Origin of the sequence: Azospirillum agricola (assembly GCF_017876095.1) — a bacterium.
In the GTDB taxonomy this organism is placed as follows: domain Bacteria; phylum Pseudomonadota; class Alphaproteobacteria; order Azospirillales; family Azospirillaceae; genus Azospirillum; species Azospirillum agricola.
In genome coordinates, this window is record NZ_JAGINM010000028.1 from 1 (window position 1) to 57,671 (window position 57,671).

The 57,671-nt window shown below is 69.8% G+C and carries 42 protein-coding genes and 2 pseudogenes (1 of these 44 running past the window's edge); 30 read left to right on the plus strand and 14 right to left on the minus strand.

Annotation, left to right across the window (positions count from 1 at the left end; all coding sequences use genetic code 11):
- Nucleotides 1–199 precede the first annotated feature (199 nt).
- A complete protein-coding gene (locus J2847_RS29275; protein WP_209782271.1) occupies nucleotides 200–1,108 on the minus strand; it encodes a helix-turn-helix domain-containing protein in 909 nt (302 codons plus the stop codon).
- A 136-nt stretch (nucleotides 1,109–1,244) separates the two neighbouring features.
- Here J2847_RS29275 and J2847_RS29280 point away from each other — a divergent pair, with 136 nt between their 5' ends.
- From J2847_RS29280 to J2847_RS29300, 5 genes are all read left to right on the plus strand, one after another.
- Nucleotides 1,245–2,957: an FAD-dependent oxidoreductase gene (locus tag J2847_RS29280; RefSeq protein ID WP_209782272.1), complete on the plus strand. Its 1,713-nt coding sequence runs from the start codon at nucleotides 1,245–1,247 to the stop codon at nucleotides 2,955–2,957.
- A gap of 112 nt (nucleotides 2,958–3,069) precedes the next feature.
- On the plus strand, nucleotides 3,070–4,320 hold the full coding sequence (locus J2847_RS29285; protein WP_209782273.1) for an ABC transporter substrate-binding protein: 1,251 nt from the start codon (nucleotides 3,070–3,072) through the stop codon (nucleotides 4,318–4,320).
- Between the two features lie 26 nt (nucleotides 4,321–4,346).
- Nucleotides 4,347–4,694, plus strand: coding sequence for an NIPSNAP family protein (locus J2847_RS29290; RefSeq protein WP_209782274.1), 348 nt, complete (start codon nucleotides 4,347–4,349; stop codon nucleotides 4,692–4,694).
- Nucleotides 4,691–5,533, plus strand: a complete 843-nt coding sequence (locus J2847_RS29295; RefSeq protein WP_209782275.1) for an SDR family NAD(P)-dependent oxidoreductase — start codon at nucleotides 4,691–4,693, stop codon at nucleotides 5,531–5,533. Before J2847_RS29290 ends, J2847_RS29295 begins: the two co-directional genes overlap by 4 nt.
- Nucleotides 5,530–6,366, plus strand: a complete 837-nt coding sequence (locus J2847_RS29300) for an SDR family oxidoreductase (RefSeq protein ID WP_209782276.1) — start codon at nucleotides 5,530–5,532, stop codon at nucleotides 6,364–6,366. Before J2847_RS29295 ends, J2847_RS29300 begins: the two co-directional genes overlap by 4 nt.
- 13 nt (nucleotides 6,367–6,379) lie before the next feature.
- Here J2847_RS29300 and J2847_RS29305 read toward each other — a convergent pair whose 3' ends face one another.
- Entirely contained in the window at nucleotides 6,380–6,616 is a 237-nt protein-coding gene (locus tag J2847_RS29305) for a hypothetical protein (RefSeq protein WP_209782277.1), read from the minus strand.
- 350 nt (nucleotides 6,617–6,966) lie between these two features.
- Here J2847_RS29305 and J2847_RS29310 point away from each other — a divergent pair, with 350 nt between their 5' ends.
- The 7 genes from J2847_RS29310 (at nucleotide 6,967) to J2847_RS29340 (ending at nucleotide 14,347) form a co-directional block, all read left to right on the plus strand.
- Nucleotides 6,967–8,550 carry a TolC family protein gene (locus J2847_RS29310; protein WP_209782278.1) on the plus strand — a complete coding sequence of 528 codons (1,584 nt, stop codon included), beginning with the start codon at nucleotides 6,967–6,969 and terminating at the stop codon, nucleotides 8,548–8,550.
- A complete protein-coding gene (locus J2847_RS29315) occupies nucleotides 8,547–9,134 on the plus strand; it encodes a hypothetical protein (RefSeq protein WP_209782279.1) in 588 nt (195 codons plus the stop codon). The genes J2847_RS29310 and J2847_RS29315 overlap by 4 nt, the downstream gene beginning before the upstream one ends.
- A 7-nt stretch (nucleotides 9,135–9,141) precedes the next feature.
- The gene (locus tag J2847_RS29320; RefSeq protein WP_209782280.1) at nucleotides 9,142–9,831 is read left to right on the plus strand and encodes an ABC transporter ATP-binding protein; all 690 of its coding nucleotides are present in this window, start codon (nucleotides 9,142–9,144) and stop codon (nucleotides 9,829–9,831) included.
- The gene (locus tag J2847_RS29325) at nucleotides 9,828–11,057 is read left to right on the plus strand and encodes an ABC transporter permease (protein ID WP_209782281.1); all 1,230 of its coding nucleotides are present in this window, start codon (nucleotides 9,828–9,830) and stop codon (nucleotides 11,055–11,057) included. Before J2847_RS29320 ends, J2847_RS29325 begins: the two co-directional genes overlap by 4 nt.
- A 385-nt stretch (nucleotides 11,058–11,442) precedes the next feature.
- Nucleotides 11,443–11,868, plus strand: a complete 426-nt coding sequence (locus tag J2847_RS29330; RefSeq protein WP_209782282.1) for a hypothetical protein — start codon at nucleotides 11,443–11,445, stop codon at nucleotides 11,866–11,868.
- A 148-nt stretch (nucleotides 11,869–12,016) separates the two neighbouring features.
- A complete protein-coding gene (locus J2847_RS29335; protein WP_209782283.1) occupies nucleotides 12,017–12,835 on the plus strand; it encodes a hypothetical protein in 819 nt (272 codons plus the stop codon).
- A 69-nt stretch (nucleotides 12,836–12,904) separates the two neighbouring features.
- Nucleotides 12,905–14,347: an HlyD family secretion protein gene (locus tag J2847_RS29340; RefSeq protein ID WP_209782284.1), complete on the plus strand. Its 1,443-nt coding sequence runs from the start codon at nucleotides 12,905–12,907 to the stop codon at nucleotides 14,345–14,347.
- Here the strand turns inward: J2847_RS29340 and J2847_RS29345 are convergent.
- Nucleotides 14,344–14,895: a hypothetical protein gene (locus J2847_RS29345; protein ID WP_209782285.1), complete on the minus strand. Its 552-nt coding sequence runs from the start codon at nucleotides 14,893–14,895 to the stop codon at nucleotides 14,344–14,346. The two genes, J2847_RS29340 and J2847_RS29345, sit on opposite strands and share 4 nt — an antisense overlap.
- A gap of 378 nt (nucleotides 14,896–15,273) precedes the next feature.
- On the opposite strand from J2847_RS29345, the gene J2847_RS29350 reads away from it, so the two are divergent.
- A complete protein-coding gene (locus J2847_RS29350) occupies nucleotides 15,274–15,726 on the plus strand; it encodes a Rid family hydrolase (protein ID WP_209782286.1) in 453 nt (150 codons plus the stop codon).
- Between the two features lie 35 nt (nucleotides 15,727–15,761).
- Here the strand turns inward: J2847_RS29350 and J2847_RS29355 are convergent, their stop codons facing one another.
- From J2847_RS29355 to J2847_RS29385, 7 genes are all read right to left on the minus strand, one after another.
- A complete protein-coding gene (locus J2847_RS29355; protein ID WP_209782287.1) occupies nucleotides 15,762–17,054 on the minus strand; it encodes an amidase in 1,293 nt (430 codons plus the stop codon).
- Between the two features lie 124 nt (nucleotides 17,055–17,178).
- Nucleotides 17,179–17,874, minus strand: a complete 696-nt coding sequence (locus tag J2847_RS29360; protein ID WP_209782288.1) for an RraA family protein — start codon at nucleotides 17,872–17,874, stop codon at nucleotides 17,179–17,181.
- 22 nt (nucleotides 17,875–17,896) lie between these two features.
- Nucleotides 17,897–18,697: an SDR family oxidoreductase gene (locus J2847_RS29365; protein WP_209782289.1), complete on the minus strand. Its 801-nt coding sequence runs from the start codon at nucleotides 18,695–18,697 to the stop codon at nucleotides 17,897–17,899.
- Between the two features lie 58 nt (nucleotides 18,698–18,755).
- Nucleotides 18,756–19,613 (minus strand): aspartate dehydrogenase, encoded by an 858-nt coding sequence (locus J2847_RS29370; RefSeq protein ID WP_209782290.1) that lies wholly within the window; start codon nucleotides 19,611–19,613, stop codon nucleotides 18,756–18,758.
- A 64-nt stretch (nucleotides 19,614–19,677) separates the two neighbouring features.
- Complete coding sequence (locus tag J2847_RS29375; RefSeq protein ID WP_209782291.1) at nucleotides 19,678–20,571, minus strand: polysaccharide deacetylase family protein; 894 nt, start codon at nucleotides 20,569–20,571, stop codon at nucleotides 19,678–19,680.
- Nucleotides 20,572–20,598: 27 nt separating this feature from the next.
- A complete protein-coding gene (locus tag J2847_RS29380) occupies nucleotides 20,599–21,576 on the minus strand; it encodes a substrate-binding domain-containing protein (protein WP_209782292.1) in 978 nt (325 codons plus the stop codon).
- Nucleotides 21,573–22,193 carry an ABC transporter permease gene (locus tag J2847_RS29385; protein WP_325169508.1) on the minus strand — a complete coding sequence of 207 codons (621 nt, stop codon included), beginning with the start codon at nucleotides 22,191–22,193 and terminating at the stop codon, nucleotides 21,573–21,575. Before J2847_RS29385 ends, J2847_RS29380 begins: the two co-directional genes overlap by 4 nt.
- On the opposite strand from J2847_RS29385, the pseudogene J2847_RS29390 reads away from it, so the two are divergent.
- The 9 genes and pseudogenes from J2847_RS29390 to J2847_RS29430 form a co-directional block, all read left to right on the plus strand.
- Nucleotides 22,191–22,508: pseudogene (locus tag J2847_RS29390) on the plus strand (integrase core domain-containing protein); the annotation flags it as partial. The gene J2847_RS29385 and the pseudogene J2847_RS29390 overlap by 3 nt on opposite strands.
- A 60-nt stretch (nucleotides 22,509–22,568) precedes the next feature.
- Complete coding sequence (locus J2847_RS29395) at nucleotides 22,569–23,108, plus strand: hypothetical protein (protein WP_209782294.1); 540 nt, start codon at nucleotides 22,569–22,571, stop codon at nucleotides 23,106–23,108.
- A 30-nt stretch (nucleotides 23,109–23,138) separates the two neighbouring features.
- Nucleotides 23,139–23,366, plus strand: a complete 228-nt coding sequence (locus tag J2847_RS29400) for a transposase (RefSeq protein ID WP_411800656.1) — start codon at nucleotides 23,139–23,141, stop codon at nucleotides 23,364–23,366.
- A gap of 245 nt (nucleotides 23,367–23,611) precedes the next feature.
- Entirely contained in the window at nucleotides 23,612–24,670 is a 1,059-nt protein-coding gene (locus tag J2847_RS34715; protein WP_209782296.1) for a hypothetical protein, read from the plus strand.
- A gap of 57 nt (nucleotides 24,671–24,727) precedes the next feature.
- Nucleotides 24,728–34,420, plus strand: a complete 9,693-nt coding sequence (locus J2847_RS29410; RefSeq protein ID WP_209782297.1) for a DUF6603 domain-containing protein — start codon at nucleotides 24,728–24,730, stop codon at nucleotides 34,418–34,420.
- A gap of 7 nt (nucleotides 34,421–34,427) precedes the next feature.
- Nucleotides 34,428–35,975: a hypothetical protein gene (locus J2847_RS29415; RefSeq protein WP_209782298.1), complete on the plus strand. Its 1,548-nt coding sequence runs from the start codon at nucleotides 34,428–34,430 to the stop codon at nucleotides 35,973–35,975.
- Nucleotides 35,965–36,981, plus strand: coding sequence for a hypothetical protein (locus J2847_RS29420; protein ID WP_209782299.1), 1,017 nt, complete (start codon nucleotides 35,965–35,967; stop codon nucleotides 36,979–36,981). Before J2847_RS29415 ends, J2847_RS29420 begins: the two co-directional genes overlap by 11 nt.
- On the plus strand, nucleotides 36,978–40,781 hold the full coding sequence (locus J2847_RS29425) for a hypothetical protein (protein WP_209782300.1): 3,804 nt from the start codon (nucleotides 36,978–36,980) through the stop codon (nucleotides 40,779–40,781). The genes J2847_RS29420 and J2847_RS29425 overlap by 4 nt, the downstream gene beginning before the upstream one ends.
- A gap of 55 nt (nucleotides 40,782–40,836) precedes the next feature.
- Nucleotides 40,837–42,237 (plus strand): hypothetical protein, encoded by a 1,401-nt coding sequence (locus J2847_RS29430; protein ID WP_209782301.1) that lies wholly within the window; start codon nucleotides 40,837–40,839, stop codon nucleotides 42,235–42,237.
- Nucleotides 42,238–42,525: 288 nt separating this feature from the next.
- Here the strand turns inward: J2847_RS29430 and J2847_RS29435 are convergent.
- Nucleotides 42,526–43,749, minus strand: a pseudogene (locus tag J2847_RS29435) (IS3 family transposase); the annotation flags it as partial.
- Between J2847_RS29435 and J2847_RS29445 the strand changes: the two are divergent.
- The 5 genes from J2847_RS29445 (at nucleotide 43,688) to J2847_RS29465 (ending at nucleotide 48,536) form a co-directional block, all read left to right on the plus strand.
- A complete protein-coding gene (locus tag J2847_RS29445) occupies nucleotides 43,688–44,344 on the plus strand; it encodes a copper chaperone PCu(A)C (protein WP_209782304.1) in 657 nt (218 codons plus the stop codon). The pseudogene J2847_RS29435 and the gene J2847_RS29445 overlap by 62 nt on opposite strands.
- Nucleotides 44,345–44,574: 230 nt before the next feature.
- The gene (locus J2847_RS29450; RefSeq protein ID WP_209782305.1) at nucleotides 44,575–45,588 is read left to right on the plus strand and encodes a YncE family protein; all 1,014 of its coding nucleotides are present in this window, start codon (nucleotides 44,575–44,577) and stop codon (nucleotides 45,586–45,588) included.
- A gap of 123 nt (nucleotides 45,589–45,711) precedes the next feature.
- The gene (locus J2847_RS29455) at nucleotides 45,712–46,137 is read left to right on the plus strand and encodes a DUF2946 family protein (protein ID WP_209782306.1); all 426 of its coding nucleotides are present in this window, start codon (nucleotides 45,712–45,714) and stop codon (nucleotides 46,135–46,137) included.
- A gap of 366 nt (nucleotides 46,138–46,503) precedes the next feature.
- Nucleotides 46,504–47,391, plus strand: a complete 888-nt coding sequence (locus J2847_RS29460; RefSeq protein WP_209782307.1) for an MbnP family copper-binding protein — start codon at nucleotides 46,504–46,506, stop codon at nucleotides 47,389–47,391.
- Entirely contained in the window at nucleotides 47,388–48,536 is a 1,149-nt protein-coding gene (locus J2847_RS29465) for a methanobactin export MATE transporter MbnM (RefSeq protein WP_209782308.1), read from the plus strand. Before J2847_RS29460 ends, J2847_RS29465 begins: the two co-directional genes overlap by 4 nt.
- 45 nt (nucleotides 48,537–48,581) lie before the next feature.
- On the opposite strand, the gene J2847_RS29470 is transcribed toward J2847_RS29465, so the two are convergent.
- The 3 genes from J2847_RS29470 to J2847_RS29480 form a co-directional block, all read right to left on the minus strand.
- Nucleotides 48,582–50,741 (minus strand): TonB-dependent siderophore receptor, encoded by a 2,160-nt coding sequence (locus J2847_RS29470; RefSeq protein ID WP_209782309.1) that lies wholly within the window; start codon nucleotides 50,739–50,741, stop codon nucleotides 48,582–48,584.
- 105 nt (nucleotides 50,742–50,846) lie between these two features.
- A complete protein-coding gene (locus tag J2847_RS29475) occupies nucleotides 50,847–52,970 on the minus strand; it encodes a TonB-dependent siderophore receptor (RefSeq protein WP_209782310.1) in 2,124 nt (707 codons plus the stop codon).
- A gap of 336 nt (nucleotides 52,971–53,306) precedes the next feature.
- Complete coding sequence (locus J2847_RS29480) at nucleotides 53,307–53,729, minus strand: DUF2946 family protein (protein WP_325169507.1); 423 nt, start codon at nucleotides 53,727–53,729, stop codon at nucleotides 53,307–53,309.
- A 234-nt stretch (nucleotides 53,730–53,963) separates the two neighbouring features.
- On the opposite strand from J2847_RS29480, the gene J2847_RS29485 reads away from it, so the two are divergent.
- The 3 genes from J2847_RS29485 to J2847_RS29495 form a co-directional block, all read left to right on the plus strand.
- A complete protein-coding gene (locus J2847_RS29485; protein WP_209782311.1) occupies nucleotides 53,964–54,377 on the plus strand; it encodes a DUF2946 family protein in 414 nt (137 codons plus the stop codon).
- Nucleotides 54,378–54,749: 372 nt separating this feature from the next.
- The gene (locus J2847_RS29490; RefSeq protein ID WP_209782312.1) at nucleotides 54,750–56,822 is read left to right on the plus strand and encodes a TonB-dependent receptor family protein; all 2,073 of its coding nucleotides are present in this window, start codon (nucleotides 54,750–54,752) and stop codon (nucleotides 56,820–56,822) included.
- Nucleotides 56,823–56,862: 40 nt separating this feature from the next.
- On the plus strand, nucleotides 56,863–57,671 hold the 5' portion of the coding sequence (locus tag J2847_RS29495) for a PepSY-associated TM helix domain-containing protein (protein ID WP_209782313.1). The gene runs 607 nt beyond the window's last position; only the first 809 of its 1,416 coding nucleotides appear in the window; it begins with the start codon at nucleotides 56,863–56,865; its stop codon lies beyond the right edge, outside the window.

The window sequence follows — 57,671 nt, forward strand, 5'->3', positions numbered from 1 at the left end:
CGACCCGCTCGTCATCTCAGCGGAGTAAACCGGCAGCCTCAGCGCGCCGAGGTACACGAACCCTCATCAGACACCACGTCTCGGGGCACGATCAGGGATGACCGGTAGCCGAAGCTGACACGGTTTCTGAGGGGCTGAGGCACCACTTGTGCGGCGTGACTCAACCAAATCGGCCTCCGACAAACCCGGCGCGGTTCAATCAGGGGATGATCAGCCTCTGGCTCCGGTAGTCGGATGGAGTTTCTCCCGTCAGTTTGATGAAGAAGCGCGAGAAGTAGGACGGATCCTGGAATCCCAGGAAATAGCCGATCTCGCTGACGGAATGGCTGGTGTAGAGCAGGTAGCGCTGCGCCTCCACGAGGCGCCGGCGCTGGACCAGCTTCACCGCCGGTTCGCCGAAGGCGCGGCGGCAGGCCGCCGACAGCCGGCTCTCGGTGACGCCGAGCGCCTGCGCGTACGCGGCCAACGGAACCCTGTCGCGAAAATTCCGCTCGATCTCCTGCCGGAAGCGTTCGACCAGCGCGCCGTCGCCGGACGGGTTGCGCCACCGCAACGGGCGGCGCTCCATCGCGATGCGGCCGGCTCCCACCAGGATGCGCACGATGTGGGCCTCGATCATCAGCATGCGCGAGGGTGCCGACCATGTGAATTCCGCGGCCAGCGCCTCGAACGCATCGGGAATCGCGTGGGCGGTCAGTTCAGCGGCGATGGAATCCACGCAGAGCACCGATGCCAGCACCCCGGCAACAGCCGCGTCGCCACGGCTGGCGTCGGTGACGAAGCTTTCGGCCACCGTCGCCACCAGCCCGTCGGTCAGCGGCGAGAACTCGAATCCGTGCACCAGCCCGGCCGGAACGATGATCAGGGTGGGGGCGGTGAACCGCAGGAGGTCGGCCTCCACCTGCATGCTGCCGCCGCCGCTGGTCAGCAGCAGAATCTGGTGCAGGCCGGCATGAGCGTGCGGCTTGATCGACCATTGGTGCGCGCCGCTGCGTTTGGAGATGCGCTCCACATGCATGAAGCGCAATTCCGCCTCGCGGACGGGCTCCCCGTACAGCGCGTAGCGCTCGATGGCGGCCGGTGTCGATATGATCCGTGCTCCAAACAAAAAAAGTGCCAGAGATTGTCGGTTTCGTGCCTGGAGCCACGAACCGTCCGCCGCTTATCCTCCCATGAATGACGGGGTGCTTCCACCGATCCTTCAGCGCCGGACGCAACGGCGCCGCACCCCCGGAGGACATTCCATGCCAACACAAAAGTCCCAGGACGACGTGACGTGCGACGTGCTGGTCATCGGCTCCGGCGCCGGCGGGCTGGCGACCGCGGTCACCGCGGCCAAGCACGGGCTCGACGTGCTCGTCGTCGAAAAGGAGCCCTACTACGGCGGCACCATGGCTTTTTCCGGCGGCTTCCTGTGGGTTCCCGGAAACCGTCACGCCAAGGCGGAGGGCATCCGCGACACGCCGGACGCCGCCCGCGCCTATCTGAAGAACGAAACCGGCAATTTCCACAACGCCGAGGGGGTCGAGGCTTTCCTCGCGCACGGCCCGGAGATGCTGGATTTCTTCGATCGTGAAACCGAAGTCAAGTTCGTCGCCTCGGCGGCCTTTCCCGATTATCACCCGGACGTGGAGGGCGGGGCGGCCGGCGGACGCTCCGTGCTGGCGGCGCCTTTCGACGCGCGGCGGCTCGGGCCGGAGCTGAAACGCCTGCGGCCGCCGCTGCGCACCATCACCTTCGTCGGGATGATGTTCAACTCCGGCAACGAGGTGAAGCATTTCTTCAACGCCACGCGGTCGCTGGAGTCCCTGGCCTATGTGGTCAGGCGGCTGATCGGCCACGGGCGCGACCTGCTGGTCCACCGCCGCGGCATGCGCCTGACCAGCGGCAACGCGCTGGCCGCGCGTCTCGCCAAGTCGGCCTTCGACCTCGGCGTCCCGATCTGGACCGAAGCCCCGGCGCGCGAGCTGATCTCCGACGGCGGCGGCGTGACCGGCGCCGTGGTGTCGCGGGACGGGCGGAGCGTGCGCGTCACCGCCCGCAAGGGGGTGGTGCTGGCCAGCGGCGGCTTCCCGCTCGACCGCGAGCGGGTGGCGCGGCAGTTCCCGCATGTCCGCCAGGGCGGCGAGCATTTGTCGCCGGCTCCCGAAGGCAACACCGGCGACGGTTGGCGGATGGCGGAACGGCTGGGCGCCCAGGTCGAGGAGAGCCTGCCCAACGCCGCCGCCTGGATTCCGGTGTCGAAGGTGCGGTTCTCCGAAAGCCGGACCGGCGTGTTCCCCCATCTGATCGACCGCTTCAAGCCCGGCGTCGTCGCGGTGAACCGGCACGGCCGGCGGTTCGTGAACGAGACGAACTCCTACCACGATGTCGGCGTCGCCATGATCCGCACCTGCGAGGGCGAAGGGGAGACGGCGGCCTGGCTGGTCTGCGACCACCCGACGCTGCGCAAATACGGGCTGGGCTTCGCCAAGCCGTTCCCGCTGCCGCTGACGCCCTACCTGCGGTCGGGCTACTTGCTGCGCGGGCGGACACTGCGCGACCTCGCGCGGGTCGCCGGGATCGACCCGGACGGGCTCGAGGCCACCATCGCCAGCTTCAACCGGAGCGCCGCGACGGGCGAGGATCCGGCGTTCGGACGAGGGGCCAACGTCTACAACCGCTATCTCGGCGACCCGGAGCACCGTCCCAACCCGTGCGTCGCCCCCGTCGAGCGCGGCCCCTTCTACGCGGTCAAGATGGTGATGGGCGATCTCGGCACCTTCAACGGCATCCGGACGGACCGCTGGGCGCGGGTGATCGGCGGATCGGGCGAGCCGATCCCCGGATTGTTCGCGGTCGGCAACGACGCCGCGAGCATCATGGGCGGCAACTATCCCGGCGCCGGCATCACGCTCGGCCCGATCCTGGCCTTCGGCTACATCCTCGGCCTGCATCTGGCCGGCAAAACCGCCTGACGGCGGCCACCCCATGAAAACAGATCCGCCGATGGCCGGGGCCGTTTGCCGGAACGGTGGACGACGCCCGAAACGCATCGACCCGAAACAGGTCGAACAGGGAGGAAGGACCATGATCATCGATCGTCGCCGGTTCGTGGCCGGCAGCGTCGCGGCGGGTGCCGCCGTGGCGGCCGGCCTGTCGTCCCGGCCGCTCCGCGCGCAAGCGCCGGACGCCATCCGCATCGGCCTGATCACCGACATGAGCGGCATCTACCGCGACGTGGAGGGACCGACAAGCGTCGCCTGCGCCCGCCAGGCCATCGAGGAGTTCACCGCCGCCAACCCCGGCATCGCGGTCGAGCTGGTCGTCGCCGACCACCAGAACAAGCCGGACACCGGCCTGTCGATCATCCGCGAATGGTTTGATCGCGGCGGCGTGGATCTCATCACCGACGTCGGCCACAGCGCGCTGGCGCTGGGCGCTCGGCCCATCATCGAGGAGAAGGACAAGCTGGCGATCGTCACCTCGGCCGGCAGCTCCGACCTGACGGGCAAGGGTTGCAGCGGCAACCTGCTGCATTGGAGCTGGGATTCCTGGTGCCTCGCCCACTCCACCGCCACCTCGCTGGTGAAGACCGGCGGCGACCGCTGGTTCTTCGTCACCGCCGATTACGCCTTCGGCCACGCGGCGCAGGCCGACGCCACGCGCTTCGTGCAGGCGGCCGGCGGCCGCGTCATCGGCTCGGTCGCCTATCCGTTCGGAACGACCCTCGATTTCGCGTCCTTCCTGCTGCAGGCGCAGGCCAGCGGCGCCTCTGTGATCGCCTTCGCCAACTCCGGCGCCGACCTGATCAACTGCCTGAAGCAGGCGCAGGAGTTCGGGCTGGGCAGCGAGGGCACGCGGCTGGCGGCGATGGTCGGCTATATCACCGACGTGAACGGCATGGGGCTGCCCGTCGCCAAGGGGCTGTCGCTGACCGAGACCTTCTATTGGGACCTGAACGACCGCACCCGCGCCTTCTACGGCCGGGTCAAGCCCAAGCTGCCCGACGGCGTCTTTCCGAACATGAGCCACGCCGGCAACTATTCCGGCCTGCTCCATTACCTGAAGGCGGTCAAGGCGCTGGGCGTGCCCGAGGCCAAGCGGTCGGGCCGCGCCGTCATCGAATGGATGAAGGCGACGCCGACCGACGACGACGCCTTCGGTCCCGGCAGCATCCGCGCCGACGGGCGCAAGCTGCACCCCGCCCATCTCTTCACCGTCAAGGCGCCGGGCGAAAGCCGGGGGCCGGGCGACGTCTACACGCTGGTGTCGAGCACGCCGGCCGAATCCGCCTTCCGTCCGCTCGCCGACGGTGGCTGCCCGCTGGTCCGCGCGTGACCGGCGGCGGAAAAGGAGATCATCCGATGCAACAACGGAAGCCGCTGGTCGATCTGCGCGTCTACACCATCGCGCTGCGCCGCATTCCCGATTTCCTGGAGGTGTTCGACCGTCTGGCGATGCCCGTGCAGCTCCGTCACCTCGGGCCGCCCATCGGCTTCTACACCGCCGATATCGGGCCGCTCAACCAGGTGGTCCATCTGTGGGGCTACGACAGCCTCGCCGACCTGGAGGCGCGCTGCGCGGCGCGCAACGCCGATCCGGAATGGCCGGCCTATCTGGCGGCTTCGGGATCGCTGATCGTGGCGCAGGAGAACCGCATCGTCCGCGTGGCGCCGCTGCCGTCGCTGGCCGGTTCCGGGAGGGACGCATGAACGCCGACTGGTTGGGGCTGGCGGGAAAGGCGGCGGTCGTCACCGGCGGCGGGGGAGGGATCGGGCGGGCCGTCGCCCTCGCCCTCGCCGGGGCCGGCGCCCGCGTGGCGATCCTCGACCGCGACGGGCCGCAGGCCGCCGAGACCGTCCGGCTGGTGCGGGAGAGGGACGGGACGGCGCTGGCGCTGGCCTGCGACGTGACCGACCCGGACGCGGTGACCGACGCGGCGCGGCGTTCGCGGGATGCCGTCGGCGCCTGCGACGTGCTGGTCAACAACGCCGCCCTGCTGCGCCCCGGCCCGCTGCGGTCGCTGGAACTGGCGGAATGGAACGCGCTGCTGTCGGTGAACCTGACCGGCTATTTCCTGTGCTCGCAGGCGTTCGGGGCGCAGATGCTGGAGGCGGCGGGCGGCAGCATCGTCCATGTCGCCTCCATCGCCGCCAGCCACGCGCAGGCATTCAGCGGCGCCTACAGCGCCGGCAAGGCCGGGGTGGTGATGCTGTCGCGGCAGATCGCCGTGGAATGGGGGCCGTCGGGGGTGCGCAGCAACGTGGTCAGCCCCGGCCTGGTGATGACCCCGATGAGCCGTGGCTTCTACGAGGCGCCCGGCATCCTGGAGCGGCGCGGCGCCGTGGTGCCGAGCCGGCGCATCGGCCGGCCCGACGACATGGCCGACGCGGTCGCCTTTCTCGCCAGCCCGCGCGCGGGCTACGTCAACGGGGAGGAGATCCTCGTCGACGGCGGCTTCGGCCGCAGCCTGATGAGCCTCATTCCGCGGCCGGGCTTCGAGGGGGCGGACGAGGGGCCGGACGTCCGCGAGGCGGGGAGCGAATCATGACGGAACCACCCATGACGGTCAGCCTGATCACCGGCGCCGCGGACGGCATCGGCTGGGCCATGGCCCGCCGCTTCGCCGGCGGCGGGCATCGCGTCGTCCTTGCCGACATCGATCATGACAAGGCGGCGGCGCGCGCGGCCGCCTTGAACGGCGGCACGGACGGCAGTGCGGGCGGCGGCCACATCGCCGTGGCCGCCGACGTGGCGAAGGAGGCCGACGTCGTCGCCATGGTGGCCGCCGTGACCGACCGCTGGGGCCGGCTCGACGTGCTGGTGAACAACGCCGGGATCGGGGACAGCCACCTGCCGACGCTGGACCAGGGTGTCGAGGCGTTCGACCGCCTGCTGCGCATCCACCTGACCGGCGGCTTCCTGGCGGCGCGCGAGGCCGGGCGGATCATGGTGCGGCAGGGATGCGGCGCCATCGTGAACGTCAGCTCCATCGCCGGCCTGGGCGGGTTGCCGCGCCGCAACGCCTACGGCGCCGCCAAGGCGGGAATCGTCGCGATGACGCGCTCGCTGGCTTGCGAATGGGCCGATTGCGGCATCCGGGTGAACGCCATCGCGCCGGGCTATGTCGGCACCGATCTCGTACAGCGGCTGGAGCAGGCCGGCCGCATCGACATGGACCGTCTGAAGCGGCGCATCCCCATGGGCCGGCTCGGCCGGCCGGAGGAGATCGCCGAGGCCGCGTGGTTCCTCGCTTCGCCCCAGGCCGGCTACATCACCGGCAGCGTCCTGAGCGTGGATGGCGGCTGGCACGCCTTCGCCGACGCCGGCGACGCCTGGAGCGAGGCCGGCCCCTTGGCGAGCGTGGATCCGCAACGGCGCTGACGGGACGTTCCGCTCACGAGCCGGACCGTTTCGGCAGTCCCGGCACATGGCTCATGATCGAGCTGGCCCAGCCGCCGTCGACGGCGAGGAAGCCGACGACCCCGGCGGCGATCTGCCGGGGATCGCTGGCGTCGAGGGTGAAATCGTCCATCGCGACGTCGATCACCAGCGGGACCGGCCCGGTGAGGGCGGCCTGCACGATGTCGAGGCAGCCGTCGTCGCCGTCGTCGCCGTCGTCGCCATCGTGCAATCGGGGCGGGGCGGAGCGGCCCCAATAGTCGCAGATGAATTCGGACAGGCCGAGCGCCGGGGTGCGGTAGCAATGGCCCTGGCGCCGGCCTTCACGCCGGCCGCGCGCTGCGTTCTTACCGGCACGGCGGAGCGGCTGCTTGACGCGTTTCCTGAAGCGAACGACTGGCCGTCGAACTACGCCCTATGCCCGGCGTAATGCTTGGTCCGGTGACGGATGTGGGTAAATTATCCTATTCAGCCAGAGCGAATCCCGAGATTTCTTGAAAGCCCGCATACGATAGAAAGTCCATGGCACCGAGTGTTTCCAATTGAAAAAATTTGTTAAATCTATCCAAAAGTTGTTGTTTCATGACGATTTATCTCCCATGGTTGGTCGCCATCGCCACTGTGGCCGGCCCCATGAAAAGGAGCTTCAGCGCTTTGAGTCGAGCGGCGACCGGTATCGTTGGCTTCATCGCCATCGTCGCGATGTCGTGGCCGGGAATGCTTTGGGCGCAAATGATGCCGACGCCACGCTATGCGCAATTGGGGGTTGCGCCGACCGTGCCCCCGATAAGGCCGGAGGTGCGGCTGACACTGCCGGAAGCGGTCTATCTGGGACTGCGCCGCGCCCCCGCCATCCGCAGCGCCTATCTGCAGCGGGTCCTCGAAAAATACAATCTGTCCGTCTCGGAATCCATTTTTTCGCCCAGGGGCGGCATCGCTGCGTCCGTCAACGTCGACCGCACCGGGACGAGCCTGAACGGCTTCGGCCAACTGTCGCCAAGCGTACAGTTGCTCACCCCGCTGGGCACGGCGATCGATTTTGGTTGGGACGTCCGCCAGAGCAGCCGGCGCCAACGCGACAACGGCCTGCGGACCGGGGATTCGGCGCTGACCTTGTCGGTGATCCAACCCTTGCTGAAGGGGGCCGGCTACGAGGTCAACATGGCCCCGCTCCGCGAGGCGCGCTTGCAGGAGCGATACAACCAGCTTCGCCTGAAAGCGACGGTCGCCGATACGATCACCGGCATCGCCCGCGCCTATCATCGGTTCATTCAGGCGGGACAGCAAATCATCCTGGCCAAAGGCGCCTTGCAACGCGCGCGGGAGCTGGACGGCGCCAACCGGGCGCTGATCGCCGCCGGCCGCATGGCGGAAATCGAGTTGGTGCAGGCACAATCGACCGTAGCGGCGCAGGAGCTGGCGACGCTCCAGGCGGAAAACGCCTTCGACGCGGCGCGGCTCGCGCTGCTGACCCTGTTGGCGATCGACCCGGAAACGCGGATCGTGCCGGCCGACACGCTGACCGCCAGCCCGGTGCGGATCGATCTGAAAACCGTGACGGCGTTGGCATTCGACAACCGACCCGATTATCTCTCCCAACTCATCGCCATCGAAAGCGCCCGCATCGGTCTGGTCGTCGCCACGAACCAGCAGGAGTGGGATCTGTCGCTGGGGATCGGCGTCAGCACGCCCGGTGGCGGCCGCACCGGCTGGCGCGCCACCGAAGGTCTGCCCGGCACCAAGACCGACCTGCGGGCCGGGCTGCAACTGACCATCCCCATCAACAACCCGGCGGTCAGACAACGCGAAGTCCAGGCCACGGTCGGACTGCGCCAGAACGAAGTGCTGCTGGAGCAGATCCGCGCGCAGGTCGACCAGCAGGTGCGGGACGGCGTGCGGACCGTCGACACCGCTTGGCGCCAGTACAGGTTGAGCCGGCAGGTCCGTGAGTTGTCGGCGCAAACCCTGGCGAACGAAATGCTCAAGCTGCGGGCCGGACGGTCGGGCAACTTCCAGGTCGTTTCGTACCAGGAGCAGTTGCGCGGGGCGGAAAACGGCGAGTTGATCGCTCTGGTCGCCTATCTCGACGCGCTGATCACCCTCGACCAGCTGTTGGGCACCACCCTCGACACCTGGGGCGTTCAATTGAACGACGCCTCGCCATGACCCCGGCGCGTCTCGTCCTTGCCGCCGTCGCCTCGACCGTCCTGGGGGCCATGGGCGGCTGCGCCGGACCTTACGCTTTGCCCGCCCCCCTGGCCCCCCCGACCATGGCGTTTCCGTCACAGGCATCATCGCCTCTGCCCGCCTACGCCATGCCGCCGCCCGCCGGGACCGGCGGGCCGGTTTCGGTGACGCTGGACGGCGGCCTGCCCGCCGCGTCCGACGCGACGATGACGGCCCGCTATGGCGACGGGGACGGGGCTTGGTTGGCGGAATGGCTGGCCGCCGACCCGCGCGCGCCCCGCGACGGCGTGTTCCGGGCATCCGGTGGGCAGGCGTTCGACACGCGGGGGGCGGCGGCCCGGCGGGCGGACGGGGCGGTCGCCGTCCTGCCGGGCGGCGGCTGGTTGCGGCGCGACGGCAACATCTATGTCCGGTCCGACGGATCCTCGACGATCCGGGTGGGAGAGGCCTTCTTTCACTCCGACGGCTCGTGGACCCGGCGCAGCGGCGACATCCTGCTGCGCTCCGGCGGCGGGTCGTGCCGCCTGACGGTGGAAACGGCCGTCTGCCGCGAAGGACGGTAGGTTTCCCATGGCGCTTCTCGATCTTTCCGGCGTCCACAAGGCCCATGGCGACGGCCCCAACCGGGTGCCGGTGCTGCGCGACGTGTCCTTCGCCGTCGCTCCGGGGGAGGTCTGCGCCATCACCGGGGCCTCCGGATCGGGCAAATCCACCCTGCTCAACCTGATCGGCCTGCTCGACCGGCCGGATTCCGGACGCCTGCTGTTCGAGGGGGAGGACGTGGCGCGCGCCACCCCCGACCGGCAGGCCCGCCTGCGCAACCGGCGGATCGGTTTCGTCTTTCAATCCTTCCATCTGCTGCCGCGGCTGACGGCGCTGGACAACGTCGCCCTGCCGTTCCTGTATCGCGGGCTGTCGCCGCGCGCCTGTCGTGGACAGGCGGCGGCGATGCTGCAACGGGTGGGGTTGGCCGACCGCGCCGGCCACCGGCCGGACGAGCTGTCGGGCGGCCAGCGCCAACGGGTGGCCATCGCCCGCGCCCTGGTCGGGCGGCCGGCCCTGGTGCTGGCCGACGAGCCCACCGGAAACCTCGACAGCGCCGCGGCGCGGCGCATCATCGATCTGTTCTTCGAACTGAACGCCGAAGCCGGCGTCGCCGTCGTCCTGGTCACGCACGACCCCGGCATCGCCGCCCGCTGTCCGCGCCGCCTGACCATGGAGGACGGCCGGCTGACGGCCGACAGGCGGGGGCCGCCGTGACACCGCCCGACAACCCGCCTGACGATCCGGCCGATGACGGGCACGGCGGCCGTCTCCGCGAACTGGTCGCCGACTCCTTCCGCAACCTGTGTTCGGTGCGGCAGCGGTCGCTGCTGGCGTTGCTGGGCGTCGTCATCGGCACGGCGGCGGTGATCGCCCTGGTCAACATCGGCGCCAACGCCAAGCACCACGCGCTGAACCAGTTCCAGGCGATGGGAACCGACCTGCTGACGGTGCGGCGGGAATTCTCGGCCCTGGGCCAGCCCCCCGCCTTCACCCTGGACGACGTGGCCGCACTGGCCGCCCTGCCGGAAATCGACGCCGCCGCCCCCCTGGCGGTGGGCGGGTTGGAGATCGTCCAGGGCCGCGCCCGCGTCTCCCTCAGCATCGCCGGAGTGACCGCCGAGTTTTTCCAGTTGACCCGGTTGACCGCCGCCGCCGGCCGTGTCCTGTCGCCGCTCGACGCCCGTCAGACCGGTGTCGTGCTGGGCTCCGGCGCTGTGCGGCAACTGGCGGGGGAAGGCGCCTCCCCGACGGTGGGCCAGTGGATTCGGCTGGGCGGCTACAACCACACGATCATCGGCGTGCTGGAGCCGGCGGTCGCCAATCCCCTGCTTCCCATCGACACCGACAACGCCGTCTTCATTCCGCTGGAGGGCATGCGGCGGGTGGCCACCGGCAGCGACATCGCCAACATCGTGCTGCGCAAGCCGGCGGTGGTGGACGACCGGGCCGCCGGGGCCGCCGTCACCGCCTTTTTCGCCGCCCCGCCCCGGCCGCACCCGGTGGCGGTCCAGACCGCCCGTCAGATGATCGCCGCCATGGGCGAACAGATGGAGGTCCATGCCCTGCTGCTGGCCGCTGTCGGCGGCATTTCCCTGATCGTCGGCGGCGTCGGGGTGATGAACGTCATGCTGATGAGCGTGGTGGAGCGGCGCCGGGAAATCGGCCTGCGGCTGGCGCTGGGCGCGCGGCCCCGCGACATCCGGGCCATGTTCCTGATCGAGGCGACGGTCCTGTCGGTGGGCGGCGGTGGTCTGGGCGGCCTTCTGGGGCTGGCGGCGGCTGCCGTCTACGCCCGGTCCGCCGGTTGGGATTTCATCCTGTCGGCCGCCGCGCCGCCGCTGGGGATCGGCATGTCGCTTGCCGTCGGCCTGTTCTTCGGCCTCTACCCGGCGATCCGCGCCTCGCGCCTCGACCCGATCGTCGCCCTGCGCGCGGAATGACGCCCGCGCCACGCAGCCCGTTCGGGGGTGGCGTGGGCAATCCGCCAAGCGCGATCACCATCGCCATATGGGCCGATGATTCCGATTTCCTTTCCCAAAGATATCATCTATAGGTTTATTTAATTGAAAATAATATCCCGTATAGGAAGTTAGAAAACTAACTTTTCTCTGAAAAGTAAGATAGACAATTAACTTAATACCTTTTGATTGCCCGTGACCGGAACGGCCGGCGGGCCGGGTATGACCACGGGAAGGCGGCCCGTGGCGGACGCTGGGATTCCGCGCACCTCCGGGGGAGCACGGTTCCGGGTGTCAAGCACTCCGCCGAACATCGTCCACGTCGCGGCGCCAACCAAAGCCGCGACACTCAACCTTGGGGGAAAACATGAACGGTAAGATTCTGGCGTTTCTGGGCGCGTCCATCCTCGCCACCCTGTCCGGCACCGCATCGGCTCAGAGCACCCTTACGGCGACGGTTAAAAACAACACGCCCGTGACGACAACCTTTTCCTCGCCGTCGGGTTGCCAGGGGACGAACACGTTTGGGAATTTGCTCAGCACTCAGTCGCAAACCTCCGGTATCTTGAGCCCCTTCCCGACGTCCAACGGCTGTTCGATCCGCTACACCCGCGCCGACAATTCCCGTTACTGCAACTGGGTCCTGTCGCGGACCCGCAGTTCGCTGACCGGCCCGTGGAATTATCCCACCGTCGTTACCACCAAGAGTTCGACCGGCGTGACCTGCACCAGCACCATCACCTCGGTCGATGCCAGCGGGAACTGGTCGGTCAACCTGGCCATCGCGCCGTAAGTCAGGCGGCCCTCTCAATTTAAGGATTTATTGATTGGGCACATTCTAAATTAAAATGACGGTTGGCGGTTGCCAAAAGCCGCCAGCCGTCAGACAATTCGCCGGGTCCACACGTTATCCTCCCGGTTCGCCAGCGCAGGAGCCGCAGATGACCCCGATCAGCGCCGCCCAGTTTCCCGTCACCACCAGCACCGCCGCTGTTGCAAGGGGTAGCGTGGGGAGCGCCCAGAGCAACGGCCAGCCAACCGCCATGCCGTTGAAACCGAGTCCGGCCGCCGTCGCGGCCGCCGCTGTGGTGAACCTGTCCGCTACCGCCACGGCGGCAACCACCGCCGCTGCCAAGGAACCCTCAACGGGCAAGAAGGATTTCGCCACCGTCGCCAAGGATGCTCGGGCCAGCCTGGACGCTGCTTATGAAAAGATAGGCAGAGCCACCGATATGTACACGACGGATGCGGAATGGAAAACGGCGATTGCCGGCCTTGATCGGCGTTCACTGTACGCCATAGCCAGCAATCAAGGTGGTCAATTCAGTGAGATTGAGCAGGGGGCTGCGAAAACCAGCATGAGCAAGCAGGTGGACACAGCGATGGGGCTCGACGATCCGGTCGCTGCCGCCAACCTGACCTCTGCGATGTCCAAAGCGGAAATACAGTTTCTTGAGGGCGTCAGCGACGAAGAAAAGACCAGCTTCGACTGGGCGAAGCGACGGGCGAGCGCTCAATTCGGTTACGAGATTCTGTCGAAGCGAGAGGGGCAGGAGCCGGAGAATCTCGACAGCGAGAATCCGATCGTCAAGCTGATCAAGGGCGGCCTCGACCGGTTGAGGCAGACCGGCGATCCTTCCCAACAACTGGAGGACACGCCCCAGTACAAGCAGGCGGTTCAACTGTCGGAACAGTTGAAGGCGGCGAGCGCCTCGAACTCTCCGGCCACAGGCGGCCATAAGCTCGACATCACGGCCTGACACGACTGTTTCAGGGGCAGAGCGCAGGATGAAGAAACACGTGGCCCACCGGCCGGCGACCGGCGGCTCATGACCGTCCTGGCGGATGCCGTCGACACGCCGACGGCCGTCATAGCGCTCGACCCGGCGGGCAAGGTCGCGGGGCTGAATTCGGCGGCCGCATCCCTGCTGGGTGTCACCGGGGAGCCGCCGTCCGGCTGTGATCTGTCGGCACTCGGGCGATGGATCGGCGACCCGGCTTTCGGCGCGGCGCTCGACCGGCTGGCCCAACGATCCGAGGTGACGACGACCGCGCCGCTGCGGATGAAACGCGGCTCCGGTCCCATCGCCGCGACCCTGCTGCCGCCCGGTTCGGCGCGACACGGATCGGACGGCCCGACGGCGTTGATCCTGTTAACCCCATGGCTGCGCCGCTCCTCCGTCGTGGCGCGCCCGGTCTGGCTGGCGACCGCCGCCTTGGGAATCGCCGTGGCGGGATGGGCGGCGGCGGTGCTTCCCGGCGCCGTGGCGACGGCGACGACCACCGCCCCGCCTTCGCCGACCGCTCCCATCCAGACGGCGGCGCCGACGCCGCGCCTGTCGATGGTCGGGGTCATCGAACCGTCGCGCACCGTCAACGTCATCGCCCCTTTTGCCGGCACGGTGAAGGAAAAGCGCTTCGACTATGGCGCGAGCGTCGAGCGGGGGGACCGCCTGCTGGTCCTCGACGGGCTCGAACTCGAGATGCGGATGCGCGACGCGGAAGCGGCCTTGCTGAAAGCCGGCCAGCGGTTGGAGGAGTTGAAGGATTGGGCCAACGGCGCCGACGTCTCCCGCGCAAGACGGCAAGCCGAGACGGCCGCCCGCGAGGCCGAACAGGCACAGCAGCGGCTGAGGGAAGCCAAGCCGCTGATCGACCAGGGCATCATTCCCCGGCAGGAGTACGAGGATCTGCGCCGTCAGGCGACCGCCCAGGCGGTCAATCTGGCGGCGGCGCGGGAGGATCTGGCGGTCGTCGCGAAGAAGGGCGACCGCGATGCCCGGCTGGTGGCGGAGTTGGAGTTCGCCAACGCCAAGGCGAAAGCGGGCGAGTTGAAGACGCTGCTCGACCGCGCGACCGTGACGGCGCCGGCGTCCGGATTGGCGCTGAAGCCGCCATCCGGCGCGTCGTCCGGGCCATCGGCGGCCACCGCCATCGAAGCCGGCGGCGCACTGGCCGCCAATCAGATCCTTCTCGTCCTGGCCGACCTGGAGCGTCTGTCGGTGGCGGCGCGGGTGGATGAAATGGACGTCGGCCGCCTTCACGTTGGACAGATTGTCGAGGTTTCCAGTGATGCCCTTGCGGATGGTCCTCTGATGGGCCGCATCGGCTGGGTGGCGCAGCAGGCGACCGTTTCGGATAACGGCTCTCCAAACGCCACCTTTGCTATCCGCGTCGATCTGCCGCCACTGACGGAACGACAAGGGCGCAACGTCCGTGTCGGCATGTCAGCCAACGTGTCGATTCTGGCGCCGGTACAGAGCGCCAATTAAAGTCTGTTGACATTCATCGGGTTGTCAAGACGGTTGCTTTCGTCAGCAGGGCCGTCGTGGTCGATCAAGGTCTGAAGTGCCGCGACCCCCATCAGGCCGCCAAGCTGGCGGCCCGTGCTGAAGAGGCCGATTCCGGCCGCCAGAGTCCGGCGGTCGAGGGTGCCGAAGGCGATCAGGGTGATCGACAGGAACAGGAGGCCGAGGCCCAGGCCGCGCAGCAGGATCGCCGCCATCATGTCGTCGTCGCCACTCTCGACGGTCGAGCCGACGACCAGACCGCGCGGAGGCAGGCGGCTCATCAGCCAGGGAGCGGCCAGGAAGCCGAGGAGCTTGAGCGTGGTGTACCCGATGTCCAGCCAGGCGAACTCGTCGGGGGTCGCGTGCGTGTCGCCCATGATGCCGCCGCGCCCGAGCGACAGGATGGTGCCGGCGACCGCCTCCGTCAGCGCGGCGAGCAGGATGCCGGCGACGAGGAGGGTTTCCAGCCGAGGCTCCGTCGCGGCCCGGTGTGGCGGGGCCGGGGCCGGGGCGGTGGCGGTGGCGGTCATTGGCCGCCTCTCCGGGCGATCTTGACACGCGCCGACAGGCCGGGCACGAGGCGGCCGGGTAAGGGGCGGCCGGGCAAGGGGTTGCCGGCGAGCCGGATCTTCAACGGCAGCCGTTCCAAAACCCTGATGAATGATCCGGGCTAAGGAGCGCCGAATGATACCGGCGTGACGCGGTAGCGATCCGCGCTGCGGCCCGCGCCGACTTTCCGGGACTGTATCCATGAGTGGCGCTCATGCATGAAGGCAGGACAATTCGTTTGTCGGGCAGCGGTCGCGCACGGACATTCGGGCGGTGGCCTCGTCGTCGACGAGAGCCATCGTGAGCGGCAAGCGTGCCTGCCGTGAATCCCACGCTTCCCATGATCTGGAGACACCGCTTTGGCAAAAGCGATCGAGCGCTATGAACTGGATGCCAGCTCGCCGTACCGGACCCAGTTTCTTGAATCGGTGCGGGTACCGGTCGATGGAACCGAGTTCCTGATGCTCAGCGGCCTGACGCCGCCGGTCATCGACCGCTCCGTGCCCGACGATCGGGTTCAGGCCTATGGTGACACTGAAACCCAGACCCGCAACATCCTGAAGAGCTTGAAAGCCACGCTGGAACGGCGCGGCTATGCCTTGAACGACGTGGTCAGGATCCAGGGCTTCCTGGTCGGCGACGCGCGGATGGGCGGGCGGGCCGACTTCCAGGGCTTCTCCCGCGCCTACATGGAGGTTTTCGGCACCGCCGAAACCCCGAACATTCCGGTGCGCACCCGCGTGCAGGTGGCCGGCTTGGTGGAGCCGGGCTGGCTGGTGGAGATCGAGGCGACGGCCGCCAAGACAGGCTGAGGGGCGGCCGCCGCAGCGGTCAGGCGGGCCCGGACTCAGGCAGTCCCTGAAAGCGGCCCGCCGAACCGTTCGGCGATGGTCAGAAGCAGATCGTCCGCGCCCGGCCGCCCGACGATCTGGACGCCCACCGGCATTCTGTTGCGGTCGCGCCCGGCCGGCAGCGCCAGCGCCGGCAGGCCGAGAAGGCTGAAGGGACGGTTGAAGCGCAGGAAGGCCAGGGTGGTCGCGCCGGCGGTGGTCACGTCGTCGTCGTCAACGCCGTCCAGACGCGGGGCCAGCCCGCCGATCACGGGACAGAGCAGGACGTCCGCCGTCCTGAAAGCCCCGTCGAGCACCGCCGCCCGATGGGCCGCGCGGTCGCGCAGGGCCTGGTCGTAGGCGTCGCGCCCAACCTCGGCCGCCGCGACCAGACGCCGTTCCACCGCCGCCGGGTACCAGTCCGGGCGTTCGGCGAGCGTCGTCCGGTGCAGGGCCGACGCCTCGAACGAGGTGATGGTCCCGGCGCAGGCGTTCAGCGCGTCGAGCGGCGGCAGGCCGACCTCGGCCGCCACCGCTCCGTCATCGGTCATCCGGCGCAGGAAGGCGTGGAGAATCGTGGCGATCTCCGGATCCGTCCCGGTGCGGATCCACTCTGCCGGCAGGCCGACACGCAACGGACCGGTGCCCGGATCGGATCGCTCCATCGGGGCCGGATCGCGCAGCACCGCGAACACCGCGCGCAACAGGGCGGGGACGCGGGCGATGATGCCGATGACGTCCTGCGATGGCGACAGCGGTGCGATGCCGGGATCGCCGATGGCCCCGGCCGTCGGCTTGAAGCCGAGCACCCCGCACAGGGCGGCGGGGATGCGCACCGACCCGCCGGTGTCGGTGCCGAGCGCGAAGGGCACGATGCCGGCCGCGACCGCCGCCGCCGACCCGCTCGACGACCCGCCGACGGCGAAGCGCGCCTCCAGCGGGTTCAGCACCCGTCCGAAATAGGGGTTCAGCCCGGTGGCGGCGTAGCAGTGCGGGTCGAGGTTCAGCGCCCCGATGGCGATGGCCCCCGCCGCCGCCAGACGGTCGAGCGCCACGCTGGTCCGCCCGCCGCTCCAGCGATAGCCGTGCCCGACGCCCACCGTCGGCTGCCGCCCGGCGGTCACGAAGACATCCTTGTGGGCGAAGGGCAGCCCCCAGGGTGCTGGGCGTGGATCGTCCGCCGACAGCGCCCGCGCTCGCTCCTCCGCGTCGGGGAACAGCTCGATGAAGGCGTTGAGCCGGCTGGCGCGCGCCGCGGCCAGGGCGGCCGCGACGGCCTGGGCGGGATCGCGTGGAGACGCGTCGGTCATGCAAGAGCCCCTTCAACAATGGCGTCGCGATGGCATCGGCGATGGTCGGGCATGCCGGCGGGCGCCGCAATCCCCAAGACGGCCCCATCTCCGGCACGCGGAAGCGGGGCCGATCGGGAGGGTGTCAGACGTGGCCGTAGCGTTCCAGCGCCTGCGCCAGGGGCAGGCCGTTCGACAGCTCCTCGCGGATGCGGATTTCGGTCGCGGTCAGCGCCTCCGATTCCGCCAGCACCTGCGGAACGATTGCCGCCGGGATGGCGAGCGCGCCGTCCTCGTCGGCCAGGATGAAGTCGCCCGGCTCGATCCTCACGCGCTCCACCGTGGCCCCGCGCAGGAAGACCGGGACCTGCCACGCGTTGACCTTCCAGCGGCCGATCGACTGCACCGGCGTGCGGTAGCGGGCGTAGACCGGGAAGCCGTGGTGGCCGAGCCAGCGCACGTCGCGGATGCCGCCGTCCACCAGCGCGCCGGTGCTGCCGCGCTCCTTCATGCCGATGGCGATCAGCTCGCCGAAGTAGCAGATGCCGTCGCCGTCGCCGCTCCACACCGAAACCTCGCCAGGCGACAGCCCCTGGCACGCCGCCATCTTGTCGGCGTCGCCGCCCAGAGGGTAGGGCGTCATCTGGCCGCGGATGGTGTAGGCCCAGCCGGCCATCCGCCCGGCGATGGCGGGATAGGGCATGAATTCCGCCGCCAGCCCCTGGTCGGGCCAGCCCATCACGTCGAGCACATCGGCGACGTTGGAGGTGTCGACGGCCAGGAAGCGGGTGCGGATGTCCTCGCGCTGCGCGGCGGTGAGAACATTGTCGGTGCTGCTCATGCGTGAACTCCTTCGGTCGTCGTCAGATGCTGGGGATGTAGCCGCCGTCCACCCGCAGGGTGGAGCCGGTGACGTAGGCGGCGCGCTCGCTGGCGAGGAAGGCGACGGCGTCGGCGTATTCGCGCGGCTCGCCGTAGCGGGCCATTGGGATCGCGGCGGTGCTTTCGGCGATCACGTCGGCGACCGGCCGGTTCTCGCGCGCCGCCTTGCTCTCGTCCAGGAAGCGGATGCGGTCGGTGGCGATGCGGCCGGGCAGCACGACGTTGACGGTCACGCCGTCAGCCGCCACCTCGCGGGCCAGCGACTTGGACCAGCCGACCAGCGACAGGCGCAGCGCGTTGGACAGGGCGAGGTTGGGGATCGGCGCCACGACGCCGGACGAGGCGCTGGTGACGATCCGGCCCCAACGCCGCTCCCGCATGCCGGGCAGCACCCGGTCGGTGATGCGGATGACCGAGAGGACCATCGCCTCGAACTGCGCGGTCCAGACCTTCGGATCGACTCCGCTGGCCGGCGACGGCGGAGGGCCGCCGGTGTTGTTGACGAGGATGTCGATGCTGCCGAACCGCTCCTCGGCGAGGGCGACGTTGCGCTCGACGGCTCCCGCGTCGCCCAGGTCCCAGACGACGGGCAGGCAGAGCGCGGTGGTTTCGGCGCCGACAGTTTCGGTGATGGCGGCGCTGGTGGCGGCCAGTGACGGCGCGTCGCGGTCGGCGATGACGAGGTTGGCGCCTTCGCGCGCCAGACCCAGGGCGATGGCGCGGCCGAGCCCGCCCCCGGCGCCCAGCACCAGCGCGGTGCGGCCGGAGAGTCCGAGATCCATGACGAATCCCCCTTCTGTCTTGCGTTTCTTGAAGCTGCGCTTCTTGCCGAAGCGGCGCTCAGGAGCCGACGCGCAGCGGCGCGCGCAGCTTGCGCAGGTAGGCCAGCACCGACAGGGCGGTGATGCGGCCGGTCTTCGGGTTGTCGGTCGGGATGTTCTCGATCGCCATGGTGAAGGTGGCGGAATCGGCCTCGACCTCGATGCGGTGGGTGTTGCGCTCCAGCGCCGGGTCGGCCCAGATCTCCAGCGTCGTGCGGTCGGGGCCGATGCCGGCCAGCGACAGCGCCACCGCGACGTTCAGGTTGGCCGGGAAGCCGACCGCCGCCTCGCGCGGGGTGCCGTGGAAGATGCGCAGCGGGCCGGTGATGTCCTCGATGGCGATGCCGTTCTCGACCAGATAGGGGGCGCCGACCAGGCCGCGCACCGGCTTGCGCGTCACCATGCGCACGGCGCGGATTTCCCCCTCCGCCGCCGCCGTCACCGCGTCGAGGCCGAGCAGCGCCCCGGTCGGCACCACGATCTGCCCGCCATGGGCGCGGGCGGTGGCGACCAGATCCTCGTTGGCCAGCAGGGCGCCGGAGCTGAGGACCACCGCCGTCTTGCCGGCCCGGAGGAACGGCCCGACGATGCCCGGCAGCAGCGCGGCCGGGGCGCATTCGATGACGAGGTCGGCGAGCGGCTCCAGGTCGGCGATGTCGACCACCGGCACCGGACGGCGCAGGCCGGACAGGCGGTCCGCGGCGGCAGCCTTGTCGCGGGCCGAGACGGCGGCCAGGACGCAGCCGTCGAGCCCCTCGTCGAGCGCCTCGACGATCTTCAGGCCGACGGCGCCGAGACCGGCGACGGCGACCCGCAGGGGGGGCCGGTCGTGGGCGTGCGCCGGGGTTTGGGACAGCCCCGGGGGCGTCACAGTCATGATGGAACCTTTCGGATGGGGCCGGCCCGACGGGGCCGGCGTCAGGAGCGGGTCGGGTGCCGGGTTAGGGGCCGGTGCCGGCCGGCGGCGGCGTCAGCCCGGCGAAATGGTCGGCGATCTGGCCGGCGGTGGCGAACCACACCTCGTCCCGGTGGGCGTCGAGATGCTCCAGCACGCGGCGGAACTGCTTGATGCGGAAGGGCTGGCCGACGATGAAGCTGTGGATGGTGATGCCGTAGGCGAGCGGCTGGTCCTTCGACTGGCGCAGCATCTCGTCGAAATTGTCGATGGCCATGTCGGCGAAGGCCGGCGCCGTGCCGTCGTGCAGGACCACCATCGGCACGTCGTTCACCTCGTGCGGGTAGGGCACGCTCAGCAGCGGCCCGCCGGTGGTCCGCATCCACACCGGCTGGTCGTCCATCGGCCAGTCGAGCGTGTATCGGTAGCCGGCCTCGGCCAGCAGATCCTCGGTGTTGGCGCTGGGGTGGGCGCCGGGGCTCATCCAGCCGGCCGGCGGCTTGCCCTCGTGGCGGCGGATGGCCTCGGTCGCCTCGGCGATCAGGCGGCGTTCCTCCTCCGGGCTCATGCCGTTCTGGTGCTCGCCGTTGGTCCGGCCATGGGCGACGATCTCGTCGCCGCGCCGCCGCAGCGCCGCCACCAATTCCGGGCAATGCTCGTAGCATTCGGTGTTGAGCAGCACCGTCAGCGGCAGGCGGTGGGCGTCGAACAGGTCGATCAGCCGCCAGCCGCCGACCCGGTTGCCGTATTCCCGCCACGCCCAGTTGTAGCTGTTGGGGTGGCTCAGCCCCGGCGAATAGGGCAGGCCGAGGCCGCTGCCATAGGGGAAATGCTCGACGCAGAGCGCCACATAGACGGCCAGCCGCTTGCCCCCCGGCCAGGAGAAGTCCGGGCGGTCGGTGATGGCGGAGTAGGGAAAGCGATCGTGGGAGGGAAGCATCGCGGATCCTGCCTTCAATGCGTGTGTTCAGGGCCGGTAGTCGGCCGGGGCGACGACCGAGCTTAGATCGACCTCGCCCAGCGTGTCCGAGGTGACGAGCAGCGCCGGCAGCACGACCTTCGCCTTGACCGGCTGCTTGCCGGCGGCGGCCAGCGCCTGGGTGAAGGCGGCGCGGCCCTGCGCCACCACCTGCTGGATGGAGGTGCAGGCCAGCTCGCGGTCCTTCAAGAGCTGCTGCGCCGTCGGGCTGAAGTTGGAGGCCGAGACCCGGACCGCCGCCATCCGGCCGGCGGCCTTCATCGCGGCGACCACGCCGGCCGCCATGTCGTCGGTGGCGGCGTAGACGCCCTTCAGTTCGGGAAAGCGCTGGGTCCAGTCCTCCGCCGTGGTCAGGGCGGCGTTGCGGTTGTCGGCCAGCCGCGATTCGGCGACGACCGTCACCTCCGGCGCCTCCTTCGCCAGCGTCTCGCGGAAGCCCTTGGCCCGCAGGTCGGACCAGGCCTGCCCGGTCGGCCCGGCCATCATCGCCACCTCGCCCTTGCGGCAGATGGCCTGGGCCAGGCAGCGCGCCTGGAGACGGCCCATGTCGTAATGGTCGGCGCTGACCGTCGCGCTGAGCCGGTCGCTGTTGGGCGGCGAGGAGATGCCGACCACCGGGATGCCCCGGCCGACCGCCTGCTCCACCACCGCCCGCACCGCGTCGCCGTTGGTGGCGCCGACGATGATGGCGCCGACGCCGCGCTGGGCCAGATCCTGGATCTGGGCGATCTGCTGGCTGGTGTTGGCGTCGCCGCCGGCGTTCAGCTTGACCAGCGTGACGCCGGCGGCCCTGGCCTCCTGCTCCGCCCCATAGACGGCGGAGATCCAGAAGGAGGAGGCGAGGTTGGGGATGGCGAAGCCGATGGTCTTGTCCTGCGCCGGGGCCGGCGCGGCGCAAAACAGGAGGGCGGTGGGCAGGAGAACCGTGGCGAAGCTTCCGGCGAAGCGGATCGGGGAGCGGGTCATGTCCGTGTCCTTGAATGGGAGGGGAAGGACGGCAGCGAGCGGAGAAGCGTTTCCAGAAGGCCGGAGGCGATGATGACCAGCCCGACGGCGATCTGGGCGACGAAGGGCGAGACGCCCTGGAGGTTGAGGCCGGTCAGAAGCACCTGGATGAAGGCGGCCCCGGCGACGACGGCGGCCACGCTGGCGACGCCGCCGCTGAGCGCGGTGCCGCCGATGACCGCGGCGGCGATGGCCTGAAGCTCCATCCCCGCCCCCTCGGTGGGCAAACCGGACCCGGCGCGGACCGTCATCAGCACCCCGGCGAAGCCGGCGAACAGGCCGCACAGGCCATAGGCCCAGAGTTGGACGCGCCGGGTGTCGACGCCGACCAGCGCCACCGCCTCGGGGTTCGAACCGGCCATCAGGATGCGCCGGCCGGCGAGGCTGCGGCCGATCAGCAAAGCGGCCCCGACGGCCAGGACCAGCGCCGCCCAGCTTGCGGCCGGCAGGACCAGCAGCGGCTCGAAACCGAGACGGGTCACGGCGCCGGCCGCGTCGAGCGGCACCACCTGCCCGTCGCCGGTGATCAGCAGCGACAGGCCGCGCACCGCGATCAGGCTGCCCAGCGTGGCGACCACCGGCTGGAGGCCGCCCAATATGTCGCCATTCGCTACACCAAGCGCCTCACCGACGCCGGCGTCGAACCGTCGGTCGGCAGCGTCGGCGACAGCTACGATAACGCCTTGGCCGAGACCATCAACGGCCTCTACAAGACCGAGGTGATCCGGTGCCGCGGACCCTGGCGCACTCTGGAGGCCGTCGAGTTCGCCACCCTGGAATGGGTGGACTGGTTCAACCACCGACGCCTGCTCGAACCCATCGGTAACATTCCCCCCGCCGAGGCCGAAGCGCGCTACTATGCCCAAGCCGAGAACGTCGCCATGGCGGCGTGACTCAACAAAATCAGCCTCCGGGAAAACCGGCGCGGTTCAAGTCGTGCCCGGCGACATGCCTTGTATGAGGAGGTTCGGCGGCGTGTCGCGGCTGGCGAGAGGCTGCTGACGATCAGCCGGACGATGGGGCTTGCCCGCGGTACTGTGCGCAGCTACGCCCACGCGCAGCAGTTTCCTGAGCGGGCCGTACGGGAGTCCGGGCTTGGCATCCTCGCCCCGTATCGTGAGTACCTTGAAGCCCGTCTGGCCGAGGGCAACGAGAATGCCGCGGCGCTGTGGCGAGAACTCCAAGACTGCGGCTTTGCCGGATCGGCCAAGCAGGTCCACCGCTGGCTGAACCAGCGGCGCACCACTCCGGCCAAGTTCACGCCGCACAAGTGGCGCACCGGCCCCACCGAAACCGCGTCAACCTCCGCTACCGGTCCATTCCCCGCCCTGATCTCGCCTCGACAACTGGCATGGCGGCTGGTGCAAGCGCCGCAGAGCATCGACACCGCCACAACTGAGGCCCTCGCCCGGATTTCGCAGGACCCGGAGGTTGCCAAGGGGCGCGACTTGGTTCGCCGCTTCGCTGAACTGATCGGACGCTGTGGAGTGTGATCGGATGCGCGTCCTGCCAATCCCTCCGCCATTTTGGACAATTGCCTTACTGACGCGCTGTCCTGCGGCATCCCGGCCGTCGAAACCTTCGCCGCCGGCCTGAGGCAGGACGAGGCAGCCGTCAAGGCGGCGCTCGCCACGCCCTGGAGCAGCGGGCAGGCGGAGGGGCAGGTCAACAAGCTGAAGCTGATCAAGCGTCAAATGTACGGACGCGCCAACTTCGATTTGCTGCGCCGTCGCGTCCTCCTCGCAGCCTGATCCACGAAAAGTGCGGGAGAACCGGAAAACGGGGACCAGCTCAGTCCGCGGCGAGCATGCCGTTCATTATCGCAGTGGGAATTTCAGCCTCTGGTGGTATCTTCCAGATTACGGCAGCTATAAAACGAATATGTGACAAATTGTCAATAAAATTTAGTGCATTGAATTGGATATGGCATGCAATGATCGATGCATCATTGGCAGTAACAATACCTTTGAGTGTATTCTTGCGGAAGGGAGCGGCCATGGGCGACGCGGAGCGGAGGGATTTCACGCTGTCGCCGGCGGGGCGGGCGGTGTTCGAAAGAGGGCTTTTGTCCTTTGGGCTGCCGGCGGAGCGGATCGCCGGCGTGACCTGCGATTCGGCCGACCACAATGGCGTCGTGCGGCTGAACGCGGCGGGCGACGGAAGCGCGGTTCCCGTGCTGACCTTGGCCGGGCGGCTGACCCGGTACGCGCTGGAGCGCATCACCATCCAGGACGGCCACCGGCTGGAGATCGACGCGCCCGGCGGCGAGCTGATCGAACTGCTGGTCGGCAGGCTGGAGATGGGGGCCGGGGCGGTGCTGTCCTACAGGGCTCCGTTGACCTTGACCTGCGGCGATGTCGCCGTGCCACCGGTCAGCGCCGTCGCGGCGGGGAAGAGCGCGCCTGTCACCTTCCTCGCGTGGGCGGCCGACGGCGACCCGGGGACGGACGGCGCTCCGGGAAAGGATGCGAAGCCGACCGCTCAGGTCTTTGGCGTCTCCACCCCCGGCGACGACGGCGGCAACGGTGGCAACGGCTCTGATGGCAAACCGGGCGGAAAGTTCGTGAACTTGTTCATGTTCCTCGGCGACCTGTCCGGAACGGCTATCTGCATCCGCATCACGGGCGGCAATGGCGGAAAGGGTGGCAACGGCGGAAAGGGCGGCCGGGGCGGTGACGGTGAACTGCCGACCATCATGGTGGGCACCATCCCGCCCGGGGCCACGGGAGGCAACGGCGGAAACGGCGGCAACGGTGGCAACGGTGGCAGAGGCAGCGACGGACCGGAAATCCTTGTCCAATACACCGAATGGGCGGGCGGCCCCAGGCTGTCGGTGGAGGGCCAATCGTGCCAGGGCGGGGCAGGGGGCGACGGCGGCGGAGGAGGCCTGGGTGGCAGGGGGGGCGGCTTTTATTCTCCCTTCGATCCCTTCGGAAGCATCGATTCCTTATCGCCTGCCATGCAAAACGGACGCATAGGAAGCTCCGGCTATCCCGGCAAGAAGGGCATGGACGGCAGGCTGCCGTCGGTGCTCGTCAAGCGGATCGTCCCTTAATCCGTCCAGGCCGCGCGCGGCCTTCTTCCCGCGAACCGTTCTGCGGAGCCAAATGCCGTGAGCATCGCCAGCGAGGCCCTGGACCAAGGGCAGGCCCCCGCCGCCCGCCGTTCCACCCCCCACGCCGTTCCGGCGCTTCCGATCCCCGGCGCGGGGCGCGGCGGCGACGGCCCTGTCGTCATTGACACGCGGGGGATGGAGGTGCCGGTCGTCCAGCTTGCCATCGCCGTCGGGCTGCTGCGGCGGTTGCCGGGCGACGGCTCGCTCTGCGCGCTCAATCCTGACTGGTTCAGCGACCCGGTGAGGCAGACGGGGGTGGGGCTTGCCAGCGGCGGGCCGGAGCTGGCGCGGCTGATCGCGCAGTTGATCGGGCAGGTGTCGGGCAACGCCCTCGGCGCCCCGGTGCCCGATCCCGGCGCGCTCGGCACATGGTATCCGATCAACCGTCCGGGCACGGGGGAGCCGAGCGGACTCTACCTCGCCACCCACGACCTCCCATCCGGCACCGGCACGCCGGACACCGTTTATGGCTTGGGCGTGATGAGCGCCGTGACCGTCGCGCTGGGTAACGCCGTTCAGGTGGGCCTGCCCGCCGGGGTGACCGGGCCGGCGGGCGTGGCGGTCCGGCTGTGGGGGGTGGCGCCGGCCGTCCGGCTGGGGGGCGGCACGGTCACCGTGGCGGCCGGTCGGGCGGGCGTCCCGTTCCGCATGGGGTTCGAGGTGACGGGCGCTGGCGGCGAACCGCTGGTCGATGCGTTCGGCGTCTCCTTCGCCGGGCTGCGCATGACGGTCGATATCGACCCCGCCAGCGCCGAACGCCCCGTCGTGGTGTCGCTGGTCCTCCTGAAACTGAAACTGGCCGGCGAGACGACATCGCGTGACCGGACGCTGGCCGACCTCCGCGCGACCGACGGGGCGGAGCTGCTGGCGACCGCCGCGTCCATGGCGCTGTCGGCGCTGGCCCGGCTGATGGGCGACGACCCGGTGCTGGGCTTCGTGCTTCCGGCCCTGGGGCTGGGCGCCGCGGTTCCGGGGGTCGAGGGGGTGCTGCTGCCGATCCTGCGCTGGGACCGCTTCTTCGCGCTGGCGGCCGGCGGCGGCGACCTCGGGCGGCCCTTCATCGAATGGTTCAACGCGGTGGCCGGTGACCCGGCGCGCCTGAAGGCCTGGATGACGGCGGTGGGTGGGGCGCTGGGCGGCGGAGCGGTCGCCGCCGTCACCGGCGACGGCACGCGCGAGACGCCCTGCCGCCTGTCGCTGCTGGACGTTCCGGGCGTCGGCACCCTGTCGCTGACGGCGGCCACCACCGTCGAGGCCGGCGGTGTGCGGCGCTTCCTGCCCGGCATCGATTTCGTGTCGGCGGCGGTCCGGCTCGGCAGCTCCGGCGCGGCGATGCGCGGGCGTGCGGCGATGGAGTTGCTGAACTTCGCCCTGGCCCTGCCCAACGCCCCCGGCCAGGCCGGAGAGGCGTCGGCGATGGAGGCGGGACGCTTCCGCGCGACGATGGATTTGGTCAACATCGAGGACGGCGAGCCGCTGTTCGCCGGCAGGGTCGCCGCCAAGGACTACGTCTTCGGATCGCTGAACGCCGGGCTGACGGTGGTGCCCGCCGGGGCTGGCACGGTCGTGCTGCCGGCCTTCACCCTGAACGGCGTTACGACGCCGACCGGCCGTTACGACGCCATCGACCTGACCCGCCCCGGTGATCTGGTGGACGTGGCGGAGGCCGAACTGGTCGGCGCCATCGACCTCGCCTTCCGGACGCTGTTCGGGCTGGACGGCCCCGACCCGCTCGGTCCCGCTCTGGCGGCCCTGGTGGGCGTGTTCCCGCCGCCGCTGCCGCCAGAGGCGGAGTGGCCCGCCATGCTCGTCCCGCCCTTTTCCGCAAAGGGCATCGCCGCGTCGCTGCAATTTCCAGTCGCCGCCCTTAGCCGCTATTGGGGGGAGGTCATCCGCGCCGGCGAACCGGTGCATGGCCGGCCGCCCCTCTACTGGTTCGTCGCGGCGCTCGTCACCGTGCTCCGGCAGAAAGGGGCCGATGATGGGGCTGGGGCCACGGTCGGAGGAAAGGGCACGGCCGAGGAACCCTGGCGGGCGCCCATCGGCGCGCTGGGGACGGCGGCGGACCTGCTGCTGTATGTCGAAGACGCGCCGGACGGCACCGGACAGCCTGCGCGGCGGATGGTCGCTGGGCTGGGAACCGCGACGGCGCTGCCGCTGACCGGCGACGCGACGCTGGCCATCGACGCCCGCATCGAAGCCATCGCCCTCATCACCACGGACGAGGTGGGGGCGGGCATCGCCGCCGCGCAAATCTTCCCCGGCGTCGGCATCACCGGCCTGTTGCCGCAGGGCGTGGAGTCGCCGCCGGTCGCCGGGGCGGCGCTGGCGGTCGGCCGCAGCAGCCTGAAAGCCTTCTGGAGCCCGGACGGCGGCTGGCGCTGGTCGATGGTGGCCGGATCCCCCGCGCTGGTCGGCGGCGGCGTGCGCCAGCCGGTGGGCGCGCCGATGGACTTTTCCGACCCCGCCGCCTTGCAGCGGCTGGTGACCGACCCGGCCGCCGGCTTCGCGCCGATCCTCTGCGGCGTCCTGGGTGTCGCACTGTACCGGGTGCGGCAACGGGCCGGGCTGGCGCTCAATGGCTGGCTGGGGCTTCTGCCCGACCTCGGCCCCGTCGTGCCGAAGGAACTGGACTGGCCCGCCGACATGCCGGTGCTGGCGCCGACGGGGTTCGACGATCCGCTGGGCCAGATCCGCCGCCAGCTTCGGGCCGTGTTGGCGACCGGGGAGCGGGCGAAGGCGGCGCTCGGCCTGCTCGGCTGGGCCATCGGTGGCGAGGGACCCCCGCCGGCCGTTGCCGGCGATGGCCGGCGCGACGATCCGTACCTGCTGCCGCTGAGCCGCCAGCCCTCCGGAGAGGGGGACGAACAACCGCCAAAGGGCATGACCGGGCGGATCTGGCAGGACGACGACGCCACGCGGCTGGGGCTCGGCCTGGAACGCCAAGTGGAGGCGGTGGTCAACGGCATCCGGGTGGTGTCGCGCCTCGCTCTCGACGCTGTGGCGTTCGACTGGGACAGCGGGCTCCCGGCCGCGGAGGCCGGCGTGCCGTGCCTGTTCCTGGCGGTCGATCTCGGGCGGTCGGAGGGACCGCTGGCGACGGTCTTCGGACAGACGCTCCACGGGCTGACCCTGGGGTTGCGGCTGACGCTCGACGCCACGGCCCAGCCGCCGGCCTACGCGGTGGAGCCGATCCTGTCCATCGAGCGCCCCGACAGTGTTTCGGCGCCGGATAACGCGGCGGGCGAGGCCCTGGGCGCGTCGCTGAGTGGGCCGGCGGTGCTGGCGGAGGCGGCCCTGCTGGTGAACGCCGGCATCCAGGCCGTCGCCGACGCCCTGAAGGACGATTCCACGTTCCAGACCATCTACCGCCTGTTGACGGCCATGGGCATCGCCCTGCCGGTGCTGGAGCCGGAGGACCGCTTCGGCATCGACCCCGCCGGCTTCCGCGCCCTGCTGGCCGACCCGCTGGGCTTCACCCGGACGGGCGTGCTGCGCATCCTGGGCGACGCGGCGCTGCGGCGCGCGCTGTTCGACCTGCTCCGGCGTCTGCTCGGGATGGCGCCAAAGCCCGTTCCGGAGGGCGCGCCGGCGGGCGGATTCGCGGCGTCGGTTCCGGAATCGGTCCGCACGGCGGCGCTGGAGGTTCTGGCCGGCCTGGGGCTGGTGCTGGGGGCGGACCATGGCTACGCGCCAGACGCCGGGGCGCTCCTCGCCGTCGCCCGCGACCCGGTGAGGCAACTGGTGGCCCGGTTCCGCGCGCTGATGGAGGACGAGGCGCGGCGCGCCGCGGTCGTCGCCGCCCTGACCCGGGGTGTGGAGTCGGGGCGCATAGGCCCTGTCACCTTCACCGCCGAGAACGCCCGCGCGGTCCGCTTCGCCATCGCGCCGGAGGACGCCGTCGGGATCGGCTCCTTCGCGGCGCTGTCGGGCGCACTGACGCTGGACCTGCAAGCCGGACGGCTCGACGGCGCGCTGAACGGCCTTGTCCGGCAGGCGGGCTTCGCGTTGGCCGGCGGCTTCGGCTGGACGCTGGGCGACGACGCGCCCGTCGTCGGGGCGGAGCTGCGGTGGAGCGACGGCAAGGGGCCGGCCCCGGCGCCGCTGACGCTGTGGCCTTTCGACCAGGACCGCTTCATCCGCCAGCTCGCGGCCCTTGGTCCGGCCTACGCGCTGTCGATGTTCGTGGCCGGCGCCATCGACACCCGGCTTCTGGCCCATTATCCCCTGGCGCGGGTGGGGTTCCAGGCTCTGGGCCTGACGGAGCGGGACCCGTACGACGGGGCATGGCGCCTCAAATCCGTGCTCAGCCTGTTCGAGGATCCGGTGGGCTGGCTGCTGTCGGGGGCCGTGCTCGGCCGGGACGGCCTGCTCGACATCCCGCGCGTCCGCGAGGTGCTGGCCGAGCTGCCGACCGGCACGGCCGCGAACGGCGTGGCGCTCGCGCGCACCGAGGACACGCCGGAACGGACGGGCGTGGCCCTGACCGGCCTGCCCTACGGCGTGAGCATCGCGCTGTCCGCCGACACGGCCGGCGGCCTGTTCCATCTGAAAACCGGAATCGACGAGCCGCTGCCCCTGGCCGAGGCGGCGACGCTCAAGCGGATGCGCTTCGCGCTCGGCCTTGGCGCGGACTGCCAGCCCGGCCTGACGGGCGGCGGCCGGCTGACGGCGGCCATTCCCGGCCTGGACGCGCCGCTGTTCTTCGAGGCCGGTTACGACCGCGCCTTCACGCTGCGCACCGGAGAGGAAGGAGAGGGGCTGCCGCAGCTCGACCTCATCCCCTTCGCCGGCTGGCAGAGCTTCGCGGCGGGAGTCGCCCGGCAGGTGGCGCAAGGGCTGCTGGCCAGCCTGACCGGCACTCTGCTGCAGGGCATCCGCGACACCGGCGGCGGCGTCTTCGCCGACCGGATGGAGCGGACGGCCCGCGTCCTGGACATCCCGGACCTGGTGCGCGCGCTGATCGCCGCGCAGCCCGACCCCGGGCGGCTCGGCGCGGCAGCGCTGGGCTGGTTGCGCGGGCGGCTGTCGGGGGGGGAGGCGCCGAAGACCGCCGCCGCCGTGGCCGATCTGCTGTCGCTCGGCCTGACCGGCGTGTCGAGCGAGGGCGGCCTGCTGCGCTACCGGCCGTCCGACCGGATGCCCATCGCCGTCCTGGCCGGCGTCCGGACGCTGGGCGGGCGGGAATCGGCCGGCGTCTGGGCCGAATGCGCCCTGTCCGTCGCGGACCGGCTCGCCCTCTCGCTGGAGCCGTCGGGCGTCGCCGTGGCGCTCGACGGACCGGTGGATCCACGCGTCCAACTCGGCCTGACCGCCGGCGCCCTGTTCGCCGACGGCGAGGGGCCGGCGCTGACCGTACGCTACGATTCCGCGGAGGGAACCGTTGCCGTGTCGTTCAACCCGCTGCGCCGCGACCCGCTGCGCGGGGGGGCCGGCGCGCCAGGGCCTCTGAACGCCGAGCTTCTGCCGCGCCTGTTCGGGGAGGCGCCGGGTCCGGGCCTCGACGCCCGCCTGCGCGGCCGGCTGGACGTCTGGCTGGCCGGGATCCTGCGCGACGTGCTGCCGCGCTACGCCTCGATCATCCTGCTCAACACCGGCGGCGTCGTCCGCTGGCTCGACGCGCCCCTTTTCAAGGACTCGACGCTCACGCCCGGCGCCGTGCTGACCGGCTCGCGGTTGCTGGCGCGCGAGCGCGGAACCTACGTGCTGGCCAGCCTGGACGCCCTGGCGACGCTGGGGCCGGCGAGGTTCCTCGGCGGCTTCCTCAAGGCCCTGACGGCGGCCCGCGTCAAGGTGATGGATCTGGGCGGCGGAGGCGGCCTCTGGGTGGAGCCGGGCGCGGCGCCCGGCGACTTCGGCGTCCGCGTTGCCGCCACCGGGCTCAACCTGCCAGCGGCGCCCAACCTGACCTTCCAGTTGGGCGCGCCGGACATGGACTGGCTCCGGCTGACTGGCGGCGACCCCGACCGCTTCGCGCCCGGCCTCGCCATCTATGTGCCGGTCGAGGGCGACGTGCCGAGCTTCGATCGGATCAAGCTGCGGCTGGTCAACATCGGCGTCGATTTCCACGGCAAGGCCGGCAAGCCGCTGGTCGAGCTGGCCCGCTTCCGCATGGAGAGCGCGCGTCCGCGCGGCCTCGTCACCTTCGACTTTGCCCGTCCGGGCGCGGTGGTCGATTACGGCGGCGGGATTGAGTTCACCGACATGGGCATCGCGCTCGCCCCGGACCGGTTGGCCGATGGGGCACAGGCCAACCCGGTCGCGCAGAACCTGCTGGGATCGGGCGACCGGCGCAGCCGGGACAATCCGCCGACCAACCCAGCCTTCTCGGCCCGCGCCGCCTGGCTGAAGGGGCACGACCTGGGCGTGGAGCTGTTCGACGGCACGGGCGCCGGCGCCACCCGCCTGTGGATGCCGGTGCAGCGTTCCTTCGGGCCGGTCCACGCCAACGGGATCGGCATCGGCTGGGAGAACCCGACCCGCGTCGGCAGCGTGCTGTTCGACGGCGACCTGTCGCTGGCCGGCCTGTCCATCGACCTCATCGACCTGTCGGTCTCGGCCAACGTCACGCGCATCACCGACTACAGCCAGTACCGCCTCGATCTCGGCGGGTTGGAGGTCGGCTTCACCGGCGGCCCGGTCACCATCGACGGCGGGCTGGTGAAGGAGGCGAACCCGCTGCGCTACGATGGACGCATGCTGGTCCGCATGGCAGGCTTCTCGCTCTACGCCGTCGGCTCCTTCGCGCTGGTCCCGGTCGATCCGGCGCGGCCGGCCGGCGATCAGGCGGCCAGCTTCTTCGTCTTCCTGAACCTGAACACGCCGCTGGGGGGGCCGCCCGCTTTCTTCATCGAAGGGCTGGCCGGGGGCTTTGCGGTCAACCGCGCGCTCAGCGTACCGGCGGTGGGAGACGTCCTGTCCTTCCCGCTGGTCCAGGGCGCCGGCTCGCCGGACACCTTCGGGGCCGCTCCGACGCCCGCCTCCGCGCTGGCGGTGCTGTCGGCGGTGTCGCCCCCGTCCGTGGGCGAGCATTGGGCGGCGGCGGGCTTCCAGTTCTCCTCCTTCCGGCTGCTGAAGGTGGCCGCGATGCTCCTGCTCAAGTTCGGACGGGAGTTCGAGATCGACGTGATCGGCGTGGCCCGTGGCTTCCAGCCGCCGGAACGGCCGCCGTCGCAGGCCTTCGCCTATATCGAACTGGCGCTGGTCGCCGCCTTCCGGATGGCGCAGGGGGAGATCTCGGTCAGCGCCCAGCTGACGCCCAACTCCTTTCTGCTGGTGCGCGACTGCCGCCTGTCCGGGGGATTCGCGGCGAAATACTGGTTCGGCGACAATCCGCTGTCCGGCGCCTTCGTGGTGTCGCTGGGCGGCTATCACCCCGCCTTCACGGTGCCGGACGGCTATCCGACGGTGCCGCGCGTCGGTTTTTCCTGGCCGATCCTGGACGGCGCGGCCAGCCTGTCGATTCAGGGGACGAGCTATTTCGCCCTGACCCCGGCCGGTGTCATGGCCGGCGCCCGGCTGCAGGCGCTGTTCACGGCGGGGCGGCTGCGCGCTTGGTTCAACGCCGCCGCCGACTTCCTGATCGCCTGGCAGCCCTTCTATTTCCGCGCCGAGGTGGAGGTGGAGGTCGGCGTTTCGGTGACCGTGAAGATCTTCGGAGTCAAGAAGACCCTGTCGGCTTCGCTGGGCGCGCGGTTGCAGCTTTGGGGGCCGGAATTCGCCGGCAAGGCGACGGTGGACTGGTACGTCGTCTCCTTCACCATCCCCATCGGCAACCAGAAGGGTGGCGCCAACGCCGCGCCGCTCGACTGGCGGGAGTTCGAGCGGCGCCTGCTGCCGGTCCCGGCGGTGCGCGGCGGTGCCGGCGGTGGCGGTATGCTGGAGGCCGGCCCGGCGCAGACCGTGCTGCTGACGCGGATCGCCGACGGGCTGCTCGATTCCCCCGACGGCGCCGCGGCGCGGGTGCGGAGCGCGCCCTTCCGGATCGAGGTGCAATCGGCCATTCCGGCCACGACCATCACGCTGGCCGGCATCGCCACGCGCTTCACGGGGCCGGCCATCGGCATTCAGCCGATGAACCTGCCGGACGCGCTGACGGCGCTCGCCGTCGCGCTGGAAGGCTGGAACGCCGTCACGGGCGCTTGGGAAATAGTTTCGCCGGATCGCCCCGGCTTGGCGGTGGAGCGGATCGAGGGCGGCGCGGCGGCCGCCCTGTGGTCGCGCCAGCCCTTCCGCCCCAACGGCAAGCCGACGGCCGGGCAATTGCCCGGCGCCCTGTTCGGGCTGGCCCTATCGGCCCTGGCGGAACGGCTGGTCGGCGGCATCGGCCCGATGGACCTGCTGAAATCCTTCGGCTACGAGAAGGCGCCCGCGCTGAACCTGCCCTACGACCGGACGCCCGCCTGGCCGGCGGACGCGCCGCTCCCGCAGGAGAACCGCTTCCGCATCCTGATGGACACGGTGATGGCCCCCAGCCGCGTGGCGGTCCGCGCGGCCATTCTGGAAGCGCTGGACCGGCACGGCGTCGCCGCCGGCCAGCCCCGCCCCGCCCTCAGCGTTCTCGCCGCCTTCGCCGACCAGATCTACCAAGCGGCGCCGTCCCTGGCGCGCCTCGGCACCGGTCTCGCCCCGGCGCCGCGCCGGCTGCGGAGCTGGCGTCCGCCGCCCGTGCCCGCCGAACCGGTCGCGGTGGCGCCGTTGCCGGCGCGCTGGCTCGCGGTCGGCCGTCTGCACGCCCTGCCGGCCGGGGAAGCCGCGCCCGGCCGAGCCTTCCTCATCCGCCAGCCGCGCCAGATCGTCCGCTGGGCTGGGTCGCCGCCGAGGGAAACGGCGCCCGTCACCCTGACGGCGGGTGGGATCGCGCTTCTCGATGCCGGGCGCGGCGGCCCCCTGCCGGTGCTGACGGTCGCAGGATCGCTGCCAGTGCGCGTCGTCGCCCACGACGAGGCCGGCCGCGTGCTGCGGGACGCCGTCGCTGCGGACAGCGAGGTCGCGCTTCCGGCGGGCACGGTGCGGGTCGCCGCCGTCGGCCTGCCAGACGAAACGGCCGCCGGCGCGGTGGTGGGCTGGGACCGGCACAGCCTGCTGCTGCGCGCCGATCACCACACGCTGCTGGCCGCCGGCTGCTCCGTCCGTACCCAGGCGTCGCCGCCGCTGTGGCGCGGCGGGCGCTTGCGGACGTATGGCGCGGTGGAGGGGGGCGACCTGCTGACCGGGAACCGTGTCCAGACGGGCGTAGGGGTGACGGCGCCTGGCTGGGTGATGACGCTGTTCCACCGGGCGCCGCGCACCGTGGTCGTGCTGATGGACGACGACCCGCTCAAAGCCGCCGTGACGCCGGTCTTCCTGGCCGCCACGCCGTCGCCCTGGGAGGCGGCGTTCGCGAACGAAACGCACCCATCGAACGTCCGGCAGATCGGGGGCGGCACGGCCCTGCTGTTCGACACGGCGCGCCTGGACACGGGGGACGGAATGCGGATCGCCGTCATGGTGGCTCACGCCGCCGGGCTGGGCGGCGTGTACGGCTTCCAGGAGGCTCCGGGCGAGGTCGAGCGCGGCTGGTCCGGGCACAGACTGGCGGTGCTGGGCCGTGCGGTCGCGCGGCACGCCGTGGCGGACCGCCTTGCCGACGGCGCGGCCGGGGCACCGCCCGCCGCCACGCTGAGCGTCCGACAGCCCCGCGAGGAGTAGACCGGCGATGGAACGGGAGACCAAGACGATGGCGGACTCGATCGCGCTGGGGGCGGAGGGCCGGCCTCTAAAGCCGGGGGAGGTCCGATTCTATCAGGCCGCCGTCCCGCCGCTGCCCGCGGGCGGCTACCGGCTGCGCTCGGTCCAGACGGTCACGGCCTCGGGAGTGACCCCGGTTCCGACCTATGAGTCGGTCCAGCCCTTCACCCTCACCGGGCCGCGCTTCGCGCTGGCCCCGACCGACCTCCAATCCGTCTATCCGCCGGCCAACCAGACCGGCGTCGGTGGAGAGGTCCTGCCCAACGTCGTGCTGCGGCGGCGCACCCTGCCGTGGGAGCGGACCATCGACGGCGCCCCCCCGCCCGCCGAGGGGGGAGCGGTGCCCTGGATGGCCCTTCTGACGGTCACGGCGGACGAATTGGGCGGTGAGGCCGGTGCGGTGGCCGCCCCATCCCCCGTGCGCGCCTGCACGGTGGAGGAGCTGTTGCGCCCGCGGGAGGCGGACATTCTACCGCCCGCCCTGCCGCCGCCGGACGCGGCGGAAGCGGCGGGATCCTGCCTCGTCCTCGACCTGGACCTCGCGCTGTTCCAGGCGGTGGCGCCGGAGGCGGCGGACCTGCCCTGGCTGGCCCACGTCCGCGAGGTCGACACCGATCACAAGGAAGCACTGGGGCTGGCCGAGGATGGATTCTTTTCCGTTGTGGTCGGCAACCGGCTGCTTCAGACGGGCGCGGTCAACTACCAGTTCCTGGTGTCGCTGGAAGGCCACCGGAACGCCCTGGCGCCGAACGTGGTGAACGCGAAGTACCGGTGGATCCGGCTGGTGTCGCTGGCTTGGTGGCGGGTCGCCGTCGGGGCTGGAACGGGCGACTTCCTGCAGATCATGCAGGCCCTGCCGGCGCGCGGCGGCGTCGGGCTGCCGCAGCTGCCCCACACGCCTTTCCCGGAGGGCGACGAGGGCGCCGCCCTGGCGCGCAAGGCGCTGTCCATCGGCTACACCCCGCTGCGCAACCGCATGCGGGCGGGGGAGACGACGACCTCCTGGTACCGGGGGCCGGCCTCGCCGGTGCCGTTGGAGCCGGACGAGCTGGGGCCCTACTTCTACAGCGACCGCGCAATCCGCTACGACCCGGAGACGGCGCTTTTCGACGTGTCCTACGCCTGCGCCTGGCAGATCGGCCGGCTGCTCGCCCTGTCCGACAGCCCCTTCGCCCGGCAGCTCTACGAATGGCGGCGGCAGGGCCAGCGGGCCGCCCTGACGCGGCAGGGGATGGCCGCTCTGGCCGCCGCGCTGCCGGCTGCGGCGGCGAGCGCCGGCCTGCCCACCGAGCCGGGTGAGGGAGACGCCGCGCTGCTGGCCGCCCACGCCCTGGCCGCCGGCTTTGCACGAGCGCATGAGGGAGACGGCGGGCCGCCCGCGCGCATCCGGCGCGAGGACCGGGGCGCCCCGGCCTCTGCAGGCGGAGAGGGGGACCCGCTCGACCTCCTTCTCGACCGCCTGTTCGGCGGGCTGGGTGGGGTGAACGGCGTTCAGGGAGACGACGATGACGCGTGACAGCCATCGCCGGGCGGAAAACCTCTACGACCTCGCACGCCGGGCTGCGACCCCGGTGACGGCCTCCGCCGGACCGGACGGCGGGACCGCCGCGGCGCCGTTGCCGCCGGTGCCGTTGCCGCCGGTGCCGCCGTCTATGACGGAATGGCTGAGCCGCCTCGTTCTGCTCTACGGCCTGCCGGTGGAGTATCTGGTGCCGGACGCCCGGTTGCTGCCCCGGGAATCGCTGCGCTTCTTCTACCTGGACCCCAACTGGCAGCGGCGGCTGGTCGATGGCGCGGTCAGCGTGGCCGTCTCCTCCAGCCAGGACGCCATCCAGGTGCTGACCACGTTCGAGCGGTCGGTGGAAAGCGCGCTCGGCGCCATGGCCGGCGTCCGCCCCGCGCTGCGCGGCAAGCCAGCAGCGGAGGAAAGGCCGGATACGGGGCACGGCGGTTCGGCCGACATCGCGGTCGCGCCGGTCACCGGCTTCCTGCTGCGCTCCGTCGCGGTGTCCGGCTGGCCGGGGATCGAGGTGTCCGGCTACGACACGACGGAGCCGAAGGCCACCAGCGTTCCGCTGCCCATCCTGCGGCTGGAACGCCTGTCGGACGACGTGCTGCTGTGCCTCTTCTCCGGGCTGCCGAAGCGGGTGGATTTCTTGCAGCCGCCGGAAGGGCTGCATTTCGGCGTGCGGCGCGACGCGGCGGTGCCGTCGTGCGTCAAGACCTTCCTACGCGGGCTGGGGCACGGGCGCTACACGGCCGGCGTCCAGATTCCAGGGGCCGAGGCGCCGGTCAGCCTGCGCGTCGGCACCCGCGCGTCCGGCGTGATGCGCGTCGATGCCACGGCGCGGGCGGCCCGCGAGCGGCTGATCGCGCTGGGGGCCCTCAGCGCCGGAGACTCCTTCACCGCCGCGGAGTTCGCGGTCCAGATGGTCCGGCCGGCGGGCCTGCAATCCTTTGCCTGGGGCGTCGCCCCGGCCACCGGAACCGGCACCGCCGACGAGGATGGGGCGACCCGATGACCGATACCGTTTCGCGGGCCAACGGCCCCATCGTCGATCCGCTGTGGCCGGGCCCGTGCCTGTTCGTGCCGTCGGTCCTGGAATGCCTGCCGGTCGGCAAACCCAACCAGAATGCCGTCTGGGCGGCGACCCGCACCAACTACGACCGGGTCAAGCGCTTCCTCGACCCTTCCCCCCGCCCGTTCGAGGCGCGGGCATCCAGCGATCCGCCCCGGACCGGGGCGCACCTGCTGATGACCTTGCCGGCGGCGATCACGCTTGGCCGGCAGACCGAGGCCGGGGAGCTGGAGTTCCACCCGGTTCCCAACCGCTGGCTGGTCGCGCGCTTCTTGTCCACCACGCCCGGCCAGCCGCCCGCGATCACCGCCTGGGTTCTGCAAAGCGATTTCCTGGGCGATGCCGCCGAAGGATCCAACCCCTATCCCGATCCGGAGAAGCCGGGCACCGTCCGCTACCTGGGCCGCGCCTTCAGCCTGTCGGGCTGGACCAACCCGGCGGCCCCGAAGACGCCGGTGATCCGGGCGGCGGCCCCGGGCGACGTCACCTGGGCCGCCGTCTACGACAACGTGAACAACGTGCTGGCCTTCCACGACGGGCTGGACGGCGTCGCGTCCGGCACCGTCGCCTACGCCATGCTGGGCTGGTACCAGCCCGCCGCCTTCGACCCGCTGCTGGGCGTGTCGGACAGCCCGCCCGCCGGCTTCCTGACGGAAGAGGAATGGCAAGCCCTGATGGACGCCCTGGCCTGGGGCGTCGGCGGGGAGGCCGGGCTGGCCGAGGCGCGCCGGGACTGGGAGGCGTGGCGGGCGCTGAACCCAATGACGGACGGGCCCGCCATTCCGGAGGCCCAGAAGAACCTCGCCTCCCAAACTCTGGTTCACGGCATGGTCCACGGGCTGGCGTGGAAAGGGCCGGGCGTCGCCTACCCGCGCGCGCCCATCCTGTCCGGCAAGTCCCGCCCGGCAGTCGCGGTGGGCGGGACCGCCGTGGAGGCCATGGCCGCCTGGATGGCGGCGCAGTGTCAGGCGCCGGAGCTGGAGGACCTTCTGCTCGCCCTGCAGGAGGACATGGTTTTCGACTACGCCACCGACCGCCCGGCCTTCGAGGCGCAGAGCCTGGCCAACCGGTTCGGCAAGACCGACGGCGGCAGCCTGTGGGGGGTGCGGCGGACCGACGACGCGGACGAGGGCGGCGCCGGCAATGGGCAGGCGTTGCAGGAACTGCCCTTGTCGGCGGCGCAGAGCGATGCGCTGACTGCGCTGAACGACGCGCAGGCGCGGCTCGACGCGACGCGGCGGCTGATCGCGTCGAAGACGGCGGCGCTGTTCGGCGACGCCTGCAAGCTGACCAAGATCACCGCCGCCAGCAGTTACCACGCGCCGACCCAGCGGGCCATCGCGGCGACCCGCGACGACATCGTCGAACTGGAGCGGCAACGCGCTCGGGAGGAGGCGGAGCACGAGGAGCGGCGGAGCGAACTCCTCGCCCTGCTCGGCGCCAGCTACGCGCTGAACGAGGTGGCCGCCCCGCCCTTCTTCGCACCCATGGCGCCCGCCGTGATGATCAGCGGCGCCTGCCAGGACACGCGCTTCCTGCCACCGGGTGCGGATGGGGGCGAGGACCGCCTGTTCTGCCGCTTCACCGGCCAGACCGTCCGCGGGCTGATGGTCAGCGATCCGCAGACCGGCCGGTCCGCCACGATCTCCGCCGGCGATCTGGTAAAGGCTGCGGCGATCCCGGCCGGCACCGGGGTGCCCAAGGAGGTGACCGGCTTCCTGATCGAATGCCTGTTCTTCGACCCCGCCAACGCCCGCTGGCTGGCGACGCTGTTCTTTCCGCTGGCCGGCCTGCCCGATCCGACGGCGGAGCAGATCGACCGCCTCGCTGCGGTGATCGCCGCCCAGCAGGCCACGCCCTGGGCGGCGACGGCGGCGGACGGGCTGGACGAGACGGTGCTGGGCGTGGCGGCCGGCTTCGACGGCGTGGTGCCGATGAAGCGCGCGGTGCTGCCCTGGACGCCGCCCTGGACGCCGCTCTACCTCGACTGGCGCATCGCCTGGCGCCCCTCCGCCCCCAACCCGGCGGGAATGCTGGCGGATTGGGTTCCGGACGGGTTCGACTATGGCTGGGACGGCCACCCCGCCGACGGCGAGACCTACAGCGTCGATGGGCGCGCGTCCGTCGGCACGCAGCTGTCCCGCGGGCTGGCCGTCAAGCTGCGGCGCTTCCTCGAAACCAGCCACGACCTCGACCGCCTGCCGGGCCACCAGCGCGCGCTGCTGGAGGAGGCCGCGGCACGCATCGGCGACTACGACATCATCACGGAAAACATGGCCGGGCTGGAACCCTGGATGGTCATGCTGGACAGCATGATCTGCCGGATCACCAACAAGGACCCGGAGGTGCAGCGGCTGATCGACGGCGCGCCCACCGCGGTCCCGATCCCGCCGTCGGTGGGGGAGAAAGGCGGTTTCTTCCCGATCCGCGCCGGCCATTTCTCCATCACGCAGATGTGGGTCGTCGATGCCTTCGGGCAGGTGCTGTTCGTCACCAACCCCGGGGAAACGGTGATCCCCATCCGTTCCCGCAGCGTCCACACCCCGCCGGTCGGAAAGGCGAGCAACGCCGCGCTGATCCAGCTTGCCCCGCGCGTCGTGCAGCCCACGCGGCTGTCGCTGCGGCTGCTCAGCGCGCGCGACGACCGGGTACCCAGCAACGCCGCCGACCGGACCAGCCCGATCGCCGGCTGGGTGCTGCCCAACCACCTGGACGGCGGCCTTCTGGTGTTCGACGCCGAGGGCTTGGCGCTGGGCGAAGTGCTGCCGGTGGAGAACGACGGGGGAAGCGGGTTGCGGTGGGAGTCCGCGCCCGGCCGCAGCGAACCGCTTGGCGCCCCACCGGACATCGCCGATCCGCATCTGAGCGGATTCATCGACGGCCTGCTGGCGACCCAGCGCGATCACGGTGCCGGGGCGCTGGGCGAACTGCTGGACCTGATCGACGTCACGCTGTGGCGGTCGATACCGCAGGGCCAGCCGTCGTCCGGCGCGCTGGCGGTACTGCTCGGCCAGCCCATCGCGGTGGTGCGCGCCGACATCGCCATCGGGCTGGACGGCGATCCCCTGTACGACCAGGACTGGGCGAAGACGGGCAAGCGAGACGACCGCGGCTTTCCTGCGGTGCCCCTGGCCACCTGCGTCGGCGACGCCGGCTTCAGCGGCAACGGCGCGCTCGGCTGCTTCCTGGACGACGATTACGGTCGCCTCTACCCGGCGCGCGGCTTCGCCCCCAGCCTGGGGCTGATCCGGCGGGCGCTGGCCGACCGGCGGGACGAACCGCGCGAGGCCCTGCGGCGGGCGCTGTCCGCCATCCCGCACGCGCTCGGCGGTGGAGCGGCGGGCGGCGGCTATCTGGCAGCACGCCCGGACTTCCCGCTGACCGCCAGCGGGGCGCGGCGCCGGCTGACCCTGCTGGTCGATCCGCGCGGCGTCATTCCTGCGGCCTGCGGAATCCTGCCGGTGGTCACCGCCGCCCTGCCGGCGGGTCCGGTGTCGGCGGCGATGAACCGGCTGGTGGCGACCTTCCGCATGGGGCCGCTGCTGGTCGATCCCGAGCGGGTGCGCATGCCTTTGCCCTCGGAGGTGGGCGGGCGCTGGAGCTGGGTGGAGCGCGCGGGCGTCACCGTGTGGCGCAGCGACCGCGACCTCCAGGGCAACGACCCCAAGGCACTGCTGCCGGCCACCCCGCCCGATGTTCGCGAGGGATGGCTGGCGCTGAACCCCGGCCGCGACCGCGCGTGACGACGCTTTCCGGCGAATGGCCCGACGGCAAACGATCCGACAAGGAATGACAGGCATGACCGGCGAAACGGCACTTCAGGCCCCGACAACCTACTACAGCTACACTGTCGATCCCTATCGATTGACCATCGGTGAGACCGCCGGGCTTGTGCTGACCATTTCCAACCTGAATCCGGCGGACCCCGACGTGCCGGGCGACGAGGATGAACGGACGATTCTGGTCCGCATCCCCGTGGGATCCGCCGACGGCAACCTGACCGAAAGCCCCCGGTCGATCAGCCCGGTGGCGCGCACGCCGGGGTGGGACGCCGTCCTTCGCCCGGATCCCGAGGGCTATCTGGTCGAAATCTTCGGACCGCCGATCGCGTCGGGCCATTCCGCCCAGATCGAGTTGCGGCAAATCCAGGTCAACGACGCCGTCGGCGCCGTCGTCCTTCCGGTGATCGAGGATTTCAGCGGTGAATCCGGCGGTGTCGTCGTCGTCAAAGAACGGCCGGAGATGCGGATCATCGAGTTCACCGCCGATCCGTCAAAGGTCACGATGGGACGATCGTGCGATCTGCGCTGGACGGTGTCGGGCGGAACCCATGTCGAGGTTCTCCCGCTCGACAAGACGATCGAAGTCAGCGGCACGGCGCGCTTCAGCGACAGCCTGCCGACGACGCCGAGCCCGCCGCACTCCCTCTACACGCTCAGGCTCTGCAACGACAACGGCCGCAGCGTGGAGGCCGTGACCGCCGCCTATATCGGCAAGGTGACCGCCTCCCTGACCTGCAACCCGCCGGGGCCGTTGGACTTGGACGACATCGTGACCCTGAGCTGGAAAAGCCAGTACGCCATCGTTCCCTTGCGCCTTTCGCCACCCCTGCCCAACCTGCCGTGGGTGGCGGAGCATGGATCGGTGGCGGTGAAGCCATTCGATTTCGTGCAGCCGAACCAGTCCTCCGTTACCTTCACCTTGCAGGCGGACGGGTACACCGGCGACGCCAAGACCGACTACGCCACCGCAAGTGTGACGATCCCCCTGAATTCGGTCCGGATCCTCCGGTTCGGCTATACGGACGGCACGAAGACGGAGTTTACCTTCAAGACCGAAAATGCCGACCGGGAACCGGCGCGGATCGACGTCATGTCGACGAACAGCTTCCGCCTGACCGTGAGCGGTCCGGGCGGCCCGGCCGTCGCCTATCTCGGCCCCGGTCCCTTCCTTCAGGTCCAGACGTTGACCGCCACGCCGAACCCGGCGCCGCGCGGCGCTCCGGTCACCATCGACTACACGACTTTGAACGCCGTATCGGCCAGTCTGAATGGAGCGGCGGTTCCACTCGACGTCGCCGCGCAGAAGGGCCGGACGACGGTGACGGCGGCAGCGGGCTCCGACCTCGTGCTGACCGTGACCGCCAAGGACGGCAAGACGGTGTCCAGCCTGCTGCCGCTCGTGGTGACGGACGCTTGAACGCTGATCGTTCCCCACATTTTGAGCTGGTCCCCGTTCCCGGTTCTCCCACACTTTGCGTGGAAAATCTGACAACGCTGGTGCCGGCACCCTCGGGAGAGCCCAGGTAATGGAGTATGCAAGAGCTCTTTGTGATCCCGAACTGCCGTGTCGTGAAGGTGAAACCTGTTGGCGCGGCTGGTCTTCATGTGGCTGCCCAGGTCAAGCATTCCCACGCAGACTGTCCATCCTGTCAGCGGCCGAGCCACTGAACCGCGGCCCGGATTTGAGACACCCGTCTGGGGTTATTCAGGTGGCCAAGGGTAGCTCGGCGATGGAGGGCTGATCAACGCGGAGTTGGTCGGCGCGCACCTGAGCAGCTGTGCGATGGCCATGCCGGGTGATGAGCCAAGTTTCATTGTAGTGGTGGACGAACTCGAGCAGAGCGCGGCGCGGCTCCTCGACGGTGTCGAAGGTGTGGACCCAGAGGAAGTTCTCCTTGAGCGTCCGGATGAACCGCTCGGCCACGCCGTTGCCCTCCGGCTCGCGCACGAAGGAGGGCGAGCCGGTGATGCCCAGGCACTTGATCTCGGCCTGGAAGTCGCCGGACATGTAGTTCGAGCCGTGATCATGGCGCAGCTTCAGCCCGACCGCCACACCAGGGCCGATGCTGCCGAAGTGGCGCAACACGCCCTGGCGGACTGGCTCCAGGGCTTCGAAACGGTTGCCACTCTTCGAGGCGTGCATGCCCACCACCTCGGAATTGGCGTGATCCACCGCGATGAAGACGCGCGCCATGCCCTCGGCCACGGTGATCGTCTCGGTCATGTCGGTGCCCCACATCACGTTCACCGTCTCGGTGATGATGGTGCCGTCGTGCGCCCGCGTGCGCTGCCGCCCAACTCGATGCGGCGCCAGCAGTCCGTACGCCCCCATCAGCCTCCGCACTCGGCGTGCCGAGGTGCGGAGGCCGGCATGGCGCAGGCGCGCCCAAATCTTGCGGTATCCCTCGCCATGAAAGCGTGAGGTGAGGATCTGCTGGTCGATGTGCTCGACCAGCTCGGAATCCGAGCACGGACCAAGTGGCCCTGGGCGGCGGGGTGGCGGTGTCGGGCGGTCCGCCCGGTGGCGGTAGACGGTGGCGCGCGACACCCGCCAGATCCGGGGCCAGACCGTAGGGGCGACCGGTGGAGGGGGAGATGGTCCGGCTCATCGTCTCGACCTCCGCCGGGCCAAAGGGCGCTTGCCCTCCAGGGCGGCGATCTTCCCCTCCAGCAGCTCGTTGGCCATGGTGATCTCGCCGACCTTGGCCTTGAGGCGTGCGATCTCCTCATCGCGCTCGTCGCGCTCGCGTTCCTTCATGGCCGACGCCGCGGCCGCCAGGGCGCGCTCGCGCCACTCCGACAGGCGTGCCACCGTGACGTTCAGCTCGCGGGCCACGACCTCCAGCGGCTCACCACGCAGCAGGCGCGTGACCACCGCCACCTTGCGCGCCGCGGAGAAGCGTCGGGGCGTGCTGGCGTCCGCGCCCGAGGGGGCACCTGCGCCACCTTCGTGGACGCTATCTTCCGGCTTGGCGAAGCACGACTTTGCCCGGCGCTTCTACGTGGCCACGGGCGGCGAGATCGGCATCCTGTCGAAGTATCTCAGTGAAGCCCTATCCCGTGTGCGGGCCGACAGCCTTCGATCCATCGGCATGGAACTGATGGCCGAGGTTCACGATGGCTGGCATCGGACTTACGAACCCGACGTGGGGCGCGGCACGGTCCGGCTTGCGCTGCCGCAGTCCGTTCCAGCCGGCCTCTACACGATCCGCTACCGCGTCACCTCCGCCGACGGGCATCCCACAGCCGGCACGCTGCTGTTCGGCGTCGGGGTCAACGGCGTCATGAAGATGCGTCCGGTCGACGTCATCGAGGTGACGCCCGGTTCCCCGACGGCGCTCCAGCCCGGCGGGCTGCACATCATGCTGCTCGGCCTGAAGCAGCCACTGGTCAAGGGGAAGGCCTTCCCTCTGACGCTGACCTTTGAAAAGGCCGGTCCCGTCACCGTCCAGGTCGATGTCCAGGGGGCGGGGGCTGCGGCGCCGTCCCACGAAGGCATGGCGGAGCCGCAGAAGACTCACTGACGCGGATCCAAAGCGCCGGCCGGAGGTCGGCCGGCGCTCCCCATAGGGGAGGCCGGCTTCTCCGTTGGCGTGTTTTTCGTTCCACCTCCGGCGGCGTAGGATGGACGCTACGTCCCTTGCCGGGGAGGTGGCCTGTGTGGCGGGGGTTTCTGCTTGTTATCGGCGTTTGTCTGGGGCTGGTTGCGCTGCCGGGCGGTGGCCATGCGGTGGCTCCGGACCCTTCCGGCTTCGTGTTCGTCGCATCCCCCTCGGTGTCCGACATCGCCGTGATCGACAGCGCGACCGACGCCGTCGCGTCCCGCATCCGTCTGTCCGCTCCGCCCGGGCCGATCGTCGCGCTCGACCGCGGCGCGAAGCTGCTCGTCGCCAACACCGACGAACGCCGCTTGACCGTGTTCGACACGGTGACCGGTGCCGTCGCGGCGGACCATCCCACCACGGTGGCCCCCGTTCTGCTCCAGGTGTCTCCGGTCGGCCAGACCCTGGCGGTGGCCGATCCAAGGGCGGGTTCGGTGGAACTGGTCCGCCCCGGTGCCGCGCCAACGATCATCGACGGCCTTCCCGACCTGCGATCCATGGCCTTCGAGGCAAAGGGGCTGCTTCTGGTCGCCCATGGCAGCTCGGTTGCGCTGATCGACGGGGCGACGGGGCGGCGGGGACCGAAGCTGGCGGTTGCGGCGGCCGACGGTCCCATCGCTCATGTCGCCGCCACCCCCGGCGGGGACCTCGCCGTCGTCCTTCAGGCGGAGCGTGGCGTGCTGTCCCTGTTCGATCTGCGGACGCAGGATAAGGTGTCACGGCTTGTCCTGCCGACACCGCTGGGCCGCCCCTTTCCGAGTCCGGACAGCCAGTTCATCCTGCTTCCCGTCGATGGCGGTCGGGCCTTGTCGGTCGTGTCCACCTGGACCTATCGGGAAAGCCGGCGCCTGCCCCTGAAGGCGCCGGTCAGCGGCTTCGGGTTGGGCGTGCTGCAAAGCGTCTTCGTCGGCCTGAGCGTCACGTCACGGTCGATGCAGACCATCGATCTCCAGGATCGGCGCAACCTGGCCGTTCTCGCCCTGCCCGGAGCCCCGAAGGCTGGAGCCCCTTCGAGCAGCGGGGCCAAATTCTACGTGGCGCTCGACGATGGCGGTCGGATCGCGGTCGTCGACCTGTTGCAGCCGTCCGTCGCCCGCATCATCGAGACGGCCATAGACGGGGCGACGGCGGTCGTTCCGGCGCTCGACGGCGGCTTCTGCCATTGACGGACCGGGCTTGCCTCATGCGTCGGCCCAGGATACGGATCGACCTCGTCATACCCACAAATGCTGTGCTATTACTCCAGGACAATTTGAGTCTCTATCGACCCACGCGAGTTCCAACCCGGCATGGCCGCAATCCCGGACAAACGGCATCGATTCGCAAGGCACGGCCTGTTGGCCGCGGCTGTCGCGCTGGTCGTGCAGCTTTTTGCCTGGGCTTGGATGCCGGCCTGGAACGCCTCCGCCCAGGCCGGTGTCGCTGAACTTACAGCCATTTGTACGCCCGAGGGCATGAAGTCCGTGCTTCTGGATGCCCATGGTCTGGCGTCGGATCCGGCGCAGCCACCGGCGGAGAAGTCGCCCGATGGAAAGGCGGAAGGCCACTGCCCGCTGTGTCCATTGGTTGGCGGACTGGGCTTGGCTTCCGCCCAGTGGAGCGTCATGCCGTCGGACGTCAAGCGTCATGGGCCGATGGCGTTGCCGGGCAGCCAGATCGCCACCGGCTGGTTCCTCGCCACCCTTCAGGCCAGGGCTCCCCCGTCTCTGGGGTGATGCGTTCGCTGTGATCGCCTGCCGTCCATCCGCCACCGGACCCGTTCGAGCCCGCCCGGCAACCCCCATGCTCATAGGGTGAGCGCGCCGTGGGGACGCACAGCCGGCTGGGCGGAGCGCCTGAGGCTGGCTTGATGGGACGCATCCCAATTGCCATCAGCGCCGTGCCGCCGCCGGGTGTTGCCGCCCGCAGGCCGGGAGCGCGTGCCGTATTCCTGCCAAACCGCTTGATCTGAAGAGCTTTCGTTTCGTGACCACACGCTCTGTGCGCCTGCGCGCGCCTTGCATCGTCGCGCCCGGCTTTTCTGAGCGGGTCGCACCCTCTGCAACCATCCCAACCCCCGACCTGAGACAAGGAGTTCCCCGATGCTGATCCAGCGTGCCCTTCTGGCTGGCCTCGCCGCGGTCTGCGGCCTTGCGGCCTGTTCCACCGCCACGCCGGCGCCGGAAGCCCAAGCGGTCACGGTGGCTTTCACCCTGACCGCCAATGGGAAGCCGGCGCGCTGCGGCGCACCGCTCGGGCCGTTGGGCGCGGGCGGCATCCCGGCGGTCCTGCACGACGCGCGCTTCTACGTGCAGGACGTGGCGCTGATCGACACGGCGGGAACGGCGGTCCCGCTGACGCTGGCACCGAACGAGTGGCAGACGGCGGCGGTTGCCCTGCTCGACTTCGAGGATGGATCGGGCGGCTGCGCCGGGGGCACGCGGGCGACCAACGCCATGGTGACGGGGACCGTGCCGGCAGGCCGCTACGCCGGGCTTGCCTTCACCGTCGGCGTTCCGCCCGCCCTGAACCACAGCAGCACGGAGAAGGCGCCGGCCCCGCTGGACATTGCCGCCATGGGCTGGAGCTGGCAGGCCGGCCGCAAGCTCATGAAGGTGGAGATCGATCCCGTCGGCGGACTCGCCAAGCTCGACACGTCGAAGGCCCGCACCTGGTACCTCCATCTCGGTTCCACCGGCTGCACCGGCAACCCGGCGAACGGGGAAAGCGTGTCCTGCACGCGGCCCAACCGGCTGCCGGTGACCGTCGCCGCCTTCGATCCGGCGACCCAGGCCGTGGCGCTCGACCTGTCGTCGCTGTTCGAGGGCAGCGCGCTGGAGCGTGACCGGGGCGGCGCGGTCGGCTGCATGAGCGGCCCGACCGATCCGGAATGCGGCCCGGTGTTCCGGCGGCTCGGCCTGTCTCTCGACGACGGCCGGCCGGTGACCCCCGGTTCCTCCCCGGCCTTCACCGTGGTCGCCAAGCCATGAACGGTCGGGCTGTCGCGTTCTGGGGCGTCCTGTCCCTGGCCGCGCTCCTCGGGTTTGGGACGGGGCTGCCCGCCATGGCGGCGGACTGGGCGTGGTCGCTGCCGAACCACGTGCCGGAACCGCGCGTGCCCGCCGACAACCCGATGTCCGCGGCGAAGGTCGAACTGGGCCGTCGGCTGTTCTACGACACCCGCCTGTCGGGCAACGGAACCATCGCCTGCGCCTCGTGCCACCTCCAGGCGCGGGCCTTCACCGACGGACGGGCGCTGGCGCCGGGCTCCACCGGCGCGCTCACCCATCGGAACCCCCAGGCGTTGGCGAACGGCGCCTGGAACGCGACCTACACCTGGGCCAATCCGGCGCTGGTGTCGCTGGAACGGCAGATGGAGGTCCCGCTGTTCGGCGACGACCCCATCGAAATGGGGGTGACCGACGCCAACCGGGCGGAGATCCTGGAGCGGCTGCGCCTCGACCCCGTCTATCCGCCCCTGTTCCGCCAGTCCTTCCCGGAAGCGGCGGAGCCGCTGACCATGGCGACGGTCATCAAGGCCGTCGCGGCCTTCCAGCGGAGCATCGTCTCGGTCGACAGCCGTTACGACCGCTACCTGCAAGGCAAGGCGGCCTTGAGCGATCCGGAGACGCGGGGCATGAACCTGTTCTTCGGGGAGCGGGCCGAGTGCCACCATTGCCATGGCAGCTTCAACTTCAACGACCAGGTCGTCCACGCCCGGACCCGCGAGGTGGAGACGCTCTTCCACAACACCGGCCTCTACAACCTCGACGGCGCCGGGGCCTATCCCTTTCCCAACCGCGGCCTGTTCGAATTCACGGCCCGGCCGGAGGATATGGGAGCCTTCCGCGCGCCCAGCCTGCGCAACGTGGCGGTGACCGGCCCCTACATGCACGACGGCAGCATCGCCACCCTGGCCGCGGTGATCGATGCCTATTCGGATGGCGGCCGGGCCATCCGATCAGGGGCCTTGAAGGGCGATGGGCGCCTCAACCCGCACAAAAGCGGCCTGATCGCCCGGATCGGGCTGACGCCCCAGGAGAAGCGCGACCTGCTGGCCTTCCTGGGGACCCTGACGGACGAGACGCTGCTGACCGATCCACGCTGGTCCGACCCCTGGCAGGCGGAACGGTGAGAATGACCCGGCCACCTTTCAGGGTGGCCGGGTCACCGAAACGGGTCACATCTTCGCGGTCAGCGCCAGCATGACGTTTCGCGGCGTGCCGTAGGTGTTGTAGGTGTTGCTGGACCGTCCAAGGGCGGCGAAGTATTTCTCGTCGAACAGGTTGTTGCCGGTGAGCGATACCGACAGGTTTTCGCTGAACGTGTAGCCGACCTGGGCGTTCACCAGGGCGTAGGCGTCCTGCACAAGGGAAGCGTTGCTGCCGTTCCCCCCGGTGCGGGTGACGGCGGTGACGCCGGCGCCGTAGTTGAAGCCCTCCAGCGGCCCCTCCTGGATGCGGTGCATGGCGAGCAGCTTGACGCTGTGCTTGGGGAACCAGTTGCTGAAGTTCACGCCCTGGCTGGTCGCGTCCTTCACGTAGGTGTTGAACAGATAGCTGTAACCGGCGGTGAGTTCGACGCCGGGCAGCGGGCTCCCCGTGACCTCCGCGTCGACGCCGCGTGAGCGGACCTCGCCCAATTGCAGATAATAGCCGGGATGCGCGGAGTCCGCATAGGCGCGGTTCGTGTCCTCGATCTGGAAGACGGCGAGCGACGCGTTCAGCCGCCCGTCGAGGAAGGACCCTTTCACGCCTGTCTCGTACTGGGTGCCGTAGCGCGGATCCAGCGTCTTGCCGGTGTAATCGGTGGTGGTCTGCGGGATGAAGATCTGGGCGACGCTGGCATACAGCGCGACCTCCTTGGTCGCGTCGACGATGACGCCGCCATAGGGCACGAACTCGCCGTGGCGGCGGGCGCCGTCGGTCCAGTTGGTGGGTCTGGAGGGTGGAGCGTTGCGGCTTTTGGTCGTGAAGTAGGCGAGGCGCCCGCCGCCGACGAGGGTCACCGGATCGGCGACCTTCAGCCGCAACTGCGCGTAACCGCCTTCCTGGAAGGTCTCGCTCTTGCCGCCGCTGGTCGCGGGGATGACCGGCTCCTCCCAGGCCCGGGAGTTTTCGATCCCGAAGAGTGGGATGTTGGTCAGCACCGGGGAGGAGCCGCCGGCGTTGTTGGACAGGTAGCGCTCGCGATTGTAGCCGACCACCGCGTTGTGGGTCTGGCCGAACAGCGTGAAGGGACCACCGAGGAACACGTCCAGGTTCTGGCGGACGTAGTTGTAGGTGGTGTCGCGCTTCGAATAGCTGATCGTGTCGGTCGCCGGGTTGATCGCCGACGACGCGTAGCCGTCGTTGAAGCGGAACTTGCGCTCCCACCAGCGGGCCTGGGCCTTGGCCACCCAGCCGTTGTCGAACCGGTGCTCCAGCCCGATGTCCTGTTCATAGGTGTCGGTGACATTCTTCGCCCAGGGGGCGACCGGGTTGAAGGAGCGGGGGGTGTTCGGGATGACCAGGTTGCTGTAGACGGGGATGCCGTAGAAGGGCGACGCGCGATCCCGCTGAACGACCGCGGTGACGGACAGGGTGGTGTCCGGGGTGACGTCGTACTCCAGCGTGCCATAGGCCAGCTTCCGGTCGCCGCTGGCGTGGTCGTAGAAATAGTTGTTGTGCTGGCTGGAGACGACGGCACGGGCCCGGAGCGATCCGTCGGCGGTGAGCGGGCCGGTTACGTCGGCGACGCCGCGCGTGTTGTTCCAGGAACCGTAGGAGGCGGTCGCGCTGGCGCCGAACGTCTTCCGTGCCCGCTTGGTGACGAGGTTGACGGTGCCGCCGGGGTTGGGATCCGTTCCGGTCAGCATGCCCGCGGTGCCGCGCAGGACTTCGACGCGGTCATAGACCGACAGATCGAACTGCTGCGATCCGCTGAGCGCGTTGTAGGACGGGATGCCGTTGAACATGACGTTCATGCCGTAGGAGCGGCTGTTGTACTGGGCCTGGGTGCCGTCGTTGGGGATCGCGGTGACGCCGGTGGCCTGGGACAGGGCGTCCTGGAGCGTGACCATGTTCCAGTCGTCCATCACCTGCCGGGTGATGACGGACACGGAACCGGGAATCTCCTTGACCGACACCGGCAACTTGCCGAACAGGGTCGCCGCCGGGCTCGTGTAGGACCCGGTGCCTTCGGTTTCGGCGCTGACCGCCTCGCCGGTAACGGCAATCTTCGGCAGCGTTACCGGGGCGTCGGCGGCCTGCGCGTGGGCGGCGATCAGCAGGGCCGCCAGGGAGGCGCCGGTGAACAGGACACGGCGTAAGGCGGCAGGGGAACGATGAGCGTGTCGCATGTCGGAAAAATCCAAATGTTCAATGGCGATGAATGGAAAGCGCATGTCGCGCACGGCCCCGGACGTGACAGCCGTCGAGACCGCCGCCCGCTGTTTGCCGCTTCCTCAGAAGGTCTTGCTGACGTTGAGAAGGACTTTCCGTCCCTCGCCGCGCGCCGCGCGTCCGTCGAGATATCGGTAGTACGGCGTGAAGTAATCGCGGTCGGTCAGGTTCTTGATGGAGAGCGCGACCGAAGCGATCTCGTGGGTGTAGCTGGCAGACAGGTCGATCGTGGCGTAGCCGGCGGTCTTGTAGAGGTTCATCTGATCGATGTTGGCGGAGGACACCGCGTGGATCCCGCCGCCCACGCGCCAGCCCTCACCGCCTGCTTCGCGGGTGTCGTAGTCCAGCCACAGCCCGCCCGAATGGCGGGGAACCCCCGGCAGCGTCGATCCCGCAGGCGCGCCGTTGGGAATGTCGGCGGTCAGTTCGGCATGGGTGTAGGCGTAGTTCGCGATCAGCTTCCAGGGGCCTCCCGGCTGCCAGACCACATCGGCCTCGAAGCCTTTCGACATCTGCTGCCCTTCGGGAATACTGGTCAGCATGAAGGGATCGGCAGGGTTGGTGACCGGAACGTTCTCCCGTTCGATCCGGAAGGCGGCGAGGCTGCCCGAAAGCCCCGCCCCGCTGTCGAACTTGACCCCGGCCTCGGCTTGGCGGGAGTATTCGGGCTTGGGGCTGCCGGAGTAGAAGGTAAAGGGGTTGGCCTTCATTCCCTCGGAATAGCTCGCGAACGCCGAGATCTGGTCGGTCAGGTCATAGACGGCACCGATGCGGGGCAGGATCCGCGTCTCGCTGATCGTGTCGGTGCGCGCGTAATTGATGGACACCGACTCCATCCCGAGATGGGCCAGCCGCACACCGCCCAGAAGGTGGAGCTTCCCGAGCGTGGATTGTACCTGCACGAAGCCGCCCGCCGTCTTGTAGGTGGCGTCGCCGTCGGTCATGGCCAAGCCCTGGGGCATGGACCAGGACGGCCAAGCCGAGGGATTCAGCAGATCCACCGTGCCCACCGGCATCATGTCCATGTACATGAGCGACCAGTCGTCGATGCGCGAGTAATCCGCGCCGAACAGCAGCCGGTGCTCCATCGCCCCGGTGGTCAGGCGTCCCTCGATCGAGGACGAAAGGCTGAACTCGGTCTGCTTGGCGGGGACGAAGGAATTGTACAGATTCCACGAACTGGCCCCGGCGTCGGGAGCGTTGCTGATGATGATCTGGGTCGTCTGACTCACCTCGTTCTTGCCGTAACGAAGCTGCGTCTTGCTGGACCAGTTGTCGTTGAAGTCATGATCCAGCGTCACCGTCACCTTGCGGGTGCTGGTGTGGCTGTCCGGAATGTCCGGGTCGCCGATGTAGAGATCGCGCGACAGACGGAAATCCCCCGCCACGGTCCCCCAGGCGGGAAGCGCCTGATACTCCTGTTGCTTCCATTTGGAGACATAGCCATCGACCGTCAGCCGGGTGTCCGTTCCATGGCCGAAGGTCAGCGACGGGCTGAGGGAGTATCGTTTGGTCTTGATTCCGTCCACATCGGAACCCGACCGCACGTAGCTGCCGTTCATGCGGAACAGGACCGTGCCGTCTCCGGTCAGGCGGCGGTTGATGTCGAAGGACGGCTCGGTGTAGCCGTTGCTGCCATAGGTCAGGCCGAGGGTTGTGAAATCACGATCCTGGGGTTTCCTGGTGACGATGTTGACCACACCGCCCAGGGGCGTGCCGACGCCGCCGCCGTAAAGAATCGCGTTCGGGCCTTTCAGCACCTCGATCCGCTCGACGCCGGCCATCGCGTTGGGATCGCCGGTGTTGAGGTAGCTGGTGAGGCCGTCGCGATAGATCTCCGCCTGAAAGCCGCGCAGGATGGTCGATTCGTAGGCTGGGGTTTGCAGGAGCGCGGAGCCTTGCGCGCCGCTGACGTTCTTCAGCGCCTCGGCGATGCTGGTCACGCCCTGATCGCCCAGCATCTGCGGCGTCACGATCACGACCGACTGCGGCGTCTCCTTCAGCGGCGTTTCCGTTTTGGTTGCGCTGGTCGCGGTGACGGCCCGGTAGCCATCGATGACAGCCCCGTCATCGCTTCCATAAAGCGTGATCGCTTCCAGTTGCACGGCGTTCTGCGCTGCGACGGTGCCCGTCCAAAGCGCCGTGCCGGCCAGCAGCAGCGCGGCCTGTCCGTGAGAGAACTTCATGAGAAAGAGTGCCTTTTCACAAAGGAGGGTGCCCGTGATCGAAGCTCCGGGCCGTCATCGCGCGGATGGGCGGCCCGCACGCATCCGGAAGCGCGGGAGAATGACGAAGGGGGCGGCCGCGCCATCCTTTCCGTTTGTGTTGAGTCCGCGTGGTGGCGGATCCCCGGCACGGAGGAGGCTTGGTTTGCTCGAACGGACCGCAGGCGACCGCGGGAGAGATGCCGGGGCATTCACTCCGTCGCGCATGGGAGCGGCGGCATCCGCAGCCGTGGCGTTACGGGCCATGCGTCGGAAGCGTCGGTCGGGGTGCGGACGGAAAAGGGAAGGAGCGCCGGCTCAGCCGATGGCGGGCGGAGCGCGCGCCTGAAGGCTGGACAGGAACCAGCCGGCCGCGATCACGTCACCGGGCAGGGCGCATGCGTCGGCCGCCACCATGCCCTGGGAAGGAACAACCATCGACGCCAGAGGCGGAAGTCCCGCGCCGGTCATGGTCGGGCAGAGCGGGCAGTGATCCTTGGCGGCGCCGGTGGTGTTCGAACCATAGTCACCGGAGTCCGGCTGCCCGTCGGAACCGATGGTGATCATCTTGACGCCATCGGCGGAGCAGATGGCGATCGTCTCCGTTCCACCCGGGGCCTCAGCCAGCGCCATGGCCGGCATGGTGGCGCTCCACACCATCATTTGGACGACAAACGCCAGCAGTCCGGCCAAAAGGCCGGCGCAACGAATGCGGTCGATGAAGGTGCGGGGGAGAATCACTGGCCCGGTCGCTCATTGGCAACGCCGTCAAAAGGACGGCGGCCAAGTGATGGCATGGAAGCTGGAACTGGGCAAGGCATTACTCCGCCGATGGGTATAGGACGGACCCGAGCGTTCCGGGAGGCTGGAATCGCCCCAGCGACTCCATAGAATGCGCTCGTCTCAAGCGCCACGCTTCGGCTATGGTGCCTCGGCGCCGTGTGTCCAACACGGTCTTGCGGTCGGCGGAGCGGGATGATTCTGGACCGAAACGGGAGGCGACGGGTGTGGCGGGCCGGCTGTTTGGCCGGCGCGATCGCATTGCTGTTCCAGCTCGTCTCCTGGGCCTGGATGCCCGCCTGGATCTCGGCTGCCAGCGCCGATACGAACCGGATCGTGATCTGCACGCCGACGGGTCTCAAGACCGTGGTGCTTGGCGATCTTGGGACATCGGCCGTCCCGGACGCCGGTGCTCCCGAAGCGGCGGCGGCCGATGGTTTCTGTCCATTGTGCCCTCTGGTCGGCGGCTTGGCGATGCCGCCGCTCACCACCCTCGCGGCGGCGGTCGATTTTGAGCGGCACGGCCCCGAAGCCTTGCCCGGACGCCGCGTCGCCGCCGGCTGGTTCCTGTCCTCCCTTCAAGCCCGTGCGCCGCCGGTAGCCGGTTGATCCGTCCACGGCGACAGCGAGCCTCGTGCCCGCCGTCGCCTCGCCCTGATCGATCGACCGGAGTCCCGGCATGCCCGATGCTCTCTTCGGGGAGGCGGCTGCCACGCCCGTGTTCGTCCCCGTCATCCAGTCCGCCGGGGCGGCGGTCCACGCCTCAGCTTTGACCCGCCACGACCAAAGATCGGCTCCTTCCTGACCGTGCCCGAGCGGTTGGAGCTGGCCGATGCTCTGGCCCGCCACATCGGCCGCGCGACCGCGTTGCGCTGACCCTTCGCCTCGTCCCCCGACGCGCTTCCCCCTCGAAAAACCCGAAACGCGTGAACGCCGCAGGGCAGAGCCGAAGGCTCTCCCGCGCGACTCCGGAGAAACCTGATGTCCAGCCTGCCTCTACGAACCATGCCCCGTCCGGCCCTGATGGTCGCGCTGATGGCGAGCGCCGCACCGCTGGCGTTCGCCCAGGATGCCATTTCCCCCACGCAACTGCCGCCCGTCACGGTGACCGGCACATCCACCCCGTCGCTCACCGTGCCGACGACGGACGAAGCGGAGCAGCGGATCCAGCGCACGCCCGGCGGCGTCGAACTCGTGCCCGACACGGCCTTCAAGAACGGCACCGCGAACACCATCCGCGACGTCCTCGGCTGGGTGCCGGGCGTCGTGACGCAGCCCAAATCGAACATCGACAACCGGGTCTCGATCCGCGGTTCCGGGCTCACGCGCAACTACGGCAATCGCGGCGTCAACCTGTACATGGACGGCATCCCCATCAACACCTCCGACGGCCTGTTCGACGTGTTCGAGATCGACCCGGGCGCCTACCGCTACGTCGAGGTCTACAAGGGCGCCAACGCGTTGCGCTACGGCGCCAACGCGCTGGGCGGCGCGGTCAATTTCGTCACGCCGACCGGCCATGACGCCTCCCGGTTCGACGGGCGCCTCGACACGGGGAGCTTCGGCTTCCTGAAGGGGCAGGCGAGCACGGGTGGCACGTCCGGGGCCTTCGACTATTTCGCCAACGTCTCGGCGCAACGCGAGGATGGGTATCGCGATCACAGCGACGGGCACATGGAGCGCGGCAGCGTGAACCTGGGCTACCGCTTCTCGCCGGACGCCGAAACGCGTTTCTATCTGAACGCGAATTCGTGGCGCCAGCGTCTGCCCGGCGAACTGACCAAGAGCGCGGCGCTGAACGCGCCGACATCGGCCGACTCCGAGTTCGTCCGCCAGGACCAGCAGCGCAACATCGATTCCATCCGCCTCGCCAACAAGACCACGCTGCGCTTCGACGACACCGACGTGGAGTTCGGCGTCTTCAACCACCGCCGCCACGTCGATCACCCGATCTACCGGTACCTCGACTACACCGTGAACGATTATGGCGGTTTCGTCAGCGCGACCGACGACCGGACCCTGGCCGGCTTCCGCAACCGTCTCGTCGTCGGCGCGAACGTCCTGAACGGCACAATGGACTATGAGGAGTTCAACAACCCCGGCGGTGCCGTGAAGGGCGCGCTGGTCTTCTCGACGCGGGACAAGGCCGAGAACTACTCGGCCTATGCGGAGAACTCCTTCTTCGTCGTGCCGGAGGTCGCCGTCATCGCCGGCGTGCAGTTCCTGCACGCGGTGCGGGACCGGACCGACCGGTTCCTGAGCGACGGCGACCAGTCCGGCCGCCGCACCTACGATCTCTGGAGCCCCAAGGTCGGGGTGCTGTGGGACGTCGATCCGAACTGGCAGCTGTTCGCCAACGTCTCGCGCAGCGCCGAGGTGCCGACCTTCGATTCGAACAGCTTCGCGACGCCGGCCAGCTCGGCCGTCAACGCCCAGACCGCGACCACCTACGAGATCGGCACGCGGGGCCGCAGGCCGGACGTCACCTGGGACCTCGCGCTTTACCGGTCGAACATCCGCAACGAACTGCAATGCGTCGCGACCTCGCCCTACAGCACCTGCAGCGTCCGGAACGCCGACAAGACCGTGCATCAGGGCGTCGAGCTGGGGCTCGGCGTCGCCGTCCTCAAGGCGCTCGCCGCCCAGGACGACCGCACTTGGCTCAACCTCACCTACACCTACAGCGACTTCTTCTTCGACGGCGCGACCTACCACGGCAACAGCCTGCCCGGCGTGCCGCCGCACTCGGTCCGCGCCGAACTGCTCTACAAGCACCCGAGCGGCTTCTACGCGGGGCCGAGCGTCGACTGGATGCCGAAGGCCTTCCACGCCGACAACGCCAACACCCTCAAGGCCGATCCGTACAGCCTGCTGAACCTCAAGATCGGCTTCGACCAGGGGTCGGGCGTCTCCGGCTATCTGGAAGGTCGGAACCTGCTGGACAAGCGCTACATCTCGTCCACCATCACCGCCGAGACCGCCACCGCCGCCTCGGCCCTGTTCAACCCGGGCTATGGCCGCGCCGTCCACGCCGGCATGCGGTTCACGTGGTGAACGCAAAGGAATGGGGGATCAGCAGCATGAGGATCACACCATGGCGGATGTGACGTTGTCCTCCGGTGAGGGCGCAAGCCGCTCCTCGGATCTGTACCGGGCGGTCTGGCGCTGGCACTTCTACGCGGGGCTGGTCGCCTTGCCCTTCCTGATCCTGTTGGCCGTGACGGGAGCGCTCTACCTGTTCCGCGACGAGATCGATGGACTCGTGCATAGGGACGTGAAGAGGGTCGCGGTCCAGGCATCCGCACCACGGGCGCCGAGCGCGCTGGTCGACGCGGCGTTGGTCGTGCGACCCGGTACCGTGACCAAATACGTGAGGCCGGCCGACCCGACGGCCTCGGCCGAGGTCGGGATCAAGACCCCGACCGGGGAGAGAATCTCCGTGTTCGTCGATCCCTTTGACGGGCGGGTGCTCGGCGAGCTTCCCGACAAGGGCACCGTCATCGGGGTCGTCCGCCAGTTGCACAGCCTGTCCTACTTCGGGCCGGTCGCCAACGGGGTGATCGAGATCGTCGGCGGCTGGACCATCCTGCTGGTTGGGACCGGGGTGTATCTCTGGTGGCCCCGCCGAGGGCGGGCGGCGGGCGGTGTCGTTTCCGTGCGCGGAAAGCCCCGGCAGCGCGTGTTCTGGCGGGACCTCCACGCCGTGGCCGGCATCGTCGCCGGTTTCTTCATCGTCTTCCTGGCGGTGACGGGCATGCCCTGGTCGGTCTTCTGGGGCAGCTATGTCAACGAATGGGCGAACGGCGCGAATTACGGCTATCCGGCTGGCGTCTATGTCGGCGTGCCGATGTCGGACCAGCGTCTGAGCCAAACCGGCCCGACCTCCTGGTCGCTCGAGCAGGC

What these genes read in the sequence shown, in the direction of transcription:
- J2847_RS29285 (WP_209782273.1), top strand. Translation starts at nt 3,070, where the DNA reads ATGATCATCGATCGTCGCCGGTTCGTGGCCGGCAGCGTCGCGGCGGGT.
- J2847_RS29465 (WP_209782308.1), top strand. Translation starts at nt 47,388, where the DNA reads ATGAACGGTCGGGCTGTCGCGTTCTGGGGCGTCCTGTCCCTGGCCGCG.
- J2847_RS29290 (WP_209782274.1), top strand. Translation starts at nt 4,347, where the DNA reads ATGCAACAACGGAAGCCGCTGGTCGATCTGCGCGTCTACACCATCGCG.
- J2847_RS34715 (WP_209782296.1), top strand. Translation starts at nt 23,612, where the DNA reads ATGGGCGACGCGGAGCGGAGGGATTTCACGCTGTCGCCGGCGGGGCGG.
- J2847_RS29300 (WP_209782276.1), top strand. Translation starts at nt 5,530, where the DNA reads ATGACGGAACCACCCATGACGGTCAGCCTGATCACCGGCGCCGCGGAC.
- J2847_RS29345 (WP_209782285.1), bottom strand. Translation starts at nt 14,895, where the DNA reads ATGACCGCCACCGCCACCGCCCCGGCCCCGGCCCCGCCACACCGGGCC.
- J2847_RS29380 (WP_209782292.1), bottom strand. Translation starts at nt 21,576, where the DNA reads ATGACCCGCTCCCCGATCCGCTTCGCCGGAAGCTTCGCCACGGTTCTC.
- J2847_RS29415 (WP_209782298.1), top strand. Translation starts at nt 34,428, where the DNA reads ATGGAACGGGAGACCAAGACGATGGCGGACTCGATCGCGCTGGGGGCG.
- J2847_RS29320 (WP_209782280.1), top strand. Translation starts at nt 9,142, where the DNA reads ATGGCGCTTCTCGATCTTTCCGGCGTCCACAAGGCCCATGGCGACGGC.
- J2847_RS29355 (WP_209782287.1), bottom strand. Translation starts at nt 17,054, where the DNA reads ATGACCGACGCGTCTCCACGCGATCCCGCCCAGGCCGTCGCGGCCGCC.
- J2847_RS29455 (WP_209782306.1), top strand. Translation starts at nt 45,712, where the DNA reads ATGGCCGCAATCCCGGACAAACGGCATCGATTCGCAAGGCACGGCCTG.
- J2847_RS29375 (WP_209782291.1), bottom strand. Translation starts at nt 20,571, where the DNA reads ATGCTTCCCTCCCACGATCGCTTTCCCTACTCCGCCATCACCGACCGC.
- J2847_RS29295 (WP_209782275.1), top strand. Translation starts at nt 4,691, where the DNA reads ATGAACGCCGACTGGTTGGGGCTGGCGGGAAAGGCGGCGGTCGTCACC.
- J2847_RS29475 (WP_209782310.1), bottom strand. Translation starts at nt 52,970, where the DNA reads ATGAAGTTCTCTCACGGACAGGCCGCGCTGCTGCTGGCCGGCACGGCG.
- J2847_RS29360 (WP_209782288.1), bottom strand. Translation starts at nt 17,874, where the DNA reads ATGAGCAGCACCGACAATGTTCTCACCGCCGCGCAGCGCGAGGACATC.
- J2847_RS29365 (WP_209782289.1), bottom strand. Translation starts at nt 18,697, where the DNA reads ATGGATCTCGGACTCTCCGGCCGCACCGCGCTGGTGCTGGGCGCCGGG.
- J2847_RS29460 (WP_209782307.1), top strand. Translation starts at nt 46,504, where the DNA reads ATGCTGATCCAGCGTGCCCTTCTGGCTGGCCTCGCCGCGGTCTGCGGC.
- J2847_RS29490 (WP_209782312.1), top strand. Translation starts at nt 54,750, where the DNA reads ATGTCCAGCCTGCCTCTACGAACCATGCCCCGTCCGGCCCTGATGGTC.
- J2847_RS29315 (WP_209782279.1), top strand. Translation starts at nt 8,547, where the DNA reads ATGACCCCGGCGCGTCTCGTCCTTGCCGCCGTCGCCTCGACCGTCCTG.
- J2847_RS29310 (WP_209782278.1), top strand. Translation starts at nt 6,967, where the DNA reads ATGACGATTTATCTCCCATGGTTGGTCGCCATCGCCACTGTGGCCGGC.
- J2847_RS29370 (WP_209782290.1), bottom strand. Translation starts at nt 19,613, where the DNA reads ATGACTGTGACGCCCCCGGGGCTGTCCCAAACCCCGGCGCACGCCCAC.
- J2847_RS29340 (WP_209782284.1), top strand. Translation starts at nt 12,905, where the DNA reads ATGACCGTCCTGGCGGATGCCGTCGACACGCCGACGGCCGTCATAGCG.
- J2847_RS29420 (WP_209782299.1), top strand. Translation starts at nt 35,965, where the DNA reads ATGACGCGTGACAGCCATCGCCGGGCGGAAAACCTCTACGACCTCGCA.
- J2847_RS29280 (WP_209782272.1), top strand. Translation starts at nt 1,245, where the DNA reads ATGCCAACACAAAAGTCCCAGGACGACGTGACGTGCGACGTGCTGGTC.
- J2847_RS29430 (WP_209782301.1), top strand. Translation starts at nt 40,837, where the DNA reads ATGACCGGCGAAACGGCACTTCAGGCCCCGACAACCTACTACAGCTAC.
- J2847_RS29470 (WP_209782309.1), bottom strand. Translation starts at nt 50,741, where the DNA reads ATGCGACACGCTCATCGTTCCCCTGCCGCCTTACGCCGTGTCCTGTTC.
- J2847_RS29330 (WP_209782282.1), top strand. Translation starts at nt 11,443, where the DNA reads ATGAACGGTAAGATTCTGGCGTTTCTGGGCGCGTCCATCCTCGCCACC.
- J2847_RS29335 (WP_209782283.1), top strand. Translation starts at nt 12,017, where the DNA reads ATGACCCCGATCAGCGCCGCCCAGTTTCCCGTCACCACCAGCACCGCC.
- J2847_RS29425 (WP_209782300.1), top strand. Translation starts at nt 36,978, where the DNA reads ATGACCGATACCGTTTCGCGGGCCAACGGCCCCATCGTCGATCCGCTG.
- J2847_RS29485 (WP_209782311.1), top strand. Translation starts at nt 53,964, where the DNA reads ATGATTCTGGACCGAAACGGGAGGCGACGGGTGTGGCGGGCCGGCTGT.